Source organism: Comamonas sp. MYb21 (assembly GCF_037479395.1).
In the GTDB taxonomy this organism is placed as follows: Bacteria; Pseudomonadota; Gammaproteobacteria; order Burkholderiales; family Burkholderiaceae_C; genus Comamonas.
In genome coordinates this window covers 117,151-173,306 of record NZ_JBBGZC010000001.1, presented here as the reverse complement: position 1 = coordinate 173,306, position 56,156 = coordinate 117,151, and the positions used below count along the sequence as shown (strand labels likewise).

52 protein-coding genes, 3 tRNA genes and 1 pseudogene (1 of these 56 running past the window's edge) are annotated in these 56,156 nt (G+C 64.2%); 38 read left to right on the top strand and 18 right to left on the bottom strand.

Translation table 11 applies throughout. From position 1 onward, the window contains the following. Position 1, top strand: a 1-nt sliver of a protein-coding gene (locus WH367_RS00825; RefSeq protein ID WP_043341130.1) for a DegQ family serine endoprotease. The gene continues 1,472 nt to the left of window position 1, outside the view; only 1 of the gene's 1,473 nt is visible here; the start codon falls outside the window, past its left edge; the stop codon is cut by the window's left edge — 1 of its three bases falls inside, at position 1. A 164-nt stretch (positions 2-165) separates the two neighbouring features. Here WH367_RS00825 and WH367_RS00820 read toward each other — a convergent pair. Further along, positions 166-242 (bottom strand) — tRNA-Arg (locus tag WH367_RS00820). 325 nt (positions 243-567) lie between these two features. On the opposite strand from WH367_RS00820, the gene WH367_RS00815 reads away from it, so the two are divergent. Together WH367_RS00815 and WH367_RS00810 are read left to right on the top strand one after the other, a co-directional pair. Continuing rightward, the gene (locus WH367_RS00815) at positions 568-918 is read left to right on the top strand and encodes a hypothetical protein (protein WP_339533741.1); all 351 of its coding nucleotides are present in this window, start codon (positions 568-570) and stop codon (positions 916-918) included. Positions 919-1,058: 140 nt separating this feature from the next. Beyond that, the gene (locus tag WH367_RS00810) at positions 1,059-2,246 is read left to right on the top strand and encodes a hypothetical protein (RefSeq protein WP_339533739.1); all 1,188 of its coding nucleotides are present in this window, start codon (positions 1,059-1,061) and stop codon (positions 2,244-2,246) included. Here the strand turns inward: WH367_RS00810 and WH367_RS00805 are convergent. Together WH367_RS00805 and WH367_RS00800 are read right to left on the bottom strand one after the other, a co-directional pair. Beyond that, entirely contained in the window at positions 2,184-2,660 is a 477-nt protein-coding gene (locus WH367_RS00805) for a hypothetical protein (protein WP_339533738.1), read from the bottom strand. The genes WH367_RS00810 and WH367_RS00805 overlap by 63 nt on opposite strands. Before the next feature lie 192 nt (positions 2,661-2,852). After that, positions 2,853-3,194 carry a hypothetical protein gene (locus WH367_RS00800; RefSeq protein ID WP_339533736.1) on the bottom strand — a complete coding sequence of 114 codons (342 nt, stop codon included), beginning with the start codon at positions 3,192-3,194 and terminating at the stop codon, positions 2,853-2,855. Between the two features lie 326 nt (positions 3,195-3,520). Between WH367_RS00800 and WH367_RS00795 the strand changes: the two genes are divergently transcribed. Genes WH367_RS00795 through WH367_RS00780 form a run of 4 tightly spaced genes read left to right on the top strand, consistent with a single transcriptional unit; the run spans position 3,521 to position 5,972 of the window. Further along, positions 3,521-4,537 carry a CsgG/HfaB family protein gene (locus WH367_RS00795; RefSeq protein WP_339533734.1) on the top strand — a complete coding sequence of 339 codons (1,017 nt, stop codon included), beginning with the start codon at positions 3,521-3,523 and terminating at the stop codon, positions 4,535-4,537. Next, a complete protein-coding gene (locus WH367_RS00790; protein ID WP_165841224.1) occupies positions 4,534-4,878 on the top strand; it encodes a hypothetical protein in 345 nt (114 codons plus the stop codon). The genes WH367_RS00795 and WH367_RS00790 overlap by 4 nt, the downstream gene beginning before the upstream one ends. 12 nt (positions 4,879-4,890) lie before the next feature. Further along, a complete protein-coding gene (locus tag WH367_RS00785) occupies positions 4,891-5,325 on the top strand; it encodes a DUF4810 domain-containing protein (RefSeq protein WP_339533732.1) in 435 nt (144 codons plus the stop codon). After that, complete coding sequence (locus tag WH367_RS00780; protein WP_339533730.1) at positions 5,322-5,972, top strand: DUF799 domain-containing protein; 651 nt, start codon at positions 5,322-5,324, stop codon at positions 5,970-5,972. Before WH367_RS00785 ends, WH367_RS00780 begins: the two co-directional genes overlap by 4 nt. A gap of 273 nt (positions 5,973-6,245) precedes the next feature. Here WH367_RS00780 and WH367_RS00775 read toward each other — a convergent pair whose 3' ends face one another. Then, complete coding sequence (locus WH367_RS00775) at positions 6,246-7,175, bottom strand: hypothetical protein (RefSeq protein ID WP_339533729.1); 930 nt, start codon at positions 7,173-7,175, stop codon at positions 6,246-6,248. A 264-nt stretch (positions 7,176-7,439) separates the two neighbouring features. Continuing rightward, positions 7,440-7,958, bottom strand: coding sequence for a MarR family winged helix-turn-helix transcriptional regulator (locus WH367_RS00770; protein WP_339533727.1), 519 nt, complete (start codon positions 7,956-7,958; stop codon positions 7,440-7,442). A gap of 81 nt (positions 7,959-8,039) precedes the next feature. Between WH367_RS00770 and WH367_RS00765 the strand changes: the two genes are divergently transcribed. The 4 genes from WH367_RS00765 (at position 8,040) to aliA (ending at position 12,489) form a co-directional block, all read left to right on the top strand. Then, positions 8,040-8,804: a glucose 1-dehydrogenase gene (locus WH367_RS00765; protein ID WP_339533725.1), complete on the top strand. Its 765-nt coding sequence runs from the start codon at positions 8,040-8,042 to the stop codon at positions 8,802-8,804. Between the two features lie 29 nt (positions 8,805-8,833). Continuing rightward, positions 8,834-9,616, top strand: a complete 783-nt coding sequence (badI, locus tag WH367_RS00760) for a 2-ketocyclohexanecarboxyl-CoA hydrolase (RefSeq protein WP_339533724.1) — start codon at positions 8,834-8,836, stop codon at positions 9,614-9,616. 24 nt (positions 9,617-9,640) lie between these two features. Beyond that, positions 9,641-10,792: a cyclohexanecarboxyl-CoA dehydrogenase gene (gene aliB, locus WH367_RS00755; protein WP_339533722.1), complete on the top strand. Its 1,152-nt coding sequence runs from the start codon at positions 9,641-9,643 to the stop codon at positions 10,790-10,792. 62 nt (positions 10,793-10,854) lie between these two features. Continuing rightward, entirely contained in the window at positions 10,855-12,489 is a 1,635-nt protein-coding gene (gene aliA, locus WH367_RS00750) for a cyclohexanecarboxylate-CoA ligase (protein WP_339533721.1), read from the top strand. Here the strand turns inward: aliA and WH367_RS00745 are convergent. The 3 genes from WH367_RS00745 to WH367_RS00735 form a co-directional block, all read right to left on the bottom strand. Then, positions 12,486-12,983: a DUF421 domain-containing protein gene (locus WH367_RS00745; RefSeq protein WP_021027972.1), complete on the bottom strand. Its 498-nt coding sequence runs from the start codon at positions 12,981-12,983 to the stop codon at positions 12,486-12,488. The genes aliA and WH367_RS00745 overlap by 4 nt on opposite strands. A 251-nt stretch (positions 12,984-13,234) precedes the next feature. Continuing rightward, positions 13,235-14,494 carry a glutamate carboxypeptidase gene (locus WH367_RS00740; protein WP_339533719.1) on the bottom strand — a complete coding sequence of 420 codons (1,260 nt, stop codon included), beginning with the start codon at positions 14,492-14,494 and terminating at the stop codon, positions 13,235-13,237. Between the two features lie 379 nt (positions 14,495-14,873). Continuing rightward, positions 14,874-16,982 (bottom strand): DUF3300 domain-containing protein, encoded by a 2,109-nt coding sequence (locus WH367_RS00735; RefSeq protein ID WP_339533717.1) that lies wholly within the window; start codon positions 16,980-16,982, stop codon positions 14,874-14,876. A gap of 282 nt (positions 16,983-17,264) precedes the next feature. Between WH367_RS00735 and WH367_RS00730 the strand changes: the two genes are divergently transcribed. Both WH367_RS00730 and WH367_RS00725 read left to right on the top strand, forming a co-directional pair. Then, positions 17,265-17,354 (top strand) — tRNA-Ser (locus tag WH367_RS00730). A gap of 15 nt (positions 17,355-17,369) precedes the next feature. Continuing rightward, positions 17,370-17,446: transfer RNA gene (locus tag WH367_RS00725), tRNA-Arg, on the top strand. Positions 17,447-17,599: 153 nt separating this feature from the next. Here the strand turns inward: WH367_RS00725 and WH367_RS00720 are convergent. Together WH367_RS00720 and WH367_RS00715 are read right to left on the bottom strand one after the other, a co-directional pair. Next, positions 17,600-18,232: a LysE family translocator gene (locus WH367_RS00720; RefSeq protein WP_339533716.1), complete on the bottom strand. Its 633-nt coding sequence runs from the start codon at positions 18,230-18,232 to the stop codon at positions 17,600-17,602. A 92-nt stretch (positions 18,233-18,324) separates the two neighbouring features. After that, positions 18,325-19,161, bottom strand: coding sequence for a helix-turn-helix transcriptional regulator (locus WH367_RS00715; RefSeq protein ID WP_339533715.1), 837 nt, complete (start codon positions 19,159-19,161; stop codon positions 18,325-18,327). Positions 19,162-19,465: 304 nt separating this feature from the next. On the opposite strand from WH367_RS00715, the gene WH367_RS00710 reads away from it, so the two are divergent. From WH367_RS00710 to WH367_RS00680, 7 genes are all read left to right on the top strand, one after another. Next, the gene (locus WH367_RS00710) at positions 19,466-21,841 is read left to right on the top strand and encodes a catecholate siderophore receptor Fiu (RefSeq protein ID WP_339533713.1); all 2,376 of its coding nucleotides are present in this window, start codon (positions 19,466-19,468) and stop codon (positions 21,839-21,841) included. Between the two features lie 63 nt (positions 21,842-21,904). Beyond that, positions 21,905-22,585 (top strand): Fe2+-dependent dioxygenase, encoded by a 681-nt coding sequence (locus tag WH367_RS00705; protein WP_339533711.1) that lies wholly within the window; start codon positions 21,905-21,907, stop codon positions 22,583-22,585. Between the two features lie 131 nt (positions 22,586-22,716). Continuing rightward, positions 22,717-23,364: a PepSY-associated TM helix domain-containing protein gene (locus WH367_RS00700; RefSeq protein ID WP_339533710.1), complete on the top strand. Its 648-nt coding sequence runs from the start codon at positions 22,717-22,719 to the stop codon at positions 23,362-23,364. A 34-nt stretch (positions 23,365-23,398) separates the two neighbouring features. After that, positions 23,399-23,920, top strand: coding sequence for a DUF2271 domain-containing protein (locus WH367_RS00695; protein ID WP_339533709.1), 522 nt, complete (start codon positions 23,399-23,401; stop codon positions 23,918-23,920). 33 nt (positions 23,921-23,953) lie between these two features. After that, positions 23,954-24,754: a DUF4198 domain-containing protein gene (locus tag WH367_RS00690; RefSeq protein WP_021027981.1), complete on the top strand. Its 801-nt coding sequence runs from the start codon at positions 23,954-23,956 to the stop codon at positions 24,752-24,754. A gap of 201 nt (positions 24,755-24,955) precedes the next feature. Continuing rightward, positions 24,956-25,945 carry an FAD:protein FMN transferase gene (locus tag WH367_RS00685; protein WP_445228057.1) on the top strand — a complete coding sequence of 330 codons (990 nt, stop codon included), beginning with the start codon at positions 24,956-24,958 and terminating at the stop codon, positions 25,943-25,945. Between the two features lie 26 nt (positions 25,946-25,971). Then, entirely contained in the window at positions 25,972-27,327 is a 1,356-nt protein-coding gene (locus WH367_RS00680) for a sulfite reductase subunit alpha (protein ID WP_339533707.1), read from the top strand. Positions 27,328-27,348: 21 nt separating this feature from the next. Here the strand turns inward: WH367_RS00680 and WH367_RS00675 are convergent, their stop codons facing one another. Both WH367_RS00675 and WH367_RS00670 read right to left on the bottom strand, forming a co-directional pair. Continuing rightward, positions 27,349-28,134, bottom strand: a complete 786-nt coding sequence (locus tag WH367_RS00675; RefSeq protein WP_339533705.1) for a VOC family protein — start codon at positions 28,132-28,134, stop codon at positions 27,349-27,351. 31 nt (positions 28,135-28,165) lie between these two features. Beyond that, positions 28,166-28,732, bottom strand: coding sequence for an OsmC family protein (locus WH367_RS00670; RefSeq protein ID WP_339533704.1), 567 nt, complete (start codon positions 28,730-28,732; stop codon positions 28,166-28,168). Between the two features lie 347 nt (positions 28,733-29,079). Between WH367_RS00670 and WH367_RS00665 the strand changes: the two genes are divergently transcribed. The 8 genes from WH367_RS00665 to WH367_RS00630 all read left to right on the top strand — a co-directional run bounded on the left by WH367_RS00665 (position 29,080) and on the right by WH367_RS00630 (position 39,047). Continuing rightward, positions 29,080-30,744, top strand: coding sequence for a TIGR04028 family ABC transporter substrate-binding protein (locus WH367_RS00665; RefSeq protein ID WP_445228048.1), 1,665 nt, complete (start codon positions 29,080-29,082; stop codon positions 30,742-30,744). A gap of 34 nt (positions 30,745-30,778) precedes the next feature. Further along, positions 30,779-31,723, top strand: a complete 945-nt coding sequence (locus WH367_RS00660) for an ABC transporter permease (protein WP_339533703.1) — start codon at positions 30,779-30,781, stop codon at positions 31,721-31,723. A 2-nt stretch (positions 31,724-31,725) separates the two neighbouring features. Next, positions 31,726-32,685, top strand: a complete 960-nt coding sequence (locus WH367_RS00655; RefSeq protein WP_445228047.1) for an ABC transporter permease — start codon at positions 31,726-31,728, stop codon at positions 32,683-32,685. After that, positions 32,682-34,325, top strand: coding sequence for an ABC transporter ATP-binding protein (locus tag WH367_RS00650; RefSeq protein ID WP_339533700.1), 1,644 nt, complete (start codon positions 32,682-32,684; stop codon positions 34,323-34,325). The genes WH367_RS00655 and WH367_RS00650 overlap by 4 nt, the downstream gene beginning before the upstream one ends. Continuing rightward, positions 34,291-35,391, top strand: coding sequence for a putative FMN-dependent luciferase-like monooxygenase (locus tag WH367_RS00645; RefSeq protein ID WP_339533699.1), 1,101 nt, complete (start codon positions 34,291-34,293; stop codon positions 35,389-35,391). The genes WH367_RS00650 and WH367_RS00645 overlap by 35 nt, the downstream gene beginning before the upstream one ends. 20 nt (positions 35,392-35,411) lie before the next feature. After that, on the top strand, positions 35,412-36,080 hold the full coding sequence (locus WH367_RS00640) for a CMD domain protein (protein ID WP_339533697.1): 669 nt from the start codon (positions 35,412-35,414) through the stop codon (positions 36,078-36,080). After that, the gene (locus tag WH367_RS00635) at positions 36,077-36,688 is read left to right on the top strand and encodes an alkylhydroperoxidase domain protein (RefSeq protein WP_339533696.1); all 612 of its coding nucleotides are present in this window, start codon (positions 36,077-36,079) and stop codon (positions 36,686-36,688) included. Before WH367_RS00640 ends, WH367_RS00635 begins: the two co-directional genes overlap by 4 nt. A 214-nt stretch (positions 36,689-36,902) precedes the next feature. Then, positions 36,903-39,047, top strand: coding sequence for a WG repeat-containing protein (locus WH367_RS00630; RefSeq protein WP_339533694.1), 2,145 nt, complete (start codon positions 36,903-36,905; stop codon positions 39,045-39,047). A 21-nt stretch (positions 39,048-39,068) separates the two neighbouring features. Here WH367_RS00630 and WH367_RS00625 read toward each other — a convergent pair whose 3' ends face one another. Then, positions 39,069-39,896, bottom strand: a complete 828-nt coding sequence (locus tag WH367_RS00625; RefSeq protein ID WP_339533692.1) for a helix-turn-helix domain-containing protein — start codon at positions 39,894-39,896, stop codon at positions 39,069-39,071. Positions 39,897-40,271: 375 nt separating this feature from the next. Here WH367_RS00625 and WH367_RS00620 point away from each other — a divergent pair, with 375 nt between their 5' ends. The 6 genes from WH367_RS00620 (at position 40,272) to WH367_RS00595 (ending at position 46,667) form a co-directional block, all read left to right on the top strand. After that, positions 40,272-41,348: an ABC transporter substrate-binding protein gene (locus WH367_RS00620; protein WP_339533691.1), complete on the top strand. Its 1,077-nt coding sequence runs from the start codon at positions 40,272-40,274 to the stop codon at positions 41,346-41,348. 57 nt (positions 41,349-41,405) lie between these two features. After that, positions 41,406-42,524 carry an ABC transporter ATP-binding protein gene (locus WH367_RS00615; protein ID WP_445228046.1) on the top strand — a complete coding sequence of 373 codons (1,119 nt, stop codon included), beginning with the start codon at positions 41,406-41,408 and terminating at the stop codon, positions 42,522-42,524. Continuing rightward, complete coding sequence (locus WH367_RS00610; RefSeq protein WP_339533690.1) at positions 42,521-44,266, top strand: ABC transporter permease subunit; 1,746 nt, start codon at positions 42,521-42,523, stop codon at positions 44,264-44,266. Before WH367_RS00615 ends, WH367_RS00610 begins: the two co-directional genes overlap by 4 nt. A 17-nt stretch (positions 44,267-44,283) precedes the next feature. Further along, positions 44,284-45,522 carry an NAD(P)/FAD-dependent oxidoreductase gene (locus WH367_RS00605; RefSeq protein ID WP_339533689.1) on the top strand — a complete coding sequence of 413 codons (1,239 nt, stop codon included), beginning with the start codon at positions 44,284-44,286 and terminating at the stop codon, positions 45,520-45,522. A gap of 12 nt (positions 45,523-45,534) precedes the next feature. Further along, positions 45,535-46,221 (top strand): GntR family transcriptional regulator, encoded by a 687-nt coding sequence (locus WH367_RS00600; RefSeq protein WP_339533688.1) that lies wholly within the window; start codon positions 45,535-45,537, stop codon positions 46,219-46,221. A gap of 86 nt (positions 46,222-46,307) precedes the next feature. Further along, positions 46,308-46,667, top strand: a complete 360-nt coding sequence (locus WH367_RS00595; protein WP_339533687.1) for a RidA family protein — start codon at positions 46,308-46,310, stop codon at positions 46,665-46,667. A 116-nt stretch (positions 46,668-46,783) separates the two neighbouring features. Here the strand turns inward: WH367_RS00595 and hisD are convergent, their stop codons facing one another. Further along, on the bottom strand, positions 46,784-48,070 hold the full coding sequence (gene hisD / locus WH367_RS00590) for a histidinol dehydrogenase (protein ID WP_339533686.1): 1,287 nt from the start codon (positions 48,068-48,070) through the stop codon (positions 46,784-46,786). A gap of 374 nt (positions 48,071-48,444) precedes the next feature. On the opposite strand from hisD, the gene WH367_RS00585 reads away from it, so the two are divergent. From WH367_RS00585 to WH367_RS00570, 4 genes are read left to right on the top strand one after another with little or no spacing between them, the layout of a single operon-like run. Continuing rightward, on the top strand, positions 48,445-49,530 hold the full coding sequence (locus WH367_RS00585; protein WP_339533685.1) for an acyl-CoA dehydrogenase family protein: 1,086 nt from the start codon (positions 48,445-48,447) through the stop codon (positions 49,528-49,530). Continuing rightward, on the top strand, positions 49,527-50,333 hold the full coding sequence (locus WH367_RS00580) for an ABC transporter ATP-binding protein (RefSeq protein ID WP_116927154.1): 807 nt from the start codon (positions 49,527-49,529) through the stop codon (positions 50,331-50,333). Before WH367_RS00585 ends, WH367_RS00580 begins: the two co-directional genes overlap by 4 nt. 39 nt (positions 50,334-50,372) lie before the next feature. Further along, entirely contained in the window at positions 50,373-51,593 is a 1,221-nt protein-coding gene (locus WH367_RS00575) for an ABC transporter substrate-binding protein (protein WP_339533683.1), read from the top strand. Continuing rightward, positions 51,590-52,369 (top strand): ABC transporter permease, encoded by a 780-nt coding sequence (locus WH367_RS00570; protein ID WP_339533681.1) that lies wholly within the window; start codon positions 51,590-51,592, stop codon positions 52,367-52,369. The genes WH367_RS00575 and WH367_RS00570 overlap by 4 nt, the downstream gene beginning before the upstream one ends. A gap of 38 nt (positions 52,370-52,407) precedes the next feature. On the opposite strand, the gene WH367_RS00565 is transcribed toward WH367_RS00570, so the two are convergent. The 4 genes and pseudogenes from WH367_RS00565 to WH367_RS00550 form a co-directional block, all read right to left on the bottom strand. Then, positions 52,408-53,166: a sensor histidine kinase gene (locus WH367_RS00565; RefSeq protein ID WP_339534115.1), complete on the bottom strand. Its 759-nt coding sequence runs from the start codon at positions 53,164-53,166 to the stop codon at positions 52,408-52,410. Positions 53,167-53,193: 27 nt separating this feature from the next. Further along, positions 53,194-54,501: pseudogene (locus tag WH367_RS00560) on the bottom strand (sensor histidine kinase); the annotation flags it as partial. Between the two features lie 168 nt (positions 54,502-54,669). After that, positions 54,670-55,467: a response regulator transcription factor gene (locus WH367_RS00555; protein WP_339533680.1), complete on the bottom strand. Its 798-nt coding sequence runs from the start codon at positions 55,465-55,467 to the stop codon at positions 54,670-54,672. 392 nt (positions 55,468-55,859) lie between these two features. Next, complete coding sequence (locus WH367_RS00550) at positions 55,860-56,030, bottom strand: hypothetical protein (protein WP_339533679.1); 171 nt, start codon at positions 56,028-56,030, stop codon at positions 55,860-55,862. Between the last annotated feature and the right edge of the window lie 126 nt (positions 56,031-56,156).

The window sequence follows — 56,156 nt, the reverse complement described above, 5'->3', positions numbered from 1 at the left end:
AGCACTCAGCGCGTAGGCGCTGTGCTGACCACAAGCCGGTTTCCGCGATGGAAATCGGCTTTTTTCATGGATGGGTGTGAAAGAGCCAGGCACTACCCAATATTCAATACCCAGTACCCAGCAACGAAAAAGCCTCAGAGCATTGCTACTCTGAGGCTTTACGTTTGGTGCGGCTGGCAGGAATCGAACCCACGACCCCTTGGTTCGTAGCCAAGTACTCTATCCAGCTGAGCTACAGCCGCTAAGCCGTCGATTATAGCACGCAATTTTTAGATGGTGCTGATATTTTGATCCGATGGGATCGCTGAGAAGGCCCGGACGCACTTGCGGCACCCGGGCCGGGCAGTCTTACCGCATGGCTGGAGATGCAGGCGGGCACCAGCACCAGCCTGCAACGCGCAGGACAGCCGTAGTACATATTCACTAATTTTGGGGATTGACCGTGAGCGGGCCCGGTCCGATAGTTAGCAACATTGTTAATTTCTGTATATGGCTGCTGAAATGAGGTTGTGCAGGCGTTTGATCCTGGGGTGGTGGATGGCATCGGGCTGCTTGCTCGCGCATGCCGTGCCCACTGCTGTCTCGTCCCGAGACATGTCGGCGGACTACAACCTGGTGTCGCAGCACACGGCGGCAGAGAGCCAAGGGGCCTACGCAGGACGGCTGGCCAGCGCATGGGCGCAAGGGGTAGCCTTGCCCGGTACGGACATGCATGCGGCGGCCAGTACGCGAGTGCAAGACGATGAGACGGTGTACCGCCGCGTGCGGCACAGCATGGAGGCCGTGACCGAGCAAGCGTCTGGCGTCCTGTCCAGACCCGCTCCCAAGCTGGGCGGGCTGGTGCTGGTGCTGCTGACGGTCTTTGCGCTGGTGCTGGGCTTTTTGAGCCTGCGCTGGCATCGTGAAACAGCGGAATGACCGCAGCTCTGGTGCTGACACCGTTGCTGCTGGCACCCCCACACATCCCCAAAAAACATCAGTGCGATAGAAATAAATAATAAAACGCTGGACTTGTTTACATCTAGAAACAACAATGCGTTCCAACGTTTGGAGTGACTATGAAGCTGTTGTTTCGCATCTGTTCAGTGGGCGCGGTCTGGTTTTGGGCATGCTTATGGGCACAGGGCGCGAGCGCTGCCGTGGTGGCTGCAGCGGATGTGGTGCCGGAGGCGACATTCCAATGGGGCAGCAGTGGCCCCAACCAGTGGGGGCAGGTGGGACTGACAGGCGCGGGCCTGGCGCAGGTCACTACCGATTTCCCGAACAGCGGCAATGGCTCACTGCGCCTTGACTTGCCCGTCACCTCGTCCAAGGCGGGACTGGCTTACTACCCTGCGGCGACCTTTGGCAAGCTGTCGGAGCTGACCACCGTCTCCTACCAATGGCTGGTGCACAGCACCGATGTAGTGGACCAGGCGCCCGTGCTGCGGCTGTACCTGCGCAATGCGCAAGGGGTGCATACGCAGACCCTGGTCTACACCCCGGACATCGCCGGCGTGCACGGTGTGGGGCTGGGCCAGTGGACCACCGCCGATATGCTCCACGGCATCGTTTGGCAAGGGCGCAGTGCGGCGCAAGGTGGCTTTGATCCCAACATCCGACGGCCATTTTCGGACTTCCAGGCCGACCCGCGCTTTGCCGACATGGTGGTCTTTGCAATCGAGGGTGGCGCCGGCAATGGCTCCAGCGGCTTTGTGGGTGCTATCGACAATATCGAAGTGGTCGGGCCACTGGCCTCGGTATCGGCCAACTTCGAAGTGGTGCCGCCTACGGCCTCCATCCAGTGCGATAAGGCGCAGCTGTTGGATTCCGAGGGGCAGACTGCTAGCTGCACCCTGAGTTTGAGCCGGCCTGCAGAGACTGCGCTGACCGTGGGGCTGAGCACCTCGGGGGACGCTGCGCGCTACAGTGGTTGCGCCGGTCCGCTGGAGATTGCAGTGGGCGCCAGCACGGCGAGCTGCACGATCACGGCCACCGCCAATACCGTGAGAGGCGATGGCCAGGTCACCGTGTCGGTTGCCATCGCACCAGCGGCCAACCCTGGCGACTACAGCTTGCTGGCGGGCACATCGGTGGCTTCCATTCAGATTGCCAATGACGACGGGGAGGCTGCTGCGCCTGTGGTGATTCCTCCTTCTGTGGCCGTTCCCGTTCCTGGGCTGTCAGATGGAATGTTGGTGCTGTTATCGATGGGGCTGCTGGGCTGCGCTGCCTTTACCAGCCGGCGCATCACCCCTAGGACCTGAGGCATGGGGAGTGGGCCGATCTTGCGGTTTGGATAGGGGCAACCAGAGAGTCCATGTACAGGCCACCACGGTCGGCAGAAATGATGCACCCGCGAAATAGTGAAACGGGTACCACCAATACACCACCAACGCCAGGGCATACATGGCGGCTACCCCAAGCAGAATACGACTCGCGATGCGCCATCCGATGTGATGCCTGGGCAGGACGATGCCCAGGCTTGACCAGAGCAAGAGATGCAGCGAATTGAGAAAGTTGTTGGCTATGGGAATCATGATGGCGTCGGCCTCTACGGGGTAGAGCATCGCATCCAGGTTGCTGATCAGCACCCATGTGGTCAGGATGTTGGCTAGAGCCAGTGCGCCGATGATGAGGCCAGCTGCTTGAGCTCGGGAGGAGGGCTTTGGAAGTTTCATTCCTCCATACTAAAAATCCCCTGTGTGGCGACGTTGAGCCCAGGGTGAGGCGGGAGTGAAGTCGGCGTATTTCTTCTTTGACTGCGACCACAGGAAAATTGAGCCGGCGCATAAGAAATACGGCGCTTGAATCCAAGAGGCGCGCTGAGCAAGCGCCTTGCCATTCTGGCCACCATGCATACCCCCTGTTGCTTAGCTGGACAGTACACCTCCCATGGCAAAAATCGCTATCCCTGCGTACCAAGCTGCCAGAAAGCGCTTTCCTGTCGGTGTTTTTTGAGCGCAGACAACGATATAAAACCGGACCAATAAGCAGAGCAGAAATTTTAAGGGTTGAGATCTGAACACAAAAATAGCCATTCCAAGCTGGGCCAGTATTGCCAAGGCAATGCCTGAAAGCAGCAGGCTGTATCCAAGTAATGGGTGCATAGGTACAGAGATTTTTGAAGTCGTCCAATAGAGAGTAGTTTTCCGCTGCAGTTCAGTGGCAGTGTTGTGCCGGTGGAACGGCTTGGCCAGAGTGTGGTTGTTCAATTCTTAAAATTTGTCAACTCCGGTCTTGCAGCGGCTTCATATTTCTATGATGCATGGCGACGGATCGGGTCTCAGCCTCCGCTGCTACACATGGGGTGACCGAGCGAATTCCAGTCCCCATCGAGCGATGGCGACTGGGCATTCACGGTTTTCTCCATGGAGTGGGATGCAGCCGCGTAGGTCATACAATTACTGCCTGTCACAAAAGCAATAAAACTTAACCTATAGTTGGGCACTCGCTCCAGGGATTTATCTTCGGCAGGACAAAGGTCTGGCATCTCTATGCGCAAGGACAGTCGTCCGGATTCTGACACCAAAGCTGATTTATGGGATTGAACGCAAAAGGAAGAGAAATGCGATTTGCATTAAAAGCGGGTACTTCAGGTGCACTAGTGGCGGTATTGCTGAGCTTGGGAGGGTGCGCCACGCAGCAAGCGCCGATCGAGACCAAGCAGGCGCCACAATCGCAGACTGAGCAAAAAGCAGCGCAAGCCAGCACCCTTGCGCAGGCAACGGCCACCCCAACGCTCAAGCGCAAGGTCGCCTTGGGACGTTTGTCCAATGAAACGGCCTATGGCCAGTCCCTGTTGCGCGACAAGGATGGAGATCCACTGGGCAAGCAGGTGACGGATCTGTTCAGCAAGGCGTTGACGGAATCGGGTGCATATCTGGTGTTTGAACGTCCAGACATCAGCAAGGTGCAAGCAGAAAGCCAGTTGGCCCAACAAAAGCTCGACCTGATTGGCGTTGATGCTCTGATTGTCGGCTCGCTTTCCGAGTTCGGGCGCAAGACGGTTGGCAGTTCTGGCTTTGCATCGGCTTCGAAAAAGCAGGTGGCATTTGCCAAGGTCGATATCCGTTTGGTGGATACGCGCACGGGCCATGTGTTTTTTGCCACATCCGGTGCTGGCGAAGCATCCAATGAGGTGTCGTCCACTTTTGGTTTCGGCTCGCGGGCTGGCTATGACGGCACGCTCAATGATGCTGCCATCCGTCAGGCTGTGTCCGAAGCGGTGAGCAAGCTCTCCACTGAAATGAATCGCCGCCCCTGGTCGACTGCAATTCTCAAAGTGGAAGGGGGCCGCATCTACATCAGCGGTGGCAAGAGCCAGGGGCTGCAACCGGGCATGACGCTGGCGGTGCAGACGGCTGGTGAGCAGATCAAGTCGCCGCAGACTGGTGCCATCATCACCTTGCCAGGTCAGAAGATTGCACAGCTGCGTGTGGATGCGCTGTTTGGTGACAACGAACTCAACGAAGGTGCCGTCACCAGTGTGGTCTCGGGCGATCTGGGCAAGCACCCAGCCAATTCTCTGGTCGTGTTGCATGAGGGAGGAAAGTGAAAATGATGTTCAAGGGATTGCGTGGAGCCACGCTGGTGCTAGGTGCACTGATTGCAGGCGCAAGCCTCACCGCCTGTGTTCAGATGCCCACCGAAAAACAGGGTGTGGTGTCCCTCAAGCCACAGATCACTTTCCGTCTGGCCCATGAAAGCTTGGGCAATGCAGCCGTGGTGCTGGACGGTCTGCAGGTCGGAACGGCAGGTCAGTTCCAGGCAGGGCAAGCGGCCCTGCAAGTAGAGCCCGGAACGCATCAGCTCGTGGTGCAAGGCAGTGGCAACACGTTCATCAACGAGAAGTTCTACGTGGGTGACGGTGTGACCAAGACGTTCGACATTCGCTAAGAGTCAGTACACATGAAGTATTTCGACAAGCATGTTCAAGGGCTGCGATCCGCTGCCCGGTATGCGGCTGCGGGAGCGGCGCTCGCGTTGATGACGGGTTGCGCAACCAATCAGAATCTGTACGAGTGGGGTGGCTACGATGCAGCGCTCTACAGCACCTACAAGAGCCCAGAGACGGTGGTAGAGCTGCAAACCAAGCTGGAAACCCATATCGCTGCGATGACGCAGGCCAAGCAAAAGGTGGCACCAGGTCTGTATGCCGAACTGGGATCGCTCTACCTGCAGACAGGCAAGACCGATGAGGCCATCGCGCAGTACAACAAGGAGCGCGAACTCTGGCCGGAAAGCCGCACGCTGATGGATTCAATGATCAAGACGCTGGAGAGCCGCTCCAAAGCGACCCCGGCAACCAGCGACAAAAAGGCGAACGGGGAAGTCACATCATGAAGGGTTTCATCTCTCGTATCTCCACCTTGATGCTGCTTGCAAGCAGCGCTTTGTTGGTAGGCTGCCAAACCACAGCGCCCAAGCGCGATCTGGCCGCCTATGAAGCCGCCAACCCGCGCTCGATCGTCGTCGTGCCGATCGTCAACAAGTCGCTGGATGTGGATGCACCCAACTATGTGCTGAGCGCATTGCCCGTGCCGATTGCGGAAAAAGGCTACTACGTCTTCCCGGTGAACACGACCAAGATGGTGCTGGAGCAGGAGGGCTTCTACGAGCCTGAGCGCGTGCATGAGCAACCGCCCGAGACCATCGCCAAGATGTTTGGGGCCGATGCGGTGCTGTTTGTGACCATCAACCAGTGGGATGCGCAGTACATCATTCTGTCGACGACAGTGACGGTGGACTTTGAGTACCGGCTTGTCAGTAAAACCGGTGAGGAGCTCTGGAAAAACACGCAGCGCATGCAATATTCCCCGAACAATTCCAACGGGGGCTTGATCGGGATGTTGGTCAGCGCAGCGATTGCCCGTGCCGCGCCCAACTACATGCCGCTGACAATACAGGCCAATAGCATGGCGCTGCGGACCGGGCAGAATGCACTGCTTGATGGCCCCTATCTGAAAGAAAAGCTACCGCAGCAAAAGTAAGAAAGCGCGTCAAGCGCCTTCCGTGCGTATGCTTAAAAAGGCTCGATGGTATCGAGCCTTTTTGTATTGCTCGTTATCTCCAGGCCGCAGCAACCCTGCGCTTGGACGGCGCACCGGAGTCTCCACCATGTACTTCTTTTCGGTACCCGGAGTGGCAGTTCTCCCACCCAATTAAGGTCGCCAGAAAAAAGGAGAGCTTGCGCTCTCCAGGATTCTTCCGTCTCAGTGTGCGCCGGTTGACGGGTGGTCGCTGGCGGACAATGGCGTTTTAGTCTAGGACGAGCGCTGAGCCAGTGCCTTACCGTCCTGCGACATGGTGCGCAGATGACGTTCCACGCGCAGGAAGACCACGATCATCATCAAGAACACGAACGACCACAGCAGCACGGTGAACACCAGCAGATTGCTGGGCTCGATCAGGCGCTCCAGCCAGCTGGGCTTGGCTGTTGACATCTCGCTCTCACCCGCCTTGGCGCTGAACACAATGCCATAGTTGAGCAGCAGATTCGTCACCACCATCGACGTGGTTTGCTTGTTGATTCCCTTTTGCACTTGCGGGTCGGCCAGCAGGGCTTTGAGCGCCTGTGGTGCGCCCAGCGTGAACGAGCGGCCTGCCTCATAGCCATAGCTGCTGATAATGCTGCGTGTTTGCTGCAGCAGCACCTCGCCGATGCTGGTGGGCTGGGGTTTCCAGCCTTCGCTGTCGGCCGCATCCGAGGCCGCTGCAGTGGCTGCCGCCGCCGCGTCTACCGCGTCCATCTCCTGGCTGGCCCGCTCTTTGGCCTGTATGGTTTCCACCAGCGCGGGCAGTGCCTGCATGGCTGCCAGGCCTTGCTCCTCGTTGTCTCCCTCCAGTTTCTTGCGTTGCGCAGGGTCGCGCTCGATTGCGGCGCGCAACACCGCATCTACCTCGGCAAAGGCCGCTACTACCGCTGGGTCAGCAGCCAGTTTGGCATCGCTCAGGGTCTGGTTGGTATCGTCATAGCCGAAGTCTGAATAGGTAATCTTCTTGAGTTCTTCTTCGCTGATTTTGAGCGCAGCCCAGTCGCGGTTTGGGTGCATATCTTCGGCGGCAGTACCCGGTGTGGGTTTGTGCGCAGCCCCCCAACTCCACAGCGCAAAGTTGAACAAGATGAACAACACCAATACCACCATCACCAAGCGCATCAGGTACAGCAGCGCACTTTCTATTTTTCCGAGCATGTATTCCATCCCTCATGGATTTTGACAACCCGCGAGTGTGGCATGTGGCTATGGCGAGATGGCAGTTATTGGTTGTTGTGGTGGTTACTGATTGTTGATTTATCAATCACCCAGGCAGAGCGTTATCGAATCGAGTATCGGAGTGAGGGCACTGTCAGCGGTACTGGTTATTGAAAATCAGGCTAGTGCCATGCGGTCGAGCTATTTTGTACGGCATAGGCGGCCTCGGTGTTTGAAGCTGCGTTGGCTCGGGTATTTCGGCGCTCAACTCTCTTCCTTACCCGCATTCTGCTGCGCATCGATCGCCTTCATGTTGTCCAGCAGCTTGAGCAGGTAGTGCAGGGTGTGGACCATGTCATTGCTCGAGAACCCTTCCAGCGCCTGCTCGTAATAGCGGCCAATCGACTCAGCCGCATCGTGCTGCCACACCTGTTGCCCGGCGGGGGTGAGCTGCACCAGGCGGGAGCGTTTGTCCGCCGGGTCGGGCACGCTGTGCACATAGCCGGCGGCCTCCATGCGTGAGAGCAGGCCGGTCAGGTTCTGGCGGCTCACCAACAGGTAGCGGGCCAGGTCGCCCATGCCCATGCCCTGCGCGGATTCGGGCCGCGACAGCGCGCCCATCACCGCCCATTGCTGCGTGGTCAGGCCCTGGGCTTCCACCGCCTTGGTGCCAGTTTTATGCAACATATTGGCGCATTGGTAGAGCTTGAAGTACAGCCGGTTGGCCAGATCGTTGCGCAGCTGGTTCGGGTTTTCTCTAGGTGTTTTGGCGGTTTTGCTCATGATCAGGATATTGCCATGGCATGGCATTTATGTAAATATATTGTCTAATTAAGCGATGCAATGCGCGAGAAAGGTGGAATCATGGCACGTTTTGATGGGCAACATGTTGTAGTAACAGGTGGCGGTGGCGGCATTGGTGGCGCCACCTGCAAGCGCTTTGCCAGCGAAGGCGCCCGGGTGACCGTGCTCGACAAGCAGCTGGGCGCCGCGCAGGCGGTGGCCGATGCGATTGCAGCGGCAGGCGGACAGGCGCAAGCAGTGGCCTGTGACATCACGGATCGCGCCAGTGTGGATGCCGCCGTGCAGCAGGCCGAGCACTGGGCCGGCATCGATGTGCTGGTCAACAATGCCGGCTGGGATGTGTTCAAGCCCTTCACCAAGACCAACGAGAGTGAATGGCAGCAGCTGATCGCCATCAACCTGGTGGGCGCCTTGCACATGCACCATGCGGTGCTGCCGCGCATGGCAGAGCGCAAGGCGGGGCGTGTCGTCAATATCGCGTCTGACGCGGCGCGCGTTGGCTCCTCGGGCGAGGCGGTCTATACCGCCTGCAAGGGCGGGCTGGTGGCGCTGTCCAAAACCCTGGCACGCGAGCATGCACGCCACAACATCACCGTGAACGTGGTCTGCCCTGGCCCCACCGATACCGCCTTGTTCGCCAGCTACAAGGAGGGTGCGGGCAACCCCGACAAGCTGCTCGAGGCTTTTACCCGCGCGATCCCGCTGGGCCGCATCGGCCAGCCCGAGGACCTGCCCGGCGCCATCCTGTTCTTTGCCTCCGCCGATGCCGCCTATGTGACCGGCCAGGTCATCAGCGTATCGGGTGGCCTGACGATGGCAGGTTGAAGGCCCCCAACAATCACAAGGAGACTGGTATGGAATTCGAAGACATCCTCTACGACGTGCGCAACCATGTGGCCTGGATCACCATCAACCGGCCCGAGAAGATGAATGCCTTTCGCGGCACCACCTGCGACGAGCTGATCCGCGCGCTGAACAAGGCGGGCTATGACAAAAGCGTGGGTTGCATCGTGCTGGCCGGCGCGGGCGACAAGGCTTTTTGTACCGGTGGCGACCAGTCGGCCCACGATGGCAACTACGATGGCCGTGGCACCATCGGCCTGCCGATGGAAGAGCTGCACGACGCCATCCGCAATGTGCCCAAGCCCGTAATCGCTCGCGTCCAGGGCTATGCGATTGGCGGCGGCAATGTGCTGTGCACCATCTGTGATCTGACGATCTGCTCGGACAAGGCCGTCTTTGGCCAGGTGGGCCCCAAGATGGGTTCGGTGGACCCGGGCTATGGCACGGCGTTCCTGGCGCGCGTGGTGGGCGAGAAAAAGGCGCGCGAGATCTGGTACCTGAACAAGCGCTACTCGGGCGAGGAGGCGGTCGCCATGGGCCTGGCCAATCTCTGCGTGGCGCCAGAGCAGCTCGATGCCTCCGTGCAGGAATGGGCCGAGACCATCTGCGAGCGCAGCCCCACCGCAATTGCCATTGCCAAGCGCAGCTTCAACATGGACACCGCACACCAGGCGGGCATTGCCGGCATGGGCATGTATGCGCTCAAGCTGTATTACGACACCGACGAGTCGCGCGAAGGCGTGGCTGCGCTCAAGGAGAAGCGCAAGCCCGATTTCCGCAAACACGCCAAGTAACGCAGCCTGCCGCAAGAGGTGCCCATGAATCCGTACTTGAACGATGACTTGATGAGCCTGGCTGCATCGGTGCGCCGGTTTGCTGACGCGCGCGTGGCGCCGGGCTTTTTGGAGCGCGACCGGACCCGCGTGCTGGACCGCAGCCTGATGCGCGAGATGGGCGCGATGGGCCTGATTGCCCCTGAGCTGCCCGAGCACCTGGGCGGGCAGGGCCTGGGTTGCCTGGCCGCTGGCGTGGTGCATGAGGAGCTGGCGCGCGCCGACCTGAGCATGTCCTATGTGCCGCTGCTGGCATCGCTCAATGCGCAGATCCTGGCCGCCCATGGCCAGCCGGATGTGGCGGGGCCCTGGTTGCAAAAAATGGTGGCAGGCGAGGCGCTGTGCGCCATTGCGCTGACTGAGCCCCGGGGCGGCTCGGACGCGGCCAACCTGCGTCTGCGCGTTGAGCGCGATGCAGAAGGCTACGTGATCAACGGCGAGAAGACCTCGATCTCTGCCGCAGACCAGTGCGATATCGCCGTGGTATTTGGCCGCACCGGCACGGTGGAATCGGGCGCGCATGGCGTGACGGCGTTGCTGGTGCCCATGGATGCACCTGGCATCACGCGCAGCCGCTTTGATTGCCATGGCCAGCGCTCCATTGGCCGAGGCTCGCTGTTCTTTGACAACGTGCGTGTACCGCTCTCGCACCGCCTGGGTGATGAGAACCAGGGCTTTGTGCAGGTGATGCAGGGCTTTGACTATTCGCGCGCGCTGATCGGCCTGCAGGTGCTGGCCGTGGCGCGTGCGGCGCTCAACGATGCCTGGCAGTACGTCACCCAGCGCCAGGCCTTTGGCAAGCCCCTGTCGGCGTTTCAGGGGGTGTCGCACCCGCTGGCGGATTTTGATACGCAGGTCAGCGCCGCGCGCCTTTTGTGCCTGCAGGCGCTGTGGCTCAAGGACCAGGGCAAGCCCCACAGCGCCGAGGCGGCCATGTGCAAATGGTGGGCCCCCAAGCTGGCCTATGACTGCATCCACCAGTGCCTCCTGATGTTGGGCCATGGCGGCTACGACCGGGGCGTGATGGAGCAGCGCCTGCGCGATGTGCTGGGCTTTCAGATCGGTGATGGCACGGCCCAGGTCATGAAGACCATCATTGCCCGCAACCGGGCGGGCAGGCAGGCCGTGCCGGCATAGCCTCGTGATTCGCTCCCAAGCGCAGCCAACAAGCGCGGAGCCCCAACCCACAGGAGACAAGCATGCAATTTGATGCCGTATTGCTGGCGCCGCGCCGTGCGCAAATGCGCAGCCAGGGCTGGTGGCGCGACACCACCATCAACGATGCGCTGGACCAGGCGGCGCAGCAGTGGCCCGACCGGCTCGCGCTGGTGGGGCAGCGCACGGGCGAGGGCGCTGCGCAGTTCTTTAACTACGCGCAGCTGGCGCGCATGGCCGACCGGGTGGCCATTGGTTTGTGGCGGCTGGGTGTGCGGCCTGCCGATGTGGTGGCCTGCCAATTGCCCAATGTCTGGCAGTTCACGGTGCTGTACCTGGCATGCGCACGCATCGGCGCGGTGCTCAATCCCCTGATGCCCATCTTTAGGGAGCGCGAGTTGCTGTTCATGCTGGGCCACGGGGAGGCCAAGCTGGTCGTGGTGCTCAAGGACTTTCGCCATGTCGATTACGAGGCGATGCTCAAAAGCATTCAGCCCCAATTGCCACAGCTCCAGCACATGGTCGCCATCGGTGGTGCCGGCGCAGACAGTTTTGAGGCGTTGCTGACCCAGCCTGAATGGGAGCGCGATGCCGATGCCGTGCAGATCCTGGGGCGCCACCGGGCCCCGCCCGATGCCATCACCCAGCTCATCTACACCAGCGGCACCACGGGCGAGCCCAAGGGGGTGATGCATTCGTCCAATACCTTGATGGCCAATATCCATGCCTATGCCGAGCGCCTGGCGCTGGGGCGTGACGATGTGGTGCTGATGGCGTCGCCCATGGCACACCAGACCGGCTTCATGTACGGGCTGATGATGCCGGTGATGCTGGGCGCCACGGCGGTGCTGCTGGACGTGTGGAACGCCGCCACCGCCGCCCAGCTGATCCGGCAATGGCGCTGTAGCTTCACGATGGCGTCGACGCCGTTTCTGGCCGATCTGTCACGCGAAGTGGCTGCCAGCGGGGCGGTGCCCAGCCTGCGCACATTCTTGTGTGCCGGTGCGCCCATCCCCGGCCCCTTGGTGGAGCAGGCGCAAGCCGCCTTGGGCGCGCAGATCATCTCGGCCTGGGGCATGTCGGAGAACGGCGCCGTTACCACCACCTTGCCCGGCGATGGCGCGCAGCGCGCGGTGGAGACCGATGGCCTGCCCTTGCCCGGCGCCGAGGTCAAGGTGCTGGACGCGCTGGGCCAGGAGTGCCCGCGCGGCGAGATTGGCCAGTTGTGGGTACGGGCCAATTCCAACTTTGGTGGTTATCTGAAACGCCCGCATCTCAATGCCACTACGCATGACGGCTGGTTCGACACCGGCGACCAGGCGCGCATGGATGCGCAAGGCTATATCCGTATCACCGGCCGCAGCAAGGATGTGATCATCCGCGGCGGTGAGAACATTCCGGTGGTGGAGGTGGAGGCACTGCTCTACAAGCACCCGGCCGTAGCACAGGCCGCGGTGGTGGCCTATGCGGACGAGCGCCTGGGCGAGCGGGCTTGCGTGGTGATTGTGCCCAAGCCTGGCGCAGTCGAGCCGGCGCTGGCTGACCTGACCGACTTCTTGCGGACGCAGAAGCTGGCGCCCCACTACCTGCCCGAACGCCTGGTGGTGCTGGCAGAAATGCCGGCCACGCCCTCGGGCAAGATCCAGAAGTTCAAACTGCGCGAACAGCTCAAGGCCTAGACTGCATCCGACGCTCCCGAGGAGCTGTCGCGGTTGCGCAGCACAATCGTTATCTGCCCATTGGTCTCAATCGTCGCCTGCTCCACCTCATAGGTGTGCAGGCAGCCAGCGCCGCGCAGCGCCGCTTTCAGGTCATCGCTGGTGATGAGCTCGGCATCCATCACCTGGCGGTTGACCTGGCCGTTGGAGATCAACCGCTTGGGGATCCCATCGACCCAGCGCGACACCCGCCTGCTGCGGTAGCTCAGCTGCGCGACGATGGAGTGGCAAGCAATCAAGGTGGTCGCCGATATAAGCCCGCCGATCAGCGAGTTGTCGCCCGCGTTCATCGAGTTCTGCACCGCGTTCGACAGGATCAGCAGCAAGATCAGATCGAAGGGATCGTATTGGCCAATCTGGCGCCGCCCGGTCAGCCGCAAGAACACCAGCAGGAACGCGTAAACGACAAAGCCGCGCACCACAAACTCCCACCACGGAACACTCATCGAGAACATGGCATGACTCCTCTGAAGCTCGGGGCGAGCAGTACCTGCATGCATGCCGAGGCTGCCCGCTGACTTGGCAATGATAGTCCGCAGTGGCTGCCCGGCACGCTGTTGCCGCGTACGCGGGCAGGCCCCGGCGGCGTCGTCTTTTTTCGCCAGTGCTGGCGCTGCATCCAAAGGGTGGTTGCTCGCGATGGATGCCACAAATAAAAGGCGCCAGTGTGTGCTGGCGCCTGGAGAGGGGAGGTGGAGTGAAACGCTTACATGCCCTGGCCCAGATCGGAGATCAACTGCGCCGACAGGTAGAGGCGCCGTGCGATGGGCTCGGTCAGCACATACTCGGCCAGGTTGGAGTGGTAGTTGGCGCCTGGCAGGCCCAGGCCTTCAATCACCGGCTTGCCCGACAGCGCGGCATAGGCGGCATCCGATCCACCACCACCGCGCGTGGTGTACATCTCGGATTTGCCGCCCACATCGGCATAGATGGTGATGGCCTTCTGGATCAGCTTGACGCCGTCGTCGGTGGCGTTGAACGCGGGCCGGCCCCGGGTCAGGTTGATATCGATGGTGGCACCGTGCACATGCGGCACCGATGCGGCCTTATCCAGCATGCCCTTCATCAGATCCAGATCTTCATTCTTGCCATAGCGCACATCGGCGTTGACCACGGCCTTGTCCGGGATGATGTTGGTGGCGCTGCCGCCAGCGGTCATCGTGGTCCAGTTGAAGCCGCGTTCCTTGGCCTTGTCCTGGATGTCCTGCGTGCGCAGCACCAGGGCCGAGGCCTCGGTCAGCGCATTGATGCCCGCCTCGGGCGCCACGCCTGCATGCGATGCCTTGCCATGCACCACGGCCTGCACATAGGCAATGCCCGAGGTGGCGGTGCCAAAGCCTTCTTCCAGGCCCGAAGGCTCGTAGGACAGCACATAGTCATGTGCGGCGGCCAGCTGCTGGATCAGATCGCGCGAGCCGAAGGAGCCTTTTTCCTCATCGGTGTTGAACATCACCGTGATGGTCTTGAACTTGCTGAAGTTCTGCGCCTTCAGTAAACCCAGGCTGTGCAGAATCACGGCGATGCCGCCCTTGGCATCGGCAATGCCCGCGCCATAGGCCTTGTCGCCTTCCACCTTGAAGGGGGCCGTGGCCAGAATGCCCCGGGTGTAGACGGTGTCCATGTGCGCCATCAGCAGCAGGCTCTTGGTGCCGCTGCCCTGGAAGGTGCCGACAATGTTGTCGCCCACGACACCCGCTTCTGCCTTGTGGCGTACCACATTGGCGCCCAGCGCCTGCAGGCGCGCTTCCAGGTAATTGCCCATCTGCGGAATGCCGATGGCGTCATTGGTACCCGTCTCGATATTGACCAGTTCCTGCAGCGTCTGCAGCACTGCTGCTTTCTCGGCCTGCGACGCCTGGTCGAGCGTGGCGTTGTAGCGCAGCGAGGAGGCGCTGCTGTCGGAGCAGCCCGATACGGACAGGGAAAGGGCCGCAGCAGCGGCAATGGCCAGCAAGGTTTTTTTCATAGTAATCATTGGGTGGGGAGGGCCTCTTGAAAGCGTCACGGAATTGTCATGTGACGGATGCAAGCATAAGAACGGAGCTCCGCCAACGCGGTCACGGCTGGGACAAGCACTGTGGTCATTGCTCGTGCGGTCATCGCTTCAGCCCATCCCGAGCTGGGGCAGATCCATGCCCGCGCTGACCACGCCTAAGCTTCCGCGTGACCACCGCCAGGCAAGAGGTTTCTATGGCCCCAACTTTGATCGCTTAGCCGTCTAAGGATGCGGAAAGCTACCTGCCCATGCGGCAGCATCAGCATGCCCATGTCGAGGCAAGAAGCGCGTTCCTTGCCATCCCGCACAGTGCCTGCATCACTGGCACGCCAGACAAAATCATGCGTAGTTACTCACGGTCGCGGCGTTCGCCGCGTTGGCCTTCACGCGCTTGCGGGTGCGCGCCCGAATGCGCCTGCTGGTGCATCTGTTGCTGGCGCATTTGCTCTGCTTGCGCATGCTGTTGTGCCCGCATTTGTTGCTGCATCTGTTCTTGCTGGGTCCGTTGCTGTGCCATCTGCTGCTGGCGTGATTGCTCTTGTTGGGCCCGCTGCTGCGCCATCTGCTGTTGGTGCATCTGGTCTTGCTGCGCGCGTTGCTGTGCCATCTGCTGCTGGCGCGCTTGCTCTTGTTCAGAACGCTGTTGCGCCATATGCTGTTGGTGCATCTGGTCTTGTTGGGCGCGCTGCTGTGCCATCTGCTGCTGGTGTGATTGCTCTTGTTGGGTACGCTGCTGCGCCATCTGTTGTTGGTGCGCCTGGACTTGCTGGGCGCGCTGCTGGGCCATCTGCTGCTGGCGTGATTGCTCCTGTTGAGCTCGTTGCTGCGCCATTTTCTGTTGGTGCGCCTGGTCTTGCTGCGCGTGCTGCTGGGCCATCTGCTGCTGGCGTGCTTGCTCCTGCTGGGCGTGTTGCTGCGCCATTTGCTGTTGGTGCATCTGGTCCTGCTGTGCGCGCTGCTGTGCCATTTGCTGCTGGTGCGCCTGCGCTTGCTGTGCCTGCTGTGTTTCCAGGGCTTGGCCGTGTGCTGGCGGCTGGGCCATCGGTTGTGCCATGGTCAGCCCGCCGGGCCGTTGATGGGCTGCTGCCGGGGCCGTCTGGGCATGGGAGTCAGGATGCGGCTGCATGGCTGCCACGGCGCTGGGGCGCACCATGGGCTGCATGCCCGGGCTGGTCGGCATCTTGGGCGGGTCACCCGCCTGGCGCTGGCTGAATGCATAGGCGCCTGCTGCTGCTGCCGCCGTGGCTGCGCCCGCAGCCAGGGCGGGCCCGTGGCCGCCGGGGAGCACGCCGGTGGTCATCGCAGGTCGGGCGGGCTCGGCCACTGGCGCATTGTTGACCACATGCACATGGGTCGTGTTGTGGATATTTTCCACGACCGTGTGTGAGCTGGATATGTAGATTTGGTTGTTGTAAACAACGGCGGGACGCGCCAACGGTGGAGGTGGACGGTTACCCCGGACCCAGTTGCCAGGCTGACCAGGCTCGCCCCAATGGACGTGCCATGCATTCCAGCCCCAGGAGTGGCTGATGACCTCGGTCACTGCAACGCCGACGCCAAAGCCAATCAGCCCGCTGACTGCCGGCGCAGCGAAGCCACCCACCACGACGGGAGCTGGGGGTGGTGGAGGGACGACATAGCTGTAGCCACTGTAGACAGGAAGCGATGCGCCATAGACCACGCTGGGGTTGTACTGCGGGACGTAGACCGTGGAGGGCTCAGTAGGGGCGATTTCGATGAATTGCTGTGGCGGCTCGATGACCGGCGCAGTCACCAGCACTTCAGATGCTGCATCGCTGGGGGTATAGCTTTTTGGGGGCGCGGCGTCGGTCACCAGGTTGACCTTCAGGTGGCTGGAATCCTTGAGCGAGCCTGCCTTGTAGGCGCGGCCACGCATCACCTGGATGGCATTCATCACGTCGGCGGGATCGTTGTAATAGGCCTTGCCGAGTGCGGTCGTCCATGGCAGGTTCGATGCCATTTGCCTCAGCACGTTGGGAAACAGCGTGAGCGATTTGATGGAGGGATCCCAGGGCTGGGCATTGGCCGCAGTGCTGAGCGCACTGGCCTTGAGGCCTGGATTCTGTGCAAGCCAGGTTTCGGCAGCGCTGACCTGGTCGGGATAGGTGGAGCCCGCCAGGATTTGCGCGACCAGCTTGTCCGGGTACAGCGCGATGGGCGCCACCATCTGGTAGAGGATGTCGGCAGATGGCGGCGTGTAGGCGGCTTGCACCACGGCGGGCTGCGCGGCAGGCGCCAGATTGGCAGCGGCGTTCTCGGCAGGGGCGCTGGCCGCCTTGTTGGTATGGCCATCGTCATTGCACCCGGCCAAGGTCAGTGCTGCAGCCAGTGCTACCAGCCCGATCCGGAGGCTGCCTGTGCGGAAGCCGCTTGGACGCAAAGGCGGTGGCAACGCGCGGGTAGGACGAGGTTCGAGGCGGTCAACTGCTGGGGACATGGTGCTCTCCTGAAAGCCGGCGGTGGTCGGTAGTGGCCCAGCGCTTATCGCTTGCCCCAAAACCCACCGCATGCCTGCACAACGCCATGGTGTCGATGCTGTTGACGGCGCGGCGTCAGCCAGACGCGCTTTCCGCCAAGCCTTAAGTTTGGCCTCAGTTTGGGTGAGGGGCCAACCCTTCCTGCCCGTGTTGACCACCCTCCAAGCCATCAATTTCCAAGAAATCTGCGTTTCTTCCCGAGACCCGCAAATTGCCTGCTATAATTTCAGCTTCGGCGCTGCGGAGAGGTGGCAGAGTGGTCGAATGTACCTGACTCGAAATCAGGCGTACGTGCAAACGTACCGAGGGTTCGAATCCCTCCCTCTCCGCCATAGCATCGATAATTAGCGGCTGTAGCTCAGCTGGATAGAGTACTTGGCTACGAACCAAGGGGTCGTGGGTTCGATTCCTGCCAGCCGCACCAAACGTCAAGCCTCAGAGTAGAAATACTCTGAGGCTTTTTCGTGTTTGTGCCATGCGGCGCATGGTTGGTCCTGTTGTTCTTTGATTTGAAGGTCTCAAGGGCGCTGCGGGATTGGAGATCCCGCTCAGACATAGCCTCCCGCAATTCAGGCCCTCAACCCAGCCCCAGCGCCGCGATCACCCCGAGGGCCAGCACGATCAACACCCCACCAGAGATGCGCTCCAGCCACGGCAGTGCCTGCGCAAAGTGCCGCAGCACCGCCGGGTTGCCGATCAGTGCGGCAATCAGCAAGTCCCAGAGCAGCACGATGCTGAACATCCAGCTGCCGTACACCAGCTTCCAGCCCAAGCTGGCATGCGGGCCCGTCAGCATGGCCGCCAGGCTGGCATAGAACAGCGCATTCTTGGGGTTGAGAATGCCCGAGAGAAAACCCATGCCGGCGGCGCGGCGCCAGCTGGTGCGGGCTGCGGCCGCCTGGCCCGGGCTGGCCGCAACGCCCAGCGCACTTTTACCTGCATGGCGGATAAACAGCAGGCCCAGGTAGAGCAGGTAGCCGCAGCCGGCCAGCTGCAGCAGGGTGAACAACTGGCTGCCCGGCTGGAGCGCGGCGACACCGGCAAAGGCGGTGACGATAAACACGCCATTGGCCAAGGCGATACCAAGGCAGGCGGCGCCGGCGCTGCGCCAACCGCTGGCCAGCGAGGTGCGGGCGATCAGAAAGAAATCAGGACCAGGGGAGAGCAGCGCCAGAAAATGGGCGGCGGCGATCAGCAAAAACTCTTGCATGCAAAAGGACCAGGCGGGGAATGGCCTTGCATGGTGGCGGCTGCCGCATGCCTTGTATTGAACGAAATTGCAGCGCTTGCTATGGGCTACGACTAATGCGTCTTGCGAAAGCAGCCCGGCGTGACGCCGGTATGCGCCTTGAACACCCGCTGAAAATGCGCCTGGTCGGCAAAGCCCAGCTGCAGCGCCACGGCGGCTATGCCATCGGGCCCGCGCAGCTGCTGCTTGGCCAGGTTGATGCGGTGGTTGAGCTGCCAGGCATGGGGCGCCAGGCCCGTTACTTTGCGAAAGGCGCGGATGGTCTGGTAGCGGCCCATGCCTGCCAGATCGGCCAGCTGGTCCAGCGGGATGCTGGCGCAGGGGCTGGCGCGCAGGCAGTCCAGCGCCGGGCGGATCTGCCGCGCCAATTGCGTTGGTACCGCGAGGGCGTGGATGTGCAGGCCTTGCTGGCTGTCGAGGTCGCCGATGAACTCGACCAGGCTGGCTTCCTTGTCGGCCACGTCGGCCTGGGAGAACAACTGGGCATTGAGCTGGCAGAAGCGCTGGTAGCGGGCCGGGTCATTGACGATGCGCACTGGCTCATTGGCCATGCTGGCCGGGTCGGCGTATTCCTCACGCAGCGCCTGCAGCCAGGCGGCATCGAGGTGCAGCATCTGGTAGCTCCAGGCGGCATCGGGCGCAGGGTTGCAGGCATGCACACGCTCGGCCGGCACAAAGACCAGGGCGCCTGGCGACAGCCGGACGGGGCCGGCCTCCGCGCCGGTGAAGACGCTGTGGCCGCCATCGACCGCGCCGATGGAAAAGCTCGGGTGGTGGTGCGGCTTGTAGCAGGCCCGGCTCTGGCTGGCGCGGCGGCTTTCCACAAAGGGCAGGGCCGGGTCGCGCCAGAACGCCTGGGCCGGATGAATGACTGGCATTGTGGAGGACATGCAATGGCTTTGACAGGGTCTGGGCTGAGCCAGGCGGGGATTCTCGCATGGCCGCACCTCGGCGACCACAGCGCCTGCTGCCCCCGTGCGATGGAACGACTGGCGTCGTCAGCAGCGATGCCAGGTCATCGGTCTGTTGCCCCATCGCGACAGAAGGCGGGGTTTAGCGAAAGCTAAGTGAAATTAATAACGAGAATCGTTATCATTGCGAGTTAGCGCTTGCTCATGTTCTGCGGTCTGGACGGGTTTCTTCCTCCAAGCCGATGGATCTGCAAGCGTTTTCTTTACTTTGCTTTCCTCGTTTATGACAAAACCAAATACATATATCAAAAGTCGCAAACATGGAGCTGCTGTTCCTGCCCCTACGGCAGGACTGGTGGCTGCGACTGCCATCGCGGTACTGGGTATGCCGGCTTTGGCGCAGAACGCACCCGCGTCCGCGCCCGCACCAACCGTGACGTTGAAAGAAGTGACGGTGGAGGCGCCGCGTGAGACCGGCTATGAGCCCAGCCAGCTGTCCTCGCCCAAGTTCACCCAGCCCCTGGTGAACACCACGCAGACGATCTCGGTGGTCAAGGAGCAGGTGATGAAGGAGCAGGGCGCCACCACCCTGACCGAAGCGCTGCGCAATGTGCCGGGTGTGGGCACTTTCTACGCGGGCGAGAACGGCAACACCAGCACGGGTGATGCCATCTACATGCGCGGTTTTGACACCTCGAGCAGCATCTATGTGGACGGTGTGCGCGACGTCGGCGCGCTGTCGCGCGATGTGTTCAACACCGACCAGGTCGAAGTGACCAAGGGCCCCGCCGGCACCGATTACGGCCGCAGCGCGCCCACCGGCGCGATCAATATGGTCACCAAGCAGCCCAACATGACCGACAGCTTTGGCGGCTCGCTGGGCTTTGGCAGCGGCAGCTACAAGCGCAGCACCATCGATCTGAACCGCAGCCTGAGCCACGAGAACGGCACGGCATTCCGCCTCAATGCGATGGTGCAGGATGCCGGGGTTGCTGGCCGTGACCAGGTCAAGAACGACCGCTGGGGCCTGGCGCCATCGTTCGCCTTTGGTCTGAACACCGATACGCGCGTCTTCCTGAACCTGCTGCACGTCAAGCAAAGCAATGTGCCCGATGGCGGTGTACTGACCCTGGGCCTGCCCGGCTACAGTGCGCCCGACCGCAGCAACTACCCCGGCTACCGCAACTTCTTGAACAGCGCATCGCGCGTGGATTCGAGCAATTTCTACGGCACGGCCTCGGACCACGACGATGTGACCGCCGACATGGCTACCTTGCGTCTGGAGCATGACATTGCGCCCGGCACCACCTTGCGCAACACCACGCGCTGGGGCCAGACCAAGCAGAACTACCTGCTGTCGGCCTTCATGGCCACCGGCTATTCGCAGAACGCCACCACTGGCGCCTGGACGCCGGGCTCCTTGCTGACGCCCAATCCGGCTGATCCCGCCACCTGGACGATGTCGCGCAACATCAATACCAAGGACCAGGTCAACCGCATCCTGACCAACCAGACCAACCTGACCACGGCTTTTGCGACCGGCTCGATCAAGCACAGCCTGAGCACCGGCCTGGAGCTGACGCGCGAGGAGCAAACCAACTACGGCCTGGCGACGACGGGCACGGTGCCCACGGTCAGCATCTACAACCCGGATTCCAGCGTGTCGCTGCCTTCCTATTCGCGCAACGGTGCGGACAGCAAGGGCACGACCGACACCGTCGCGCTGTATGCCTTTGACACCTTGCAGTTCAATGACCAGTGGCAAGCCAACATGGGCCTGCGCTGGGACCACTACAAGACCAAGTACAACGCAATGGCCGTCTGCACGGCGACCTCCACCACCCAGCCTTGCGGCGCCAACCCGGCTGGCACGGTGGTGCCCACCACGTCGGATGGCCTGCAGGCCTCGGGCAATCTGCTGAGCTGGAAGGCCGGCCTGCTGTACAAGCCCGCACCCAACGGCAGCGTGTATGTGAACTATGCGCTGTCCCAGCAACCACCGGGCGGCAGCAACTTTACGCTGTCTGCGGTGGGCAACAATGCCGGCAATCCCAACCTGGCCCCGCAAAAGGCCAAGACGGCGGAAGTGGGCACCAAGTGGGAGCTGCTTGACAAGCGGGTGCTGCTGACCGGCGCACTGTTCCGTACCGAGATCACCAACGAGATCGTGACCGACTCCGATGGCTCGGTGAACCAGACCGGCAAGAAGACGGTGCAAGGCCTGGAGCTGGGTGCCACCGGCCAGATCACCCCCGCCTGGGGCGTGACAGCGGGCTACACCATCCAGAACACCAAGGTGGCCACGGGCGCCAACGTGGCGCAGGACGGATCCAGCGGCCTGACCTACACGCCCAAGAATGCGCTGTCGCTGTGGAGCAGCTACCAGTTCTCCTCGGGCCTGACCATCGGCGGTGGTGCACGCTACTCCAGCGGCCTCAAGCGCGGCACCGATGGTGCTGTGGGCACGCCCAACTTCACCGAGTCGTACTGGGTGTTTGACGCACTGGCCAGCTACCGCATCAACAAGAACGTGGATATCCAGCTGAACGTCTACAACCTGTTTGACAAGCGCTATGTGGCGGCCATCAACAAGAGCGGCTACCGCTACTTCCCCGGTATTCCACGCTCGGCGCGCGTGACGGCGAACTTTAGTTTCTAATTCGTCTTTTTGGGTACCAGCCCCGCGTCTGCCGGGGCTTTTTTTCATGGAGGAGCTCTCACCATGATGCTGCACATTCCCCATGTACTCACGCGCGACGAGGTGGCCGCCATGCGCGCGGCCATCGACGCTGCCGACTGGATAGACGGCCGTGCCACGGTTGGCAGCCAGGGCGCGCAGGTCAAGCGCAACCGGCAACTGCCCGAGAACTCACCCGTGGCGCTGGAGCAGGGCCGCATCATCCAACGCGCGCTGGCGGCCAATACGCTGTTCTTCCAGGCCGCGCTGCCCGCGCGCACGATGGCGCCGCTGTTCAACCGCTATGCGCAAGCCGAGACCTATGGCCTGCATGTGGACGGCGCTGCGCGCCGCGAGGCCGGACAGGCGCAGTGGCTGCGCACCGATGTGTCATCGACCTTGTTCCTCTCCGACCCCGAGGACTATGACGGCGGCGAGCTGGTGGTGGTCGATACCTATGGCATGCACGAGGTAAAGCTGCCTGCCGGCGACCTGATCCTCTACCCCTCATCCAGCCTGCACCGGGTTGAGCCGGTCACGCGAGGTGAGCGGGTCAGCTCTTTCTTCTGGACCCAGAGCCTGGTGCGCGATGATGCCCGGCGCGCGATGCTGTTTGAACTGGACCAGAGCATCCAGCGGCTGCGCAACCAGCTGGGCGAGACGCAAGACACCGTCGCCCTGACCGGCCACTACCACAACCTGCTGCGCATGTGGGCAGAGACCTGAGCCCTGCCCATGTCTCCACTGGGTAAAGTATTTGAAAATGAGAGTCATTAGCATTTATTTTCCTTAAAATCCCTGCTTTTGCCCGGCGCAGGCATTCCCCGCTGCTGGGCCCGAAACCTGCCCCTCTCCGCATGAAAGCCAACGCGTCTTCCTCCTCGCAGCGGGCCTACTGGCTCAAGACCTTGCATGAATGGCACTGGGTCAGCTCCGCCATCTGCCTGGTGGGCATGCTGCTGTTTGCGGTGACGGGCTTTACGCTCAACCATGCCGGGCAGATAGAGGCCAAGCCCAGCGTGGTACTGCGCGAGGGCAGCTTGCCCGCGCCGCTGCTGCAGGGCCTGCAGCAGGCAGCCGCAAGCCACAAGCAAGCCGCAGACAAAGCCCAGGCGCTGCCCGCCGATGTGCAAGGTTGGCTGCGCGCAGAGCTGGGCGCCGACACCCGCCAGCGTGCGGTGGAGTGGAGTGAAGACGAGGTCTATGTGGCCCTGCCCCGGCCGGGCGGTGATGCCTGGGTGCGCATTGCGCTGGGCGATGGGCAGGCCGAGCATGAATCCACCGACCGGGGCTGGATCTCCTACTTCAACGATTTGCACAAGGGCCGCCATGCCGGCCTGGCCTGGACCTGGTTCATCGACATTTTTGCGGGCGCCTGCCTGGTGTTCTGCATCACCGGTCTGTTCATTTTGCAGATGCATGCAGGCCGCCGCCCCATGACCTGGCCCATGGTGGGCCTGGGGTTGCTGGTCCCGGCGCTGCTGGCGCTGCTGCTGGTGCACTGACCACACCCACACCGACTTATTCTGAGGAGAGCACATGACAAGCACTGTTTCGCGTTTCACCGTGGCCTTGACGGCGGTGGCCGGGCTGCCGGCCGTCGCCGGTGGGCTGAATGTCGGCGTTGAGCTGCCACGCCTGGAGGTGGCCGAATACCACCGCCCCTATGTGGCCGTCTGGCTGGAGCGTGCCGATGGAACAGTGGCCGCCAACCTGTCGGTCTGGTACGAGGTGAAAAAGCGCGATGCCGAAGGCGCGAAATGGCTCAAGGACATGCGCCAGTGGTGGCGCCGCACAGGCCGCGAGCTGAGCGTGCCTATCGATGGCGTGACCCAGCCGACCAAGCCGGCAGGCAAGCATGCGCTGTCCTTCTCCGAAGGCAGCAACCCGCTGCCCAAGCTGGAGCCGGGCCAGTACAAGCTGCAGATCGAGGCCGCACGCGAAGTCGGTGGCCGCGAGCTGCTGAGCATTCCTTTTGAATGGCCCGCCAAGCAGGCCACCAGCCTGTCGGCCCAGGGCAAGACGGAGCTGGGCGAGATCAAGCTCGAACTCAAGCCCTGATCCCACACACCTACATTTTTGAGGAGAGTCCCCATGTTTTCTGCCACCCGTATTGCCGCCGCGCTGGCGCTCAGCTGTGCCGCCCTCGGTGCCCAGGCCCACAGCGTCTGGATGAAGCCTTCGAGCACCGTGCTGTCCAAGGCGGACTGGGTCACGGTCGATGCTGCCGTGTCCAATGACATGTTCTTCTTCAACCATCGCCCGCTGGGCCTGGACAAGCTGGTGATCACCGCGCCCGATGGCAGCACGGTGGAGCCCAAGAATGCCCACAAGGGCGAGCTGCGCAGCGTGTTTGACCTCAAGCCCGAGCAAGCGGGCACCTACCAGCTGGCCATCGTCAACAGCGGTGTCATGGGCTCCTACAAGGATGCAGCTGGCCAGATGAAGCGCCTGCGCGGCAGCGCCGACGAGATCGCCAAGCAGATCCCCGCCGATGCCAAGGAGGTGCGCGTGGCAGAAAGCATCAGCCGCATCGAAACCTTTGTGACCATGGGCAAGCCCAGCCCCCTGCGTTTGAGCGGCAAGGGCCTGGAGCTGGTGCCTGTCACCCACCCCAACGATCTGGTCGCCGGTGAGGAAGCCACCTTTGCCTTCCATGTCGATGGCAAGCCGGCTGCCGATGTTGAAGTGGTGCTGGTGCCCGATGGCAAGCGCTACCGCGATGCCGTCAACGAGATCAAGCTCAAGACCGATGCGCAGGGCCAGGTCAAGGTCAAGTTCCCCACGGCGGGCATGTACTGGCTGGATGCCGACGTCAAGGACGACAAGACCTCCACCCCCATCGCCAAGGAACGCCGCCTGGCTTATGTCGCCACTCTGGAAGTGCTGCCTTAAGGCGCAGTCGCCGGTGACTGCACAACGGACATGCGCCAGGCTGAACGTGGAGCCGCTGTGAGCACGGCACCGCGCATCCACTATGGCGCCGGCATCTGGCAGATCCCCCAGGCCCAGGCCCGGGGCGAAGGCCAGCTGGCCCCGGCAATCCCTGCGCTGGCCGGCCGCTCCTTTACATCCGCAGCCTGGAGGGCGCCTGCGATGCAGCATGCGCAGGACGGCAGCTTGCACAGCCTGCAGGGCGCGACGATGGGCACCACCTGGTCGCTGCGCCTGGTCAACCCCGACTACGCCCCGCTGGCGCCGGTCCAGGCGCTGGTGCAGCAAACACTCGATGCCGTCATCGCGCAGATGAGCAACTGGGAGGCGGACTCCTGCCTCTCGCGCTTCAATGCCGCCGATGCGGGTAGCTGGCACGTGCTGCCACCCGAGCTGGCGCAGGTGCTGGATGCGGCCCTGCACTGGGCTCGCGCCTGCGATGGCGCCTATGACCCGACCGTCGGCGCGCTGGTGTCGCTCTGGGGCTTTGGCCCGCGTGCGAACCCGCAAGCGCCGCACAGCGGCCAAGCACCTGTGCAGACCGCTATTGACCGCGCGCTGCAGGTCTGCGGCCACCAGCGCCTGCAGTGGCAGCCGCAGCAGCGGCGCTTGCTGCAGCCCGGTGGCCTGCAGCTGGACCTGAGCGGCATCGCCAAGGGCTATGCCGTCGACTGGGTCGCCGAGCGCCTGCGCGCTGCCGGCTGGCAGCATGCGCTGCTGGAGATTGGCGGAGAGATTAGGGCGTGGGGCCAGAAACCCGGCGGCCAGCCTTGGCGTGTAGCCGTGGCGGGTGTGGCCGGCGATGAGCCGCTGGCGGTGCCGCTGGGCGATGGCGCGCTGGCCAGCTCGGGCGACCACTGGCATGTGTTCATGCATGGGGGCCGGCGCTTTTCGCACAGCTTGGATCCGCGCAGCGGCCGCCCCGTGGCCCATGCGCTGACCAGCGTCACCGCCTACCACGACGAATGCATGCATGCCGATGCGCTGGCCACCGTGCTCACGGTGCTAGGCCCCGAGGACGGCTGGCAGTTTGCGCTGCAGCAGCAGCTGGCGGCGGTATTCCACACCCATCCCGACGCCGGGCAGCCGCAAGGCCTGCGCCGCATGACGCCGGCCTGGGAACAGCGTTTTGCAGGCAGCATGAAGCGATGATTGATTGGATAGCAAGCCCTGCGCGGATGGCAGGCGCAGCAGGCTTGGTGACGGGGTATGCGCTGCTGTGTGCCGGCATCGCAGGGCGTTTGTGGCGCCAGCGCCGGGCTGAGCGCCAGGAGCAGCTCGCGCTGCAAGCGGGCACGCAGCAGGGCGCGCCGGTGCTGGTGGCCTATGCCAGCCAGACCGGCCGGGCCGAGGCCCTGGCACATGAGACCGCTAGGGTGCTGCATGCCGGGGGCTGCGCGGTCCAACTGCGGCCGGTGCAGGCGCTGCGTCTGGCCGACTTGCAGGCCTGCTCGCAAAGCCTCTGGCTGCTGTCCACCACCGGCGAGGGCGATGCGCCCGATGATGCCCTGCCTTTTGTGCGCCAGGTGCTGGAGCAGGCGCAGCCGCTGCCCGGGCATAGCGCCCAGCTGCTGGCGCTGGGCGACAGCGAATATGCGGCCTTCTGCGCCTTTGGCCTGCGCGTGCAGCAGTGGCTGCAGCAGCAGGGCGCCAAGGCCGATGTGCTGTGCATGGACAACGGCGATGAAGCGACTTTGCTGGCCTGGCAGGGCCAGACGGCCGAGCTGCTGCAATCGCTGACCGGCCAGGCCGGCGCTGGCTGGAGCCAGCCGGAAGCCGCCCAGCCCTGGGTGCTGCGCCGCCGCCAGTTGCTCAACCCCGGCAGCCAGGGCAGCCCGGTGTACCTGCTGGACTGGCAGCCGCAGTCCGGCGCCTTGCCGCTGTGGGAATCCGGCGACCTGGTATCGCTGGCGGTGCCGGCCGATCCGCAGCGCAGCCGAGATTACTCCATCGCCTCGGTGCCCGAAGATGGCTGCCTGCAATTGCTGGTGCGCCAAAGCACGCGTGCCGATGGCACACCGGGCCTGGCATCGGGCTGGCTGTGCGAGGGCATGGCTGTGGGCGATGTGCTGCCGATGCAGCTGCGTGCGCACAGTGGATTCAGGTTGGGAGACAACGCCGAGCGCCCCTTGCTGCTGATCGGCAATGGCACCGGCCTGGCGGGCCTGTGCAGCCATATCCGCGCACGCATTACTAAGGGTCGCTCAGACCAGTGGTTGCTGTTTGGTGAACGCAAGTCCGGTGAGGATGCGCTGCTGGACGCGCAACTGCAGCAGTGGCTGGCCGCTGGCCAGCTGGAGCGCTTGGACCGCGCCTGGTCCCGGGATACCACCGACCCTTGCTATGTGCAGCAGCTGCTGGAGCGCCAAGCGCAGCGCCTGCGCGACTGGGTGGCGCGCGGCGCTGCAATCTATGTCTGCGGCAGCCAGCAGGGCATGGCGCAGGGCGTGGATGCCGTGCTGCGCCAGGTGCTGGGCGGCGCGGAGGTGGATGCGCTGGCGCTGGCGGGGCGCTACCGGCGTGATGTGTATTGAGGCCGGGCCCGCCCAGAAAGCCTAGGCGGTGGCCAGGCTGCTGTCGGCTTTCGCCAGCTCCGCCTTCGCAAACGCAATGGCTGCACCATGCGTCAGCTTGGCAGAGGCTTGCTCCCAGGTACCAGCACCCTTGAGCACAATCGCGAACGGCCCTTCGCCCTTGCTCTGCAGTTGCGGCGCCGTCTGCGTCAGCTCCAGCACGCTGTTGCCCAGCGCGATGGTGGCACTGCTGCCGCCGTCGGCCGCATGGATGTGCGCGCCATCGCCCAGCAGGGCGCGGTAGCGCTCCAGGCTTTGCAGCAGGTCGCTGACGGCGACGGTCAGGCGCGCCACACCGGTGGCACCGTTGGCATGCTGGCGCACCTCGCCCTCCGGCACGCGCAGCTTGCGCGGGGTGATATCGCCGCAGAGGAAGGGCAGGTCATGCGTGTGCGGGCGGCCGGTCTGCCATTGCAGGCGCTCGCCATCGGGGCGCAGGCGGCCGCCATCCAGCGGGCCTTGCAGCTCCAGGCCGCGCGCCTTGGCCGCCGCAATCACCTCGGCGGTGCTGGGGGGCAGCAGCGCAAAGTCGATGATGCCTTCGCCATGCTGGTCCAGCAGCTGCCACCAGCGGTCTTGCGGCGCGGGGCTGCGCCAGGCGATCAGCTCGAAATAGGCGCCGTCTTCAAACACCACCAGCGCATTGTGGGTCGGGCGGCCGGGGTGCTCACCGCCGCGCACAACAGTAAAGCCGAGGGCCGCGTAGTCGTCAATGGTTTTGTCGAGGTCGTGGACCGCGATCACGATGTGGTCAAGTGTCAGTGCCATGGGATAGATCCGATAAAGGGGAGGGAAGGGGTCAAGCCGCTTGCTTCTGCGTCTGGGCCAGCGAGTCGCTGTGCTCAACGCGAGCGCGGATGGTCTGCGGCTGGCGCAGCAGGTTCAGGATCGGGCAGGTGCGCTCGACGGCGGCAAACAGCGCATCGATGTCGGCACGCGGCGCGGGCGAATCGATATGCACGGTGTAGGCAATGTCATGGGGCCAGACCGGCGTGGCCTCGTGGCCGGGCTTGCCCGCGCGCGGGTCGATCACGCCGCTTACCTCCACCTCCAGGCTGGTCAGCGGTACCTGCTGCGCCGATGCCTGGATCAGAAAGATATGGGTGACGCAGCTGCCCAGCACACCCAGCTGCAGCTCGGGCGAGCTGGGGCCCAGGTTGTAGCCGGCAAAGCTCGGCGGGCTGTCGCTGATGACCTGGTGCTCGCGGATGCGGATGCGGCGCACGCCGCTGCGCCCTTCGGCGCTCACGCTGGCGCGCAGGTCTGTGGCCTGGGCCGTGCCGGCATCGATCTGGGCATCGCGGGCCAATACGGCGCCGCGCTTTTCAGCCAGGTAGTCATTCAAGGTAGCAGGGCTTGCACTCATGGAGTCTCTTGGAAATGTGCTGCATCGGCGGGAGGTGATGCATGCCGAAGACCATTGTTGGTGTTGAGAGCCTGCGCGTGAACTGCGCAGATCGCATGTGCATATGCAGCCGCTGCGCATGTGCTTATGCGCAAACCCTCTATGCGGCAGCAGGCCTGGTGGCCGCGCGCTTCCTTGGTTTGCGCATATCGATGCTCCGAAAAATACCTTCTCGCCACGCGCCAAATGCCTAGCATGACAAACCCAGATGGCGGCATTTTCAACAAAGGTGCTGCTGGCCGGTGGCCGCGGTTGGCGCGCCGGTGCAGGCAAGGTTGCCCGATGGTTAGCGAGGGTGGTGTGTGGTGGTGAAAGCAAATAAATTCAAGAAACTGGCGGTATGGACTGCGGCATGGTTGGCGCTGGGTGGGCTGCTGTCGGCCTGCTCCAAGACCGAGAGTGTGGCGGACGCCAAAACCGATAACGGCCCCGCCAGCGGTGGCGCGCTGGTGTACCTGGAGCAGCAGGCGCATACCAACCTCTACCCGCCAGCCGGTGGCTTCTACCCCAATGGCGGCGTGCTTAATCAGATAACAGACAAGCTCACCTACCAGGACCCCAAGACGCTGGAGATCCAGCCCTGGATTGCCAAGAGCTGGACCATCAACGACACGGCCACCGAGTTCACGTTCGAGCTGCGCCCGGGCGTGACCTTCTCCGACGGCACGCCGCTCGATGCAGCGGCGGTGGCCAAGAACTTTGACACCTATGGGCGCGGCAACAAGGCGCTCAAGCTGCCGGTGTCTGAGGTCATCAACAACTACGAGCGCAGCGAGGTGTTGGGCCCGCTGACGGTGAAGTTCTATTTCAGCAAGCCATCGCCGGGCTTCCTGCAAGGCACCTCGGTGATCGGCTCGGGCCTGGTGGCACTGCAGACGCTGGAGCGCCCGTTTGACGAGCTGGGTGACGCGACCAAGATCATTGGCTCGGGCCCCTTTGTGGTGGCGAGCGAAACGCTGGGCAAGGAGCTGCTGCTGTCGGCCCGCAAGGACTACAACTGGGGCCCGGCGAAGCTGGCGCACCAGGGCCGCGCGCGCCTGGATGAAGTGCGCTTTATCGTGACGCCGGAGGACAGCGTGCGCATTGGCGCGCTGCTGTCGGGCCAGGCCGGTGTGATCCGCCAGGTGCAGGCCTATGACGAAAAACGCGTCGAGGAGCAGAAGTTCGTCATCTATGCGCCGTCCACACGTGGCGTGAACAACAGCATTGTCTTCCGCCCCGACAACGCGCTGGTCGCCGATCTGAAGGTGCGCCAGGCGCTGCTGCACGCCACCAATACCCAGGAGGTCGTGCAGACCTTGTTCTCGCACAACTACCCGCAGGCCACCTCGGTGATTGCCGCCAGCGCGCAGGGCTATGTCAACCTGGCGGGCAAGCTGGCCTACGACCCGCAAAAGGCGCAGCAGCTGCTGGAGAGCGCCGGCTGGACGCCCGGGCCCGATGGCATCCGCCAAAAGGATGGCCGCGCGCTGGTGCTGGCCGCCTATGACTCGCTGCCCCAGCCGCAGAACAAGGAAACCCTGCAACTGGTGGCCCAGCAGTGGGGCAAGCTGGGGGTCAAGCTGCAGGTGCTGAGCGGCGATGCCGGTGTGCGCGTCGTCGACAACCTGGACCCGGAAAAAACCCCGGTAGCGCCCGGCATGGTGGGCCGCGCCGATCCCGATGTGATCAAGAGCAACTACTACCCGACCAACCGCAATGTGCTGCTGCAGCAAGGCGGCGTGAGCCAGAAGGTCAAGGGCTTTGTCGATCCGCAGCTCAATGGCTTGCTGGAGGCGATTGCCGCGCAGACCGATGCCCAAAAGCGCCTGGCGCTGACGGCCGAGGTGCAGAACTACCTGATCGACCAGGCCTATGTGATCCCCATTTTTGAAGAGCCGCAGGCCTTTGCCGCAGCCCCCTGGGTGCGCGAGGTGGGCTTTGAAGCGGTGGGGCGCCCGAGCTTTTACAGCACCTGGCTGGCCAAGCGCTAAGGCGCTGGCCCGCTGAGCGGCAAGGAGCACCTCGATGTCCTTCTATCCCTATCTGGCCCGGCGCAGTGCCCAGGCGCTCTTGGTGCTGTGGGCGGCGTTCACCGCGTCCTTCGTGCTGCTGCAGCTGCTGCCGGGCGATGCGCTGCTGATCAAGTTCTTGAGCCCCGAGCTGGGCCTGGGCCCGCAGGAGGTGGCAGACATCCGCGCCGCCTATGGCGCGGACCAGCCCGTGTGGCAGCAGTACTGGCACAGCCTGACGGGCTTTGTCAGCGGCAACTTTGGCTATTCGCTGCAGGCCGGTGTGCCAGTCAGTCAGGGGCTGGCCACCAGCCTGCCGCCCACCTTGCGGCTGGCGGGCCTGGGCTTTGCGCTGGCGGTGGTGCTGGCCCTGGTGCTGGCGCTCCTGGCCCAGCTGGCACCCTGGCGCTGGCTGCGCGGCGCGCTCTATGCGCTGCCCTCGGTGTTTGTCTCAGTGCCCGTGTTCTGGCTGGGCATTGTGCTGATCCAGCTGGTCTCGTTCCGCCTGGGCTGGATCCCCGTGATCAACCCCGGCAAATGGCAGGGCCTGGTGCTGCCGACCCTGACCTTGGCGATCCCCATTGCCGCGCCGCTGGCGCAGATCCTGCTGCGCAATGTGGACGAGGTGCTGACCCAGCCCTTTGTGGCCGTGGCCCGCGCCAAGGGCGCCCCACGCCTGTGGGTGCTGCTGCGCCATGTGGCGGGCAACGCCGCACTGCCGATGCTGACGATGGCCGGCGTACTGTTTGGCGAGCTGCTGGGCGGCGCTGTCGTGACCGAGGCCGTCTTTGGCCTCAATGGCCTGGGGAGCCTCACGCAGCAGGCCGTGGGTAACCAGGACAGCGCCGTGCTGCAGGCGGTCGTGGTCATCTCGGCCACCGCCTTTGTTTTGATCAATCTAGTGGTGGACTTGCTCTACCCGCTGTTCGACCCGCGTTTGCGCAACCGTTTGGGAGTTTGACCATGTCTGCAAGCACTTCTTCGACCGCCAGCCTGGGGGCCTTGGCCGCTGAGCCGGCCCTGCTGGGCGCAGCCCGTGGCGCTGCCAGTGCGGCGGTGCAGGCGCCGCCGCAGCGGCTTGCCGCGCCGCGCCTGGCTGCGATCTTTGCTGCCGCCTTGCAGCGCCTGCGCGTCGCACCGCTGGGCCTGTTGCTGGCCTGGGGTGTGCTGGCGCTGGTGGCCTTGTGGGCCATCGCACCGGGCCTGTTTACCAGCTACAACCCGGTGCTGGGCACCGCCGGCCAGCAGCTGCAGGCGCCCAGCGCTGCGCACTGGCTGGGAACGGACGCGCTGGGGCGCGACAGCTATGCGCGCCTGGTCTATGGCGCGGTGCATTCGCTCAGCGGCGCCTTTGTGGCCGTCAGTGTGGGCCTGCTGCTGGGCAGTTTGCTGGGCCTGGTCGCAGGCGCTACGGGCGGCTGGGTGGAGGATGTGGTGATGCGCATCGTCGATGTGCTGCTGTCGGTGCCCTCGCTGTTGCTGTCGCTGTCGGTGATCATCATCCTGGGCTTTGGTACGGTGAATGCGGCGCTGGCCGTGGGGGTCGTATCGGTGGCCAGCTTTGCGCGGCTGCTGCGCTCGGAAGTGGTGCGCGTGCGCCGCTCTGACTATGTGGAAGCGGCACTGGGCAGTGGCGGGCGCTTTGCCGCCGTGCTCTGGCGCCATGTGCTGCCCAATTCGCTGACCTCGGTGATCGCGCTGGCGGCGCTGCAGTTTGGCTCGGCCATTCTGGCGATCTCCACCCTGGGCTTTCTCGGCTATGGCGCGCCACCACCCACGCCCGAATGGGGGCTGCTGATTGCCGAAGGCCGCAACTATATCTCCACCGCCTGGTGGCTGACGGCCGCACCCGGCCTGCTGGTCGCAGCGGTGGTGCTGGCGGCCAACCATATCAGCGCCGATCTGACCCGGAGGCGCGCATGACGGACAGCACCATTCCCGTTTTGCAGGTCGACAACCTGTCGATCGCCTACCACGATGGCCAGGCCGAGCAGCGCACCGTGCATGAGGTCTCGTTTTCCATCGCCGCCGGCGAGGTGCTGGCCCTGGTGGGCGAGTCCGGCTCGGGCAAGACGACGACTGCCCAATCCATCATGGGTCTGCTGGCCGACAACGGCCGGGTGCAGGCTGGCAGCATCCGCATCAATGGAACCGATGTAGCAGGCTGGTCGCAGCGCCAACTGCAAGCACTGCGTGGCAAGGTGGTCAGCCTGATTCCGCAGGACCCGACCACCTCGCTGAACCCAGTGCGCACTGTGGGCGACCAGGTCGGCGAGATGCTGCGCCTGCATGGCTGGCGCGACAAAAAGCAGATTGCCCAGCGCGTGCTGGAGCTGCTGCAAAAAGTGGGGCTGTCGCAGCCCGAGCTGCGCGCACGCCAGTTTCCGCATGAGCTCTCGGGTGGCATGAAGCAGCGCGTGCTGATTGCCATCGCGATTGCGCTGCAGCCAGCGCTGATCATTGCCGATGAACCGACCAGCGCGCTCGATGTGACGGTGCAGCGCCGCATTCTGGACCTGATCGACGACCTGCGCCGCGAGTTTGGCACTGCTGTGCTGCTGGTCACGCACGACCTGGGCGTGGCCGCCGACCGCGCCAACCGCCTGGTCGTTCTGCAGGCCGGCCGTATCCAGGAGCAGGGGCCCACGGCCGATGTGCTGCGCAATCCGCAAAGCCGCTATACGCGCCAGTTGCTGGCCGATGCGCCATCGTTGGGCACGGCGCCGGCGCGGACGCCAAGGGCCCTGGATGCGGAGCTGGCGATTGTGGTGCGCGATCTGGTGCATGAGTTTGCGGTGGCGGGCCAGCGCGGCCTGTTCCGTGCCGTCGATGGCATTTCGTTTGACGTGCCCCGGGGCAGCACGCATGCGATCGTGGGCGAGTCCGGCTCGGGCAAGACCACGACCATCCGCGACGTGGTCGGCTTTGGCAAGCCCACATCGGGCAGCATCACGGTCGAAGGTGTTGATGTGACCACGCTGCGCGGAGAGGCCTTGCGCCAGTTCCGCAAAACGGTGCAGCTGGTCTACCAGAACCCGTTCAGCTCGCTCGATCCGCGCCAGAGCATCTACGCGATCATCGAAGAGCCGCTGTTGAACTTTGAGCGCCTGGCGCCTGCCGAGCGCGAGCGCCGCGTACACGACATGTTGGGCCGTGTGGGCCTGCCGCCTGCAGTGCTGACACGCCGGCCGCGCGCGCTCTCGGGCGGCCAGCGCCAGCGCGTGGCGATTGCCCGGGCGCTGATCCTGCAGCCCCGCGTGCTGGTGCTCGATGAGGCCGTGTCCGCCCTCGATGTGACCGTGCAGGCGCAGATTCTGGCCTTGCTCGACCAGCTCCAGCGCGAGCTGCAGCTGACCTATCTCTTTATCTCGCACGACCTGGCCGTGGTGCGCCAGATTGCCGACACCGTCTCGGTGCTGCAGGGCGGCCGCCAGGTGGATGCCGGGCCGGTGGACGAGGTGTTCTCGCGCCCCAGCAGTGCCTATACGCGCGAGTTGATCGCCGCCATTCCCGGAAAAAAACACCAGCATGAACCCGAGCCCCTCTCACAACTCGCCGCCTAGAAAACGCCTGGGCTTTTTCAGCCGCCTGCTGGACCAGGCCAGCGCCGCCGAGCGCTACCGCCTGGTGACTGCGCAGATCCAGCATGCCGAAGCCCATGGCTTTGACACGGCCTGGGTCGCGCAGCACCACTTTCATGAAGCCGAAGGCGGCCTGCCTGCACCGCTGGTGTTTCTGAGCCATGTGGCCGCGCGCACCCAGCGCATCCGGCTGGGCACCGGCATTGTCACCTTGCCGATGGAAAACCCGATCCGGGTCGCCGAAGACGCGGTGGTGCTGGATCTGCTCTCGGGCGGCCGCCTGGAGTTTGGCGTGGGCACCGGTGGCACGCCCGAATCCTTTAGCGCCTTTGGACTGCGCAGCGACGACCGCGCCCGCATCTATGCGCAGCACCTGGCCGTGCTGCGCAATGCCTGGGCGGGGCTGCCGCTGCCCGGCGGCGATCGTCTCTATCCCGCTGGGCCGCAGCTGTTGTCACGCATCTGGCAGGCCACGTTCTCGGCCGCCGGGGCCGAACGCGCCGGCCTGGCCGGCGACGGGCTGATGCTCTCGCGCACCCAGCCGCGCAGCGCCGAGGCACCGCATGCCAGCCTGGCCGATATCCAGAACCCCTTGATCGACACCTACCTGGCGGCATTGCCGGCGGGCGCTGCGCCGCGCATCCTGGGATCGCGCACCCTGTTTGTGGCCGAGGACCGCCAGCGTGCGCTGCAGCTGGCCGAGCTGGGTCTGCGCCGCAGCCTGGCGCGCGCAGTGGCTGCCAACCCGGGCGGCCCGGCCAGCCAGTGGGGCACCGATGCACCGCTGGCGCAGCTGCTGGCCGCCTACGACGTGCATGTGGGCACGCCCGATGAGGTGATTGCCTCGCTGCGCGCCGACACGGCGCTGGCGCGGGCGACCGATATCTCGTTCCAGGTGCATTCGATCGACCCGCCGCATGCCGACATCCTGCGCTCGATTGCGCTGACCGCGCAGTACGTGGCGCCGGCGCTGGGCTGGCAGCGCGAGGATGCCCTGGTGCCACCGGCGGCCGCCTCTTATCCCCTGCCGGTACCGGCGCAGGCCTGATTTTTTGGAGTGAAGACGTTATGACTTCTGCATGGAACCCATCGCCTGGCGATGATGTGATTGACCAGCTCGCCGGCATAGCGCCGGGCAGCCATCTGGATGCCGTGCGCCGCCACCGACTGCAGGCGCGCGAGCAGGCCCAGCAAAGCTTTCTGGCGCTGTTGGCACCGCGCGCGCCGCTCAGCAGCGATTGGCCGCTGGCCGAGCGCCTGGCCGTCGCCGCCTTTGTGGCCGGCCTGCACCAGCAGCCGCAGGTGCAGCGCTTTTACCGCGATGCGCTGGCCGCCCAGGCCAGCCTGGCGCTGGGCAAAGCCGTGGATGCCGAAGTGGCGCAGGGCCTGGCCCGGGGGCCCTATGGCCAGTACCCCAAAGGCCCCTTGAGCGCCGAGGACCAGGCAGGCCCGGTCTATGCGGTGGGCGCGCAGAGCCGTGCCGTGCTGGGCGAGCGCCTGTCCGCTGGCTTGGCGCATGCACATCTGCTGGTGTTCCACCCCCGTGATGCCCAGCCCGCGCATCTGCAGGCCTTGCTCGATGCCGGCTGGAGCGAGACCGACATCGTGGTGCTGTCGCAGCTGGTGTCCTTCCTGGCCTTTCAGATCCGCGTGGTGGTGGGCCTGCGCCTGTTGCAGGCGCATCCGGTTCCATCCACCGCTACCCAACAACCCACCGCCGAGGAGAGCGCGGTATGAGCAAGCAGACCCTGCACTACCCGAACAGCACCGAGCCCCAGGTCTTCACCCAAGCCCAGCTGGACTGGCTGCCCTGGATCGAGCCCCTGCCCGAGGCCGAGCTGACCCCGAGGCACTTTGACGGCCTGGTCGATGCAGCGCGTGCCAAGTCGCCGTACTTTCGGCTGCTGGCGCGCGATCCCGACACCCTGGGCGCGCGCACCCGCACCGACAAGGACATCTTCTACAACCCCGATGGGGGCCTGCCCCGCGCCGAGCGCGAGCTGGCCGCTGCAGCCACATCCCGCCTCAACGGCTGTATTTACTGCGCCTCGGTGCATGCACGCTTTGCCTCGCATTTCTCGCGCCGCGAAGAGGATGTGCAAAAGCTGCTGGATGATGGCGTGCAGGCCGATCTGGGTCCACGCTGGAATGCGATTGTTGCCGCCTCGGTCGCCTTGACCGAGACCCCCCTGGCGCTGGATGCTTCGCATATCGATGGCCTGCGCCAAGCCAGGCTGGATGACTATGCGATTGCCGATGCGCTGCAAGGCGCGGCCTTCTTCAACTGGGCCAACCGGCTGATGCTGAGCCTGGGCGAGCCAGCGCTGGAAACGGCACCGGCCTAGAGCGGCCAAGCAGCTTGAAAAGCCCTGGCAGGAGGCGCGGTGCCACCCAGGGTTTTTTCTTGGGAAGGCTGCCACCGGGCGGCAGAAGAAAAAGCGGATACTTTGGCGCTGTATCCCTTTTGGTCCATGGCCTCATGCTCTTTCCTCTGCATCCTTCTAGTGGCGGCATACCGCAGCAGCTGTCCGTGCCCGGGCGGCGGGCCAGGGGCTCGGTATGAGCGCCTTGCAAGTCTTGCGTGCCTGGCTGGGGCTGCTCGCGCTCAGCCTGGGCCTCGCCAGCGCCCAGGCTGCGCCGCCTGACTACCAGGATCTGTATGCCCACCCCGAGCGGGCCTTGCCGATGCAGCAGCACTGGCAGATGCAGCCGGTGTCGTCGTCTGCGCCACCCTGGGCAGAGATCTTCATGTTCCAGACCCGCTTTGATCCCCGCCTGGTCGATCGCCTGCGCTGGCTGAGCCTGAACCCTGACCCCGACACGGCACTGGCCCCCGCCTTGTTCGATGCCCTGGACGGCCGCATGCTGTTTCTGGCGCCGTCCGCGCGCAGCCTCTGCAATGGCCGCTGGCAGGTGGTGCGGGTCGAATCCATCAGCAACTCCAGCGTCAACAAGGTGCTGCAGCCCGCTACCAAGGTCTGGCTGGTGCAGCACAAGCCAGGCGGCACACTGGAGGCCACCACCGCCTACGGGCGCCTGGATGCGCAAGGCCATTGGGCCGTGCCGCCGCTCACCTGCGACGGCAGCACCACCAACGCGGTGTTCTCCGCCGATGCGCTCGCCTATCTAATGCCGGACGATGCCCAGCCCCTGCCCTCGGACCTCCAGCTGGACCTGGTGTATGCGCAGCCGGGCCTGCGCGATGCTCGGGGCCGCTGGCTGGCGCCGGTGCCGCCCAGCGATATCACCACCGCGCAGTGGATGGACTACAAAAAGCAGATCGTCACACCGGGCTCGACCGGCTCGGGCCTGATCGATCCGCAAGGGCGCATGGTGATTCCGTTCATCTTTGGCATGCTGCCCGATGCGACGGCGCAGCGCCGCATCCAGCTGTGCAGCAACGCCGGACTGCGTCTGCTGCGCGACGCCCAAACGCCCCGGGTGTGCCGCTGGCAGCGCCTGCAGCGCAGCCAGGGTGGGGAGGGGCTGCGGCCCGTCCAGGACGCGGCCACCGGGCGCTGGGGCTACCAGAATGCGCGCGGCCACTGGGTGATTGCGCCGCAGTTCCACGAGGCGCGCCGGTTTCGCCATGGCTACGCGGTGGTGGCGGCGCCGTTTTCCGAGGACTGGCGCCCGCCCGGCTGGCAAGACGCGTGGCCGATGGTCCGGCAGTACTGGCGCATGGGCCGCTATTGGGTGGCCGAGGCGCTGGTACGCAATCCATCGACCGCCGGGCAGTGGGCCATCCGCTATGGCCTGATGAACGATGCCGGCCAGTGGCTGGCGCCGCAGGCGCAGCTGCCGCTGCAGATCACCGTGCCATCGCCCGCCGGTGGCCGCAACGGCCACTATGCCCAGATGCTGGCCGCCCATTTGCCGGCGCTGCTGGGCCGCCAGGTCGAGGTGACACATCTGCCCGATGCCAGCGTGGCCGACTACGAGCGGCTGGCTGCCCAAGGCGGCAACCGCCAGGTTCTGTTCACGGCCATGACCCTTCCGCGCGGTGGACTCCCGGGCCTGCACCAAGGGCCCCCCATCGATACGGCGCTGCGATCGCTAAAGCCGGTGACCCTGGTCGCGTCGCAGCCCTTGGTGCTGGCCATCGATAGCACCCAGGCCGATGCGCTGGGCATCCATAGCACCGATGATCTGCTGGCCTACGCCCGTTCCCACCCGGGCCGGTTGCGGGTGGGTACGGGTGAGGATGGCTGGATCGGGCAGCTGGCGTTGGCCCAGCTGCTGGCGCGCAGCCGCGTGGACCTGCAGCGCGTGGTTTTTCCCGGCAGGTACCCCGACTCCGATGTGGTGACGAAGGCGCATGCGGTAGAGCTGGTGTTGGCGCCTGTGAATGGCGTAGCCACTGCGGTGCGGCGTGGCCAGCTGCGGGTGCTGGGCACCACGGCCGACCCGGCCCATCCGCAAAGCCTCGATGGCACCACCTGGCCCACCTTGGGCGCGCATGCCATGCTGGCAGGTTTGGCGGTCTACGACCACTTCATCCTCTGGGCCGCTGCCAACTCCGATGCCGCTGCCAACCGCGAGCTGCAGCAGGCTGTGGCCCAGCTGCTGGCCAAGCCCGAGGTGCAGCAGCAGCTGCAGGGCATCCAGGCCGTCGGCGGTGGTGGCTCGCCCGAGAGCCTGCTGGCGCTGGAGGCGCAGATGCGCGAGCAATGGCTGCGCGCCCAGGACTTGGCGGCGCCCTGATGGCGGGCAGCACGGTGCCTGTCAGCCCTCGCCCCCCAACATGACGCCGCCTTCCTGGCAGCGCAGGTAGGCGGCGATTTCGGCGGGTATCGACGGGTCATCCGCCGCCAGGATCTGGCAACTGCGCAGATGGCTGCGCCAGGAGCCGGCCGCGCCTTCGCGCATCAACGCGACACGGGCTGAGAAGGGCTGGCGAAAGGACGTGGAGGCCACACCGGTCACCAGGCCGTAGAGAAAGCGGGCAGGGGTGCGGTGCTGCGGCGTCAGCACGCTGAAGGTGAGCTCGTTTTTCTGCTTGCTCTCAAAGTCCAGCATGAAGATCCGGTCCCCCAGCAGCACGCAAAAGCCATGGTAGACAAACGAGAACCAGCTGCTGCCTCCCAGGCCGTTGGACATCGGAAAGCGCTCCACCGTCCGGTAGAGCGTGCGGCCATCGCGCTCGAAGATGGTGGTGACCGAGCGCAGCACCTTGCCCTTCATGATGGACGAGCAGTGGTAGCGGTAGTACATGCCGTGGTAACGGGCCAGCGCCGCCTGGTTGCCATCGGTGGCATCCATCAGCCCCAGCAACCGGGGAAAGCGCAGCAGGTTGGGCGGCTCGCGGTCAATGCCTTCGTAGAAGGCCTTGAAATCGGCCGGCATGCGCAAGAGATCGCTGGGCTCCATGTGGAAGTAGCGGGCGATCTTGGCCAGTACTTTTTGCGAGGGCTGGTGCCGGCCCGCCAGGTATTTGTTGAACTGCTGCCGGTTGACATCAATGCGTTCGCAGAAATCGGAGATGGAGTCAAAGGAGCCCGCAAGCAGTTCCAGATTCTTGACGAGTGATGAAAGGCTGTCCGTGTGCGGCATAGGTCTCCTGCGGGTTCTGGAACATGTGCTTCTTAGGGGCCTGAATATTCTGACCTGCTTTGCAGCCCATGCGGGTCGGGGCACCAAGAAGTTGACAGGCTGAAGCACCAAGTGCGCCACAGTGCTTCGTCAAAAGCGCCTGATGCGAAATTGATTGAAAAAATTCTGCCATCTAAAGTGGCTCTTACTGACGCGCAAGCATCTCTGGGCCTGGCAAGGATTCCAGACGGATGGCGGTAGCGGGCAGGTTGGTCGGGTGCAAAAAAGAGGTTGCCATGTGCGACCGTATTTTTTGCCCAGGCTGACATGTCAGGCAACCCGGTGGCATGTCAGTACTAACCCTGGCTGACCTTTTCATTTCGCACTGGAACCGCTATGTCTCAACCCCAGCAACCGCAAGCCTCTCGCCGAGGCCTGCTCAAGGGCACCGTCGCCGGTGCTGCCACCCTCGCTTTCCCAGCCCTGTGGATTCCGGCCTCGGCGCAGGACAAGCGCATCGTCGTGCGCGACCCGGGCGGCCCGTATTCCGAGGGCTTTGCAGAAGCGTTCTACAAGCCGTTCAAGGCCGCAACGGGGATCGAGGTGGTGCCCATCGTGGCGCAGGCGGACCCGACAGCGCAGATCAAGGCCATGGTGGATTCCAAGAACTATGCCTGGGACATGGCGCTGCTCAACCGCCAATCGGCGGATGTGCTGACAGACGCGAAGACGGGCATCTATCTGGAGCCTGTGAATGTCGATGCACCGGAGATTCCCGAGAAATTTCGCTCGCAGTACCTGATTGCAACCCTGGTTCTGCAGACCGTTCTTGCGGTGCGCACCGACAAGTTCAAGGACCGCAAGATGCCGAACTCCTGGGCAGATTTTTTCAACGTCAAGGAGTTTCCGGGCCGCCGCGCGATGCGCCGCAATCCCTCGGATACCTTGGAGGAGGCCCTGCTGGCTGCGGGCATCAAGGGCGACAGCCTGTATCCGCTCAACCTCGACAAGGCATTCGCCTCCTTGAACAGCATCAAGAAGGATGTGCAGGTCTGGTGGACGGGCGGTGCACAGACCTCGCAACTGCTCAAGAGCGGCGAGGTGGACATGTGCCCCACTTGGAATGCCCGGGCGCAGACCGTTATTGACGAGGGCGCACCGGTGAAGATCATCTGGAACGAGGGCCTGTGGAGCTACGAGGGCTTCGCCATGCTCAAGGGCACGCCCAAGGCGGCCATCTGCCGCGAGTTCATCAAGTTCAGCTGCGATGCCAAGCGCCAGGCGATCTACACCAAGTACCTGGCCTATGGCCCGTCCAATCCCGAGGCCTACAGCCATATCGATGCGGCACGCGCACGCATGCTGCCGGCCTTCCCCGAGAACCTTGCCCAGTCCATTCAGCTCGACGGTCGCTATTGGGCGTCGAACAAGGACAGCGTCACCGAGCGCTTCAACACCTGGCTGCTCAGCTGAGGATCGACCATGCTGCTTGCCACTGCCAGCCATGCCATGCGGGAAATGAATACTGCTGTGACTACCACCAAGACGACGAGCCAGGCCATGGCCGCTGCCGGGCCCAAGCTGCAGGTGCGCGGCATCTCCAAACGCTATGGCGACAGCTATGCGCTGCGTGCCTCCGACCTGGAGCTGCGACAAGGGGAGTTTGTTACCTTGCTGGGGCCTTCGGGATCGGGCAAGACCACCTTGCTGATGATGATTGCCGGCCTGGTCCAGCCCAGCTCGGGCGATATCTGGATCGACGGCCAGGTCGCCACCGGCCAGCAGCCCTACCAGCGCGATGTGGGGATGATGTTCCAGAGCTATGCGCTGTTTCCGCACATGACGGTGGGCGAGAACATAGCCTTCCCGTTGAAGATGAAGGGCATGCCCAAGGACCGCATCCGTGATGCGGTGCAGGAGGTGCTGGAACAGATCAAACTGCCGTCGGTGCGCAACCGCTTTCCGTCTGAGCTGTCGGGCGGCCAGCAGCAACGCATTGCCTTGGCCCGGTCCATCGTGCACCGGCCGTCGGTGGTCTTGATGGACGAACCGCTGGCAGCGCTGGACAAATCGCTGCGCACGCACATGCAGATGGAGATCCGGCAACTGCAGCAGGCACTGAATATCACCGTGCTGTATGTGACCCATGACCAGGAAGAGGCGATGACCATGTCCGACCGCATCTGCCTGATGAACGAGGCGCGCATCGAGCAGATGGCCGCGCCGTCGGAGCTGTACTTTGCGCCGCGTACCGTCTTTGCCGCTGGCTTTTTGGGAGAGTCCAACACCATCGAGGGCAGGGTGGAGGCCGTGCGCAATGGCATGGCCGAGGTTCGCCATGCCCATGGCATGCTCGAAGGCCGTTTGATGAATACCGCCAACCCAGGCGATGCCTGCCGGGTGATGGTGCGGCCGGAGGCCATCCGCATGCTGGCGCCTGACAGGCTGACACCAGGCATGAATGCCTTGCCAGCGACCGTGGCATCGCACGTGATCTGCGGCGCTACCTCACGCACCTTGCTGCACACGCCAGGCGGTGTGGGGCTGTCGGCGGTTCAGCTGACCTGCCGAAGCACGCCCGCGCCCACGGGGCCGGTGATGGCCGCTTTCACGGCCCAGGATTGCCTGGTGTTTGGAGCCCAGGCATGACTGGCGATAACCCTGTGAAATGGCGCGGCCTGGCGCTGCTGTCGCCTGCTCTGCTGTTCATCCTGGCGCTGGTCTTCGTCCCGGTGGCCATCCTGCTTTTCGCCTCCTTGAATGGGCCGGCCGGCTTCTCGTACAGCGCCTTCTCACGCCTGGTCCATGTGCCTGTCTATGCCCAGGTCATGGGGCACAGCGCGGCGCTGTCGGCGGTGGCTGCGTCGCTGAGCGTGTTGGCCGCCTTTCCGATTGCGGTGGCCCTGGCGCGAACCACCGGAGGCTGGCGCCAAGTGCTCTGGATCGGTGTGCTGCTGCCGTTCTGGACCAGCTTTCTGGTGCGCACATTTGCCTGGATTGTGATCCTGGGTCGCAATGGCCTGGTCAACAACCTGCTGGTGTCGCTGGGCATCAGCGCCGAGCCCCTGGAGCTGCTGTACACCCATCTCAGCGTCATCATCGGCCTGGTACATGTGCTGTTGCCCTTGGCCATTTTGACCATGTTGCCGGTCATCGAGTCCATGGACCGGCGCCTGGTGCCTGCAGCATCGACCTTGGGCGCTAAGCCGGGTACTTCTTTCTTCGTGGTGTATTTCCCGCTCTGTGCAGCCGGCTGCACCGCTGCATGGCTGACCACCTTCGTCTCGGCGCTGGGGTTCTTCATCACCCCGGCCTTATTGGGTTCGCCCAAGCAGACCATGGTGGCGCAAATCATCATCCAGCAGGTGCAGGAAATGATGGATTGGAGCCTGGCCGCAGCGCTTGCGCTGGTCACCCTGGTGGCCACCTTGGGCGTCTACTGGGTCTATGACAAGCTGGTGGGTCTGTCGAGTCTGGCCGGCGAAGCCAGCAAATCCGCAGGTGGCAGGCTGAGCCGGATTCGCGCATTCAAACAGGCTCTGATGTGGAATCTCGGACGTGCCAGCGACCGCGTATTGCAAGTGCTTCCTTTCCGTTCCGCCAGCGCAGAGCAGCGTCCGGTACCCTGGTTTGCCCTGTTGCTGGTGGCACTCATGGTAGCGCCGGTCCTGGTCCTGATTCCTGCGTCTTTCACGACCAGTGCATTCATCGACTGGCCACCCCAGGGTTTCAGCACCCGCTGGTATGCCGAAGTCTTCCAGTCGCCGGTATGGGGCACCGCCTTCTGGCGTTCCTTGGGCGTGGGGGCGGTAGCGGCCTTGATCGCCAGCCTCATTGGTATTCCTGCGGCCTTTGCCTTTGCCCATCAGCGCCTTCCATTCCGCTCGCTGCTGCTGGGCCTGGTGCTGGCGCCCGTCATTCTGCCCAGAATCATCATTGCGCTGGGGCTGTTCTATGTGCTGTCCCGCCTCAATCTGGTGGGCTCGTCCCTGGCCCTGGCCGTGGGCCATGCCGCGTTGGCGCTGCCCTATGTGGTCATCACGGTCACGGCGACCCTGAAGTCCTATGACCGGCGGCTGGATGCTGCGGCTGCCGTGCTGGGGGCGCGTACAGGCGCCAGGCTGGGCCGGGTGACCTTGCCCATCATCATGCCGGGCGTTGTCTCCGCGCTGATCTTTGCTTTTGCCACGTCGTTCGATGACCTGACCTTGTCGCTGTTTGTCAGTGGCGGGCTCTTCACGACCCTGCCCAAGCAGATGTGGGATGACGCCCTGCTCAAGGTCAGCCCCTCGCTGGCCGCGGTATCGGTGCTGTTGTTTGCAGGTGTTCTGCTGGTCATGGCCGCTGCCTACCTGGCGCGTGCTGCGTTGGCCCGGCGCCGTTTTGCCTGAAGAAGGAAAGCCTCCCTATGGCTGAAGAGATTGTTGTCATTGGTGCCGGCATCGTCGGTGCGGCATGTGCAGCGCGGCTGACGATGGCGGGTAGAAAGGTCGTCGTCATTGACCGGGTGCTGCCGGGTATGTCCTGCTCCTTCGGTAATGCCGGTGGGCTCAGCCCCACCATCAGCTTTCCGCTGGCCACGCCCGACATGTACCGGCAGATTCCGGGCTGGATGCTGGACCCGGAGGGACCATTGGTGGTGGATTGGAAATACCTGCCCAGGGCACTGCCCTGGTTGCTGCGGTTTCTGCGCGAAGGCTCAGCGGCGCGCAGCAGCCAGGCTGCGCAAGGCGTGCGCACGATGATGCGGTCTGTGTTTGAGGACTATGCGCCGCTGATCGCGTTTTCCCGGTCGGAGCAGCTCATCCACCATGCTGGACAGCTCTATGTGTTTGACAGCGATGCGGGCTTTGCGAAGGAGCAGGGCGCGATTGCAGCGCGGCGTGCGCTGGGACTGGCGCAGCAGGTGCTGGCTGGCAGCGAGATCCAGGCCTTCGAGCCCCAGCTGAGCCCGCGTTTCAAGCATGGCGTCTACCTGCCCAGCCATGGGCATTGCTCCAACCCACAGGGATTTGTGCAGCGTCTGGTGGAAGCCAGCGTGTCCGCAGGCGCCCGCTATCTGCAGGCCGAGGTCTCGCGGATTGAGCCCGGGCCTGACGGGGTGCTGGTGCATGGCCTGGGCAGCCCCCTGCTGGCCGACCAGGTGGTGCTCGCTGGTGGGGTCTGGTCAAACGCGCTCTTACGGCCGCTGGGCACATCGGCGCCTTTGGAGAGCCAGCGCGGCTACCACATCCAGATGCCCTACCAGGGCAGTGCGCTCGGCCGCAATGTCTTCTGGCAGGAGCGCAAGACACTGGCAACGCCGATGGACGCAGGCCTGCGCTTTGCCGGTACCGCCGAAATAGCGGGTCTGGATGCCAAACCCAATGAGCGGCGCTTTGCACTGTTGCACAAGGTGGCCGCCCAGATGTTTCCTGGCCTGGAGCAGGTCAGCGGCTCGCGCTGGATGGGACATCGACCCTGCACGCCGGATTCTCTACCACTGATTGGCGCACACCCACAGCACAGGAACATCGTCTGCGCTTTTGGCCATGGGCATGTGGGCCTGTCGGGTGCGGCATTTACCAGCCGGGCCGTTGCCCATCTGCTTGCTGGCGGCGCGCCAGAGCCCTCCTGGTCGGCCTTTTCGCCGGCTCGCTATCTCTAGCCGGAGCCCCAAATGGTCGCTGTTTTGGACATGGGCATGGACGGCACACCGTTGCAGGAGCGGGTCTTTGAAGCCATCAAGCAACGCATCATCAGCTGCGAGCTGCTGCCGGGGTCAGAACTCTCGGAGGCCAGCGTTGCGAACGACTACGGGCTCTCGAAAGCGCCGGTCCGCAGCGCCATGACCCGGCTGAGGGAGGCCGGCTGGCTGCAGAGCCAGCCGCGCCGCAGCCATATCGTCGCACCCTTGACGATCCAGGATGTCAACGAGATCTACGATGCGCGCTGCCTGATCGAGCCGGAGACGGCCCGGCTGGCTGCCGGCAAGGTCTCCAAGGTCTACCTGACCGCGCTCAATGGCGCCTGCCAAAGAGCCTATGACCTGAGCGACACGGTCGCCAAGCGTGCGTTTTTGCGCGCCAATGCGGACTTCCATATCGGTATTGCCAGGTCATGCGGAAACCAGCGCCTGGCCACCATGCTGGCCCAGCTGCATGAGCAGTCGTTGCGCGTGCTTTACCTGAGCGTCAGCGTGGCGCAGCGGTCGGACGCCTGGAAGAGCGGGCACAACGCCATCATCGACAAGCTGCTGCATGGTGACAGCGTGGGCGCAGCGGAAGAAACCCTGCAAGGTGTGGAGCGAAGCCGCATATCGGTGCTGGAGGCGCTTGCCCGTCACCAGGACCTGCTGACGATTTGAAAAGTTTGTGCTTCGGCGCAAGACCCCGTACCGACCATCGGTCGGCATTTCCCCCCGCGCCTCTGCGCACCACTATCTCAAGAGCCATGAAAGAAATTCCTCGTACCAATGTAGGCGTCCGCCTGTCTGATATCTCCGTGCACAACGGCGTGGCCTACCTCGCCGGCCAGGTGCCGCGTCAGACGATCGACCAGGACATCAAAGCCCAGACCGCTGAGGTGCTGGCCACCATCGACCGCTTGCTGGCCCAGGTGCAGAGCGACAAGAGCCAGATCCTGTCTTGTCAGATCTTTTTGCGCGATATCCAGCAGATTGCAGACATGAACGCGGTGTGGGATGCCTGGGTGCCTGCTGGAAAGTGCCCATCGCGTGCGACGGTGCAGGCATACATGGCCAACCCCAAGACGGGCATTGAGGTGGTGCTGACCGCCGCTTGCCCGGTGTAATGCAAAGCGCCTGTTGTGTAGACAACAGGCGCTTCGCTGCGACACCCGGCCGGCTGTGGCGGGGCAGACAGCGGCCATTCGATGCAAGGCAGCGATAGATCGCTGCCTTTATGCTTTCAGGCGGTCTGCTTCTTGTAGCGGCGCACGCGCAGGTCTGCCTGCTCCTGGTGGCCGGCAAAGCCCTCCATCGCGCACAGGCGTGAGCAGTATTCGCCGATGCTGGCAGAGGCCTCGTCCGTCAGCACGCGCTGGTAGGTGCAGGTCTTGATGAACTTGCCCACCCACAGGCCGCCGGTGTAGCGTGCGGCGCGCATCGTGGGCAGGGTGTGGTTGGTGCCGATGACCTTGTCGCCATAGGAGACGGTGGTGCGCGCACCCAGGAACAGCGCGCCGTAGTTGCGCAGGTTGTGCAGAAAATAGTCCGGGTCACGGGTGAGGATCTGCACATGCTCGCCAGCGATGCGGTTGCCTTCCTGCAGCATTTCCTCCTGGGTGTCGCAGAGGATGATTTCGCCATAGTCGCGCCAGGCCACGCCGGCAATGGCGGCGGTGGGCAGCACCGCCAGTTGGCGCTCGATCTCTGCCGGCAAGGCCTCGGCCAGCGCTGCGGAGGTGGTGACCAGGATCGTGGGGGAGTTGGTGCCATGTTCGGCCTGGCCCAGCAGGTCGGCGGCGGCCATTTCCACATCGCAGCTGTCGTCGGCGATCAGCAAGGTTTCGGTCGGGCCGGCGATCAGGTCGATGCCGATGCGGCCAAAGAGTTGGCGCTTGGCCTCGGCCACATAGGCATTGCCGGGGCCGACGATCATGTCCACCGGCGCAAAGGCCTCGGTGCCCAGCGCCAGCGCGGCAACGGCCTGCACGCCGCCGATGCAGTAGATCTCATCGGCACCGGCGAAGTGCATGGCCGCGACGATGGCCGCATTGGGCTGGCCGTTGAAGGGCGGGGCGACAGCCACGATGCGCTGGACCCCGGCGACCTTGGCCGTCACCACCCCCATATGGGCCGAGGCGATCAGCGGGTACTTGCCGCCCGGCACATAGCAGGCCACCGATTCCACCGGGATGTTCTTGTGGCCCAGGATGACGCCGGGCAGGGTCTCGATCTCCACCTCCGACAGGCTGGCCAGCTGGGCCTGGGCAAAGCGGCGCACCTGCGCCTGGGCAAACTGGATGTCGTGCTTTTCCTGCTCGCTCAGCGCGGCCACGCAGTTGGCAATCTCGGCGGCGCTGAGGCGAAAGCTGGCGGGCGACCACTGGTCAAACTTTTGCGAATAGTCGCGCACAGCGGCATCGCCGCGTTCGGCGACGGCCGCGATGATCTGGGAGACGACGGCGCTCACTTCGGCGCTGATGGCGTTTTGTGCTGCGGCAGGCTTGGCGGATTTGAGTTGGCGAATCATGGGGCTCCTGGTGCCGATGGGTCGTTGAGGGCGGGGGCGAGATGCCGACGCTGCTTCATTGTGGCGAGCAGCCTGGGTGCGGGCAATTTCGCAACCGCCGCATTGGCGTGCCTGGCTGACGCAGTGGCTGCGTCACAGTGCGTCAGACGCCGGCAAGGGCAGGGCTGATGCCTTGCCAAGCTGTGCTCGGTCAAATAAGCCTATCAGGCAGTTGCGTTAGACTGCAGCATCCTTGCGCGGGGCCTGCCCGCGCTCCCACCATGACTTTTTGCCGGTCCGGCGACTGACCATGCGACGGGTGCTCTCCAACCGCTCTCCTGGGCGGGCTGCGGCAGCCGGTGTGTCTGAGACGACCGTGCGGGCCTCCCAACACGATGAGCACTTCCACCCCCTTGCTGACCGACAGCGCAAGAACCGATATCGCACAGCGCGCCTTTGTGCTCGATACCCAGGCCGAGCTGGCCAGCACCGTGCTGCCCATGCTGGCCCACCATGACCTGCTGCGTACCGGCCTGCCGGTTGCGCAAGGCGGCCATGGCGGTGATGTGCGCGATGCCATTGCCGCGATCGCCGAGGTGGCCAGCCTGTCGCTGACGACGGCCTTTGTGTTCTGGAGCCAGCGCGCCTTTATCCATTACCTGCAAGCCAGCGGCAATGAGGCCGCGCGCGAGCGCTGGTGGGATGCCTTGCTGCGCGGTGATATCGCCGGGGCGGTGGGCCTTTCCAATGTGATCAAGTTCCTCTCGCGCATCGAGGCCTTGCAGGTGCAGGCCAAGCCACTGGCGCAAGGCTGGAGCCTCGATGGCGTGCTGCCTTGGGTTTCCAACGTGCGCAGCCAGGGCTTTGTCGTGGCTGCCGCCGTGCAGCCCGAAGGCGGCGGTCTGCCGATGGTGATGGCGCTGGAGAGCGGGCTGCCGGGCCTGGTGCGCTCGCCCGATCTGGACCTGCTGGGCATGCGCGCCAGCAATACCGCTGCGCTGCAGCTCAACCAGGTGGTGGTGCCCGCGCATGCGCTGCTGGCCCAGGCCGGGCCTCCGTACCTGAAGGCCGCGCGGCCAGGCTTTTTGGGCATGCAGTGTGCGTTGTCGATTGGCCTGGCGCGGGCCGCCTTGCAGGCTGCTGCCCAGGGCGGCGGCACGCGTGGCCCCTTGCACGCCCGCGTGACCGAGGCACAAAAGACCTTGGGCCAGGTGGAGGCAGCGCTGTTGGACGGTGTGCTGGATGACCGCTGGGTCGCCGATGTCAGCCCGCTGTTTGCGTTGCGCATGCGCCTGGCAGCCATCGTGCAGCAAGCGCTGCAGCTGGAGCTGCAAGCCACGGGAGGCCGCGCCTATCTGCAGGACCAGCAGCCCGATTTTGGCCGCCGCTGGCGCGAGTCGGCCTTTATCCCGATTGTCACGCCCAGCCTGACGCAGCTGGAGGGCGAGCTGGCCCAGCAAGCGGCGCAGGTGTCGGCATGACGGCAGCCCTTGCACCCCGCCAGGCCTTGCAGGGCCGGGGCCTGGCCTATGGCTACCGGGCCGGTCAGCCGGTGTTTGCCGGTATCGATATCGATATCGACAGCCAGGAGATTGTGGCGCTGCTGGGCGGCAGCGGCTGCGGCAAATCGACCTTGCTGCGCACGCTGGCCGGACTGCAGCCGCCCGATGCGGGAACCCTGCAGTTTCTTGATGCGCCTTTGCGGGCGCCGCACCCGCGCGCGGCCGTGGTGTTCCAGCAGGCCAGCCTGCTGCCCTGGCTGAATGTGCAGGACAACGTGGCCTTTGGCCTGGATTTCAAGCACCAGCCCCAGGCCACGCAACCGGTGATTGCGCAGCGCGTGCAGGCCAGCATCGAGGCCGTGGGCCTGCGCGGCAAGGAAAAGCTTTTCCCGGCCCAGCTCTCGGGCGGCATGGCCCAGCGGGCGGCGCTGGCCCGTGCGCTGGCGCGCGAGCCGCGCCTGCTGCTGGCCGATGAGCCGTTCTCGGCGCTTGATGTGCTGACCCGCAGCGACATGCAGGCGCTCTTGGTGGAGGTCGTGCACCGCTGGCATACCGCAGCGCTCCTGGTCACCCACGATATCGACGAGGCCCTGCTGGTCGCAGACCGGGTGCTGCTGATGGGCAGCACGCCCGATGTGCAAGCCGGCGCTGGCCGCATCGTGCAGAGCTGGCGCATCGACATTCCGCACCCACGGCGCATGGACGACGAGCGCGTCGCTGCGATGCGGCTGGAGATCTTGCATGCATTGCAAAGCCTGCGCGGGCAGGCCACGGCCGTCTGACAAACCTGAGACACACCCCAACGACGAGGAGAGAGAACCATGACTTACCAGCACATTTGCACCTCTAGCCACTGCGACTGCGGCATCAGCCGGCGCGACTGGCTGCGCATTGCCGCCATCAGCGGCGCAGCGGCCACGCCTTTGCTGCGCGCGGGCGATGCCTTCGCACAAAAGTTCAAGGGCGACGATGTGCCCGTGCGCATCGGCTACCTGGCCATTACCGATGCCACGCCGTTCTTTGTGGCGCACAGCCGCAAGCTGTTTGAGGCCGAAGGCCTGCAGACGGAAAAGCCGCGCCTGTTTCGCAGCTGGGCGCAGCTGATCGAGGCCTTTATTGCCGGCCAGGTGAACGTGGTGCACTTGCTCTCGCCCACCACCTTGTCGGTGCGCTATGGCTCCAAGTTTGGTGCCAAGGTGGTGGCCTGGAACCATATGAGCGGCTCGGCCATCACCGTGGCGCCCCACATCAACAGCGTGGCCGATCTGGCCGGCACCACGTTTGCGATTCCGTTCTGGTACTCGATCCACAACATCCTCATCCAGCAGGTGCTGCGCAAGAACGGGCTCACGCCGGTCAGCAAACCCAAGGGCACGGCGCTGGGCGCCAAGGAGGTGAACCTGGTGATCGTGCCGCCCGCCGAGATGGTGGCCGCGCTGGCCTCCAAATCGGTCTCGGGCTTTATCGTGGCCGACCCGTTCAACGCGGTGGCCGAGACCATGGGTGTGGGCAAGGTGGCGCGTTTCCTGGGCGATATCTGGAAGGACCATGCCTGCTGCCTGGTGACCTTGTCCGAGCGCGACATTGCCGAGCGCCCCGAATGGGCGCAGCGCGTGACCACGGCCATCGTCAAGGCGCAGCTGTGGACGCGCGACCACATGGGCGAGACGGCCGAGCTGATGTCCAAGGACGGTGCCAACAAGTACACGCCGCACCCGCTGCCGGTGCTGCAAAAGGTGTTTGACCTGAAGGACTTCGACCAGTACCGCGCCAAGGGCGTGCTACAGCACCCCGAGTGGAACCAGCGCCGCATCGACTTCCAGCCCTATCCCTTCCCCAGCTACACGCAGGAGCTGGTCAAGGCCATGCAGGGCACCTTGATGGAAGGCAATGTGGACTTTATCCGCGAGCTGGACCCGGCCTTTGCTGCCAAGGACCTGGTCGATGACCGCTTTGTCAAGCAGGCGCTCAGCCAGGTGGGCGGCTTGAAGGCCTTTGGCCATGCCGATGACTTCAGCCGCAAGGAAGTGATTGCCGCATGATGCAGGCTGGCAAACGCTGGGCGGCGCGCCTGGCCTGGCCGCTGCTGGGCATGGCCATCACGCTGGCGCTGTGGGCGGTGGCGGCCCGGCATCTGTCCGATGTGGAGGCCATCCGCGCCGCCTTTGCGCCGCAGGCCGGGCTCCAGGCGCTCGTGCATCTGCTGGGCAGTGGCGAGCTGTGGCCGCATATCCGCATGAGCCTGGAGCGCATTGCGATTGCGCTGGCCCTGGCGCTGGCCATGGGCGTGCCGCTGGGGCTGTGCCTGGGGCTGTCGCCGCTCTTTGCGCGCATCAGCGGGCCGACTTTTCAGTTCTTGCGCATGGTCTCGCCGCTGTCCTGGATGCCGCTGGCGGTGATGGCGCTGGGCGTGGGCGAGGCACCGGTGATTTTTCTGCTCAGCTTTGCCACCGTCTGGCCCATCATGCTGAACACCGCTGCCGGTGTGGCTGCGCTGGACCCGGCCTGGATGCGGCTGGCGCACAGCCTGTCGGCCACGCGCTGGGAGACCATTGCCCGCGTTGTGTTGCCCGGCTGCATCAGCCATATCCTCACCGGCTTTCGGCTGGCGGTGGGCATTGGCTGGATTGTGCTGGTGCCCGCCGAGATGCTGGGCGTCTCCAGCGGCATGGGCTATTTTGTGCTGGACACGCGCGACCGCCTGGCCTATGACGAGCTGATGGCCGGCATCGTTGTCATCGGCTGCCTGGGCTTTGTGCTCGACTGGCTGGCCCGCGCCCTCAGCAGCCGCTGGACGCAGCGCGGCCGGCAGGGCTGAGCCGCCTGGCCAGCCGCAGCCAGCCCTGCTCCTCCCAATCAGTGCGGCGCGATGCTGGCGCCGCGCTTGCTGCGCAGCGCCAGTTGGTGGATGCCGGCAAAGTCAAATTTTTCCAGCCGATCCAGCAGCTGGGCGGTGAACAGCGCATGGGCTGTGTGGTCGGTGTGGCGGTTGATCCAGCCTTCGATATCGGTGAGGCACCCATGCAGGGCCAGCTCGGCGAGCGCATCGAGCGCGGCATCGCCAGGGGTGGCTATCGCAGCGACGGGCGCCAGCGCTGCGCGGGCCGGCTGCCCCGGCTGCGCCGTGGCCGCTGCGCCGCTGCCGTCGATGATAGGCACCGAGAGCTCGAACGAGAAGGTGGTGCCCTGGCCGGCGGCGCTGCTCACCTCCAGGCTGCCGCCCATCGCCATCAGAATGCGCTGCGAGATGAACAGGCCCAGGCCCGTGCTGCCACCCTCGGCCTGGATTTGCTGGAAGGCATCAAAGATATCGGGCTTCTGGGCCAGGTCGATGCCGATGCCGGTGTCGGCCACGGCCACATGGAGCACGCAGAACTCGCCGTCCTGGCGGGCGTTGACCGACAAGGTCACCACGCCATCGCGGGTGAACTTGGCGGCATTGGAGACCAGGTTCAGCAGCACCTGCTGCAGGCGCTTGCCGTCCATCGCGATGCGCCGGGGTAGGGCGCCGCTGACATGGCTGTGGAAGTGGTTGTTCTGCTGCGAGCACAGCGAGACGGCGTAGTCGGAGATGTCGTCCAGCAGCGCCTGCAGATCGAGGGGCGCGGGGCGCACCGCCAGCGGTTGCAGCTCGGACTTGGCATATTCCAGCAGCTCGTCGATCAGGTCCAGCTGGTACTTGACGCTGCGCTGGATGGTCTTGACCAGGCCCTGCTGCTTGTCGGGGGCTTCTGTCAGCAGCAGATCCGAGTAGCCCTTGATCGTTGCGAGCGGCGCGCGCAGGTCATGGCCGATATAGCCCAGCACTTCCACCTTCTGGCGCTCCTTGGTCTGGGCGTCGCTCAGCGCCGTGCTCAGGTCGGCATTCAGGGCCGAGGTGACCATGGCCGCGTACTTCTCATCCTGGCGGCGCACCACCATCTGGCCCAGGATATGGCAGGACAGCAGGATCAGCACGGTGCCGACCGCAGCGACCAGAATGGCGGTCCACAGGTGCTGCTCGCGGATGGCAGCCAGGGGCTCCAGCGATGCGAGCGTCATCAGCTCGTACTGGGTGTTGGTCAGCGGCTGGTGCTTGATGACATAGGGCGTTCCGTCGATCAGCCATTGGTCCGATCGGTTGTGGGTGGACATGGGCTGGATCGCCATGGCCTCGCCCAGGTCTTCCCCATCTCCGTCGTCCCGGGGGTGCAGGAATCCAGCGGGCAACAGCGCCGCCACATTGCGCAGCATGAAGGGCTCGGACGAGCTGGTGGTCACGCGCCCCTGGCGGTTGACGATCAGCGCAATATGCCGGCCCGTCAGGTAGTGCGCCATATCGGGCGCATCGAACTTGACGGTCACGGAGCCCTGCACAACATCCTGGGCATCGTCGATGCGGCTGGCGACAAAGTAGGAAGGGGTCTTGTTGATGCGCGCAATGCCAAAGGAATGGCCGCTGCCATCGCGCAAGGCATTGTTCAGGTAGATGCGGCCCGAGTAGATCATGCCGACGATGCTGTCGGGTGCCGCCCAGTTGCTGGCCGTGATCGTGTCGTCGGACAGGTTGTTCTGGTAGATGCGGGCGTAGCGCAGGTCGGCCCCCAGCGCGTCCATGAAGTCGCCCACCTTGCGCACCAGCGGGTCGGAGGTGAACTGGGCCGCGCGCTGCTGGCGGGTCAGCGCTTCGAGGCCTGGCGGGTCGGTGCGGTAGCGCGTGGCCAGCTCGATCACCTGGCTTTGGCTGGCCACCATATTGGCCACGCTCACCATCTGGGTGAAAAGCCGGTCCACCACGCGCGCCGTGGTCTCGGCCTCATAGGCGGCGCTGGAGGCCTGGCTTTGGGTCCACTGCGTGGCCACGCGCTGCGATAGCCACCAGCCCAGACCTGCCACCAGGCAGAGCCAGAAAAGTACGAGCGCACCGGTGGCGCGGCGCACCAGGGGCAGCATCTCCCGGCCGCGTTTCATCGCAGCGGGCGGCTTGCGGGTGGCAGCGCTGCTTGGGTCAGCGAATGGCGAAGGCGGGGCGGGTATGTCCATGGTCTTGGTGATGCGCAGAGTCAGGTGGCAGGTGCAGGCCACGGGTGCAGGGCGCCGATACAGGGCACCGGGGCAGATGCGGGCAGGCCCCCGGCCTCAGTGGAACTTGGAGGCGACCAATTGTTGCAGCACCTCAGGGTCGGCCTGGCACTCGCTGCGCAACTGGGTGGGCGATTTTTGCCAGAACTTCTTGAACTCGGTGGAGAAGTTGGCCGAGTTCAGATAGCCCACTTCCAGCGCCACATCGGCAATGCTCAAGGTGCTTTGGGCCAGCATCAGCGCGGCTCGGCGCATGCGCTCCTGGCGGATGAATTCAAAGGCCGACAGTCCGTCGCTGGACTCGAACACCATGTTCAGGCGCCGCATGGACAGGCCCAGGCTGGCGGCAACGTCCGAGCTTTTCAAGTCGGGGTCCTGGATATTGCCCAGGATGTATTCGGTCGCCACCTGCTTGAGCGTGAGGTTGGCCGGAGACTGGCTTGGCGGCGCTGCGGCGCGCTCGGCCTGGCCCAAGTGCCCCTCCTGCGCCTGCGCCACGGTTTGCCGGGCCAGCATCAGGTGGATACGCACGCGCTCCTGGATCTCTTCGACAAAAAAGGGCTTGGTGATGTAGTCCACGCCACCGGCGCGCAGGCCCGAGAGCCGGTCGTCCTGCTCGATGAGGGCCGACAGAAAAATGATGGGGATGTGCTGGGTCGCCGGGTTGGTCTTGAGCAGGCGCGCAATCGTGATGCCGTTGCGCCCTGGCATGCGTACATCGAGCAAGATCAAATCAGGCAGCAGCACCGCTGCCCGGGCATAGCCCTGGTCGCCATTGAGTGCGACGCTGACCCGGTACGAGGTATTGCGCAATGCGGCGACCAGCAAACGGAGCTGGTCTGGATCATCATCCACGATCAACACATGTGGAGACTGCATGTCAGCATTGCTCATAGCTTCTGTTGGACCTTGATACACCTTTAACGGTTGTTAATTGTCACACATGGTGTCTGGCATGTTGCTTGTTTGTTTTAAATCAATGTTAACTGCGGCATCCATGCGGGGTGCTTTACAAAGCCTGTGAAAACGGGGTTTAGACCCATGAGTACCTCTGTAAAGGCTGATTTTCTCTGTTTTTTAAAAAATGTCTTTGGTATTTTTTTGAATTTTCGGATGCCTATAGAGAAACTAGATAACAAGAAATGTTACCTATTTTCCAGTCCCGAGGGTGCCGTGCCGATCCCTGCGCTGCCCCAGCCAGTGCGACGCGGGGGCGCTATATACCGTCTTCTTATAGATGGCACTGCCTAGTGGTGGCCATGCTCGGCGACCGTGCCAAGGCGCTGGCGACGCTTGGCCGCATGGGTGTCCCACAGCGCCACGCCCAGGATGAGCAGGGTCGTCAGCCAGCCCAGCACCAACAGATTGCAGACCTGGCCTAGAGGCACGAGCACCAGCACCAGCACCAGCAGCATCAAGGCGCCCAGCCAGTGCGACGCGGGGGGCGCGCTATAGATCGTCTTCCTATAGATGGCACTGCCTAGTGGTGGCCATGCTCGGCGACCGTGCCAAGGCGCTGGCGACGCTTGGCCGCATGGGTGTCC

Excerpts from the sequence above, each read along its gene's own strand:
- WH367_RS00810 (WP_339533739.1), top strand. The coding sequence starts at position 1,059 with ATGAAGCTGTTGTTTCGCATCTGTTCAGTGGGCGCGGTCTGGTTTTGG.
- WH367_RS00805 (WP_339533738.1), bottom strand. The coding sequence starts at position 2,660 with ATGAAACTTCCAAAGCCCTCCTCCCGAGCTCAAGCAGCTGGCCTCATC.
- WH367_RS00795 (WP_339533734.1), top strand. The coding sequence starts at position 3,521 with ATGGGATTGAACGCAAAAGGAAGAGAAATGCGATTTGCATTAAAAGCG.
- WH367_RS00785 (WP_339533732.1), top strand. The coding sequence starts at position 4,891 with ATGAAGTATTTCGACAAGCATGTTCAAGGGCTGCGATCCGCTGCCCGG.
- WH367_RS00780 (WP_339533730.1), top strand. The coding sequence starts at position 5,322 with ATGAAGGGTTTCATCTCTCGTATCTCCACCTTGATGCTGCTTGCAAGC.
- WH367_RS00775 (WP_339533729.1), bottom strand. The coding sequence starts at position 7,175 with ATGCTCGGAAAAATAGAAAGTGCGCTGCTGTACCTGATGCGCTTGGTG.
- WH367_RS00770 (WP_339533727.1), bottom strand. The coding sequence starts at position 7,958 with ATGAGCAAAACCGCCAAAACACCTAGAGAAAACCCGAACCAGCTGCGC.
- WH367_RS00765 (WP_339533725.1), top strand. The coding sequence starts at position 8,040 with ATGGCACGTTTTGATGGGCAACATGTTGTAGTAACAGGTGGCGGTGGC.
- badI (WP_339533724.1), top strand. The coding sequence starts at position 8,834 with ATGGAATTCGAAGACATCCTCTACGACGTGCGCAACCATGTGGCCTGG.
- aliB (WP_339533722.1), top strand. The coding sequence starts at position 9,641 with ATGAATCCGTACTTGAACGATGACTTGATGAGCCTGGCTGCATCGGTG.
- aliA (WP_339533721.1), top strand. The coding sequence starts at position 10,855 with ATGCAATTTGATGCCGTATTGCTGGCGCCGCGCCGTGCGCAAATGCGC.
- WH367_RS00745 (WP_021027972.1), bottom strand. The coding sequence starts at position 12,983 with ATGTTCTCGATGAGTGTTCCGTGGTGGGAGTTTGTGGTGCGCGGCTTT.
- WH367_RS00740 (WP_339533719.1), bottom strand. The coding sequence starts at position 14,494 with ATGAAAAAAACCTTGCTGGCCATTGCCGCTGCTGCGGCCCTTTCCCTG.
- WH367_RS00735 (WP_339533717.1), bottom strand. The coding sequence starts at position 16,982 with ATGTCCCCAGCAGTTGACCGCCTCGAACCTCGTCCTACCCGCGCGTTG.
- WH367_RS00720 (WP_339533716.1), bottom strand. The coding sequence starts at position 18,232 with ATGCAAGAGTTTTTGCTGATCGCCGCCGCCCATTTTCTGGCGCTGCTC.
- WH367_RS00715 (WP_339533715.1), bottom strand. The coding sequence starts at position 19,161 with ATGTCCTCCACAATGCCAGTCATTCATCCGGCCCAGGCGTTCTGGCGC.
- WH367_RS00710 (WP_339533713.1), top strand. The coding sequence starts at position 19,466 with ATGACAAAACCAAATACATATATCAAAAGTCGCAAACATGGAGCTGCT.
- WH367_RS00705 (WP_339533711.1), top strand. The coding sequence starts at position 21,905 with ATGATGCTGCACATTCCCCATGTACTCACGCGCGACGAGGTGGCCGCC.
- WH367_RS00700 (WP_339533710.1), top strand. The coding sequence starts at position 22,717 with ATGAAAGCCAACGCGTCTTCCTCCTCGCAGCGGGCCTACTGGCTCAAG.
- WH367_RS00695 (WP_339533709.1), top strand. The coding sequence starts at position 23,399 with ATGACAAGCACTGTTTCGCGTTTCACCGTGGCCTTGACGGCGGTGGCC.
- WH367_RS00690 (WP_021027981.1), top strand. The coding sequence starts at position 23,954 with ATGTTTTCTGCCACCCGTATTGCCGCCGCGCTGGCGCTCAGCTGTGCC.
- WH367_RS00685 (WP_445228057.1), top strand. The coding sequence starts at position 24,956 with ATGCAGCATGCGCAGGACGGCAGCTTGCACAGCCTGCAGGGCGCGACG.
- WH367_RS00680 (WP_339533707.1), top strand. The coding sequence starts at position 25,972 with ATGGCAGGCGCAGCAGGCTTGGTGACGGGGTATGCGCTGCTGTGTGCC.
- WH367_RS00675 (WP_339533705.1), bottom strand. The coding sequence starts at position 28,134 with ATGGCACTGACACTTGACCACATCGTGATCGCGGTCCACGACCTCGAC.
- WH367_RS00670 (WP_339533704.1), bottom strand. The coding sequence starts at position 28,732 with ATGAGTGCAAGCCCTGCTACCTTGAATGACTACCTGGCTGAAAAGCGC.
- WH367_RS00660 (WP_339533703.1), top strand. The coding sequence starts at position 30,779 with ATGTCCTTCTATCCCTATCTGGCCCGGCGCAGTGCCCAGGCGCTCTTG.
- WH367_RS00655 (WP_445228047.1), top strand. The coding sequence starts at position 31,726 with ATGTCTGCAAGCACTTCTTCGACCGCCAGCCTGGGGGCCTTGGCCGCT.
- WH367_RS00650 (WP_339533700.1), top strand. The coding sequence starts at position 32,682 with ATGACGGACAGCACCATTCCCGTTTTGCAGGTCGACAACCTGTCGATC.
- WH367_RS00645 (WP_339533699.1), top strand. The coding sequence starts at position 34,291 with ATGAACCCGAGCCCCTCTCACAACTCGCCGCCTAGAAAACGCCTGGGC.
- WH367_RS00640 (WP_339533697.1), top strand. The coding sequence starts at position 35,412 with ATGACTTCTGCATGGAACCCATCGCCTGGCGATGATGTGATTGACCAG.
- WH367_RS00635 (WP_339533696.1), top strand. The coding sequence starts at position 36,077 with ATGAGCAAGCAGACCCTGCACTACCCGAACAGCACCGAGCCCCAGGTC.
- WH367_RS00630 (WP_339533694.1), top strand. The coding sequence starts at position 36,903 with ATGAGCGCCTTGCAAGTCTTGCGTGCCTGGCTGGGGCTGCTCGCGCTC.
- WH367_RS00625 (WP_339533692.1), bottom strand. The coding sequence starts at position 39,896 with ATGCCGCACACGGACAGCCTTTCATCACTCGTCAAGAATCTGGAACTG.
- WH367_RS00620 (WP_339533691.1), top strand. The coding sequence starts at position 40,272 with ATGTCTCAACCCCAGCAACCGCAAGCCTCTCGCCGAGGCCTGCTCAAG.
- WH367_RS00610 (WP_339533690.1), top strand. The coding sequence starts at position 42,521 with ATGACTGGCGATAACCCTGTGAAATGGCGCGGCCTGGCGCTGCTGTCG.
- WH367_RS00605 (WP_339533689.1), top strand. The coding sequence starts at position 44,284 with ATGGCTGAAGAGATTGTTGTCATTGGTGCCGGCATCGTCGGTGCGGCA.
- WH367_RS00600 (WP_339533688.1), top strand. The coding sequence starts at position 45,535 with ATGGTCGCTGTTTTGGACATGGGCATGGACGGCACACCGTTGCAGGAG.
- WH367_RS00595 (WP_339533687.1), top strand. The coding sequence starts at position 46,308 with ATGAAAGAAATTCCTCGTACCAATGTAGGCGTCCGCCTGTCTGATATC.
- hisD (WP_339533686.1), bottom strand. The coding sequence starts at position 48,070 with ATGATTCGCCAACTCAAATCCGCCAAGCCTGCCGCAGCACAAAACGCC.
- WH367_RS00585 (WP_339533685.1), top strand. The coding sequence starts at position 48,445 with ATGAGCACTTCCACCCCCTTGCTGACCGACAGCGCAAGAACCGATATC.
- WH367_RS00580 (WP_116927154.1), top strand. The coding sequence starts at position 49,527 with ATGACGGCAGCCCTTGCACCCCGCCAGGCCTTGCAGGGCCGGGGCCTG.
- WH367_RS00575 (WP_339533683.1), top strand. The coding sequence starts at position 50,373 with ATGACTTACCAGCACATTTGCACCTCTAGCCACTGCGACTGCGGCATC.
- WH367_RS00570 (WP_339533681.1), top strand. The coding sequence starts at position 51,590 with ATGATGCAGGCTGGCAAACGCTGGGCGGCGCGCCTGGCCTGGCCGCTG.